This is a genomic window from Pseudokineococcus basanitobsidens (genome assembly GCF_037482545.1).
Taxonomy (GTDB): Bacteria; Actinomycetota; Actinomycetes; order Actinomycetales; family Quadrisphaeraceae; genus Pseudokineococcus; species Pseudokineococcus basanitobsidens.
On record NZ_JBBIAA010000009.1, the window covers coordinates 83375 to 127572 of the forward strand.

Annotated in this window: 39 protein-coding genes and 1 pseudogene; 20 read left to right on the top strand and 20 right to left on the bottom strand. The window is 76.1% G+C overall.

Annotated features, from left to right (window positions below; all coding sequences use genetic code 11):
- The coding region (locus WDZ17_RS09885; protein ID WP_339574984.1) for a DUF2218 domain-containing protein at positions 1-298 on the top strand (298 nt) is incomplete at its 5' end.
- Positions 299-329: 31 nt separating this feature from the next.
- Here the strand turns inward: WDZ17_RS09885 and WDZ17_RS09890 are convergent.
- The 3 genes from WDZ17_RS09890 to WDZ17_RS09900 all read right to left on the bottom strand — a co-directional run bounded on the left by WDZ17_RS09890 (position 330) and on the right by WDZ17_RS09900 (position 4147).
- A complete protein-coding gene (locus WDZ17_RS09890; RefSeq protein WP_339574985.1) occupies positions 330-1418 on the bottom strand; it encodes a diguanylate cyclase domain-containing protein in 1089 nt (362 codons plus the stop codon).
- Between the two features lie 95 nt (positions 1419-1513).
- On the bottom strand, positions 1514-2761 hold the full coding sequence (locus tag WDZ17_RS09895) for an NAD(P)/FAD-dependent oxidoreductase (protein ID WP_339574986.1): 1248 nt from the start codon (positions 2759-2761) through the stop codon (positions 1514-1516).
- Between the two features lie 45 nt (positions 2762-2806).
- Positions 2807-4147, bottom strand: coding sequence for an ATP-binding protein (locus tag WDZ17_RS09900; RefSeq protein ID WP_339574987.1), 1341 nt, complete (start codon positions 4145-4147; stop codon positions 2807-2809).
- A 152-nt stretch (positions 4148-4299) separates the two neighbouring features.
- Between WDZ17_RS09900 and WDZ17_RS09905 the strand changes: the two genes are divergently transcribed.
- Positions 4300-5868, top strand: coding sequence for an amidohydrolase (locus WDZ17_RS09905; protein WP_339574988.1), 1569 nt, complete (start codon positions 4300-4302; stop codon positions 5866-5868).
- An 88-nt stretch (positions 5869-5956) separates the two neighbouring features.
- Here the strand turns inward: WDZ17_RS09905 and WDZ17_RS09910 are convergent, their stop codons facing one another.
- Both WDZ17_RS09910 and WDZ17_RS09915 read right to left on the bottom strand, forming a co-directional pair.
- The gene (locus tag WDZ17_RS09910; RefSeq protein WP_339574989.1) at positions 5957-6232 is read right to left on the bottom strand and encodes a hypothetical protein; all 276 of its coding nucleotides are present in this window, start codon (positions 6230-6232) and stop codon (positions 5957-5959) included.
- A 126-nt stretch (positions 6233-6358) separates the two neighbouring features.
- Positions 6359-7180, bottom strand: a complete 822-nt coding sequence (locus WDZ17_RS09915; protein WP_339574990.1) for an SDR family oxidoreductase — start codon at positions 7178-7180, stop codon at positions 6359-6361.
- Positions 7181-7295: 115 nt separating this feature from the next.
- On the opposite strand from WDZ17_RS09915, the gene WDZ17_RS09920 reads away from it, so the two are divergent.
- The 3 genes from WDZ17_RS09920 to WDZ17_RS09930 all read left to right on the top strand — a co-directional run bounded on the left by WDZ17_RS09920 (position 7296) and on the right by WDZ17_RS09930 (position 10808).
- A complete protein-coding gene (locus tag WDZ17_RS09920) occupies positions 7296-7850 on the top strand; it encodes a DivIVA domain-containing protein (protein ID WP_339574991.1) in 555 nt (184 codons plus the stop codon).
- Positions 7851-8031: 181 nt separating this feature from the next.
- On the top strand, positions 8032-9333 hold the full coding sequence (locus tag WDZ17_RS09925) for an aspartate aminotransferase family protein (RefSeq protein WP_422631938.1): 1302 nt from the start codon (positions 8032-8034) through the stop codon (positions 9331-9333).
- A 593-nt stretch (positions 9334-9926) separates the two neighbouring features.
- The gene (locus tag WDZ17_RS09930; protein WP_422631939.1) at positions 9927-10808 is read left to right on the top strand and encodes a nucleoside hydrolase; all 882 of its coding nucleotides are present in this window, start codon (positions 9927-9929) and stop codon (positions 10806-10808) included.
- A gap of 251 nt (positions 10809-11059) precedes the next feature.
- Here WDZ17_RS09930 and WDZ17_RS09935 read toward each other — a convergent pair whose 3' ends face one another.
- From WDZ17_RS09935 to WDZ17_RS09965, 7 genes are all read right to left on the bottom strand, one after another.
- Entirely contained in the window at positions 11060-12511 is a 1452-nt protein-coding gene (locus WDZ17_RS09935; RefSeq protein ID WP_339574993.1) for a GH1 family beta-glucosidase, read from the bottom strand.
- Between the two features lie 42 nt (positions 12512-12553).
- The gene (locus WDZ17_RS09940) at positions 12554-13846 is read right to left on the bottom strand and encodes an AGE family epimerase/isomerase (RefSeq protein WP_339574994.1); all 1293 of its coding nucleotides are present in this window, start codon (positions 13844-13846) and stop codon (positions 12554-12556) included.
- Positions 13843-14886, bottom strand: coding sequence for a LacI family DNA-binding transcriptional regulator (locus WDZ17_RS09945; protein ID WP_339574995.1), 1044 nt, complete (start codon positions 14884-14886; stop codon positions 13843-13845). Before WDZ17_RS09945 ends, WDZ17_RS09940 begins: the two co-directional genes overlap by 4 nt.
- 249 nt (positions 14887-15135) lie before the next feature.
- Positions 15136-16080: a carbohydrate ABC transporter permease gene (locus WDZ17_RS09950; protein WP_339574996.1), complete on the bottom strand. Its 945-nt coding sequence runs from the start codon at positions 16078-16080 to the stop codon at positions 15136-15138.
- Positions 16077-17066 (bottom strand): carbohydrate ABC transporter permease, encoded by a 990-nt coding sequence (locus WDZ17_RS09955; RefSeq protein WP_339574997.1) that lies wholly within the window; start codon positions 17064-17066, stop codon positions 16077-16079. The genes WDZ17_RS09950 and WDZ17_RS09955 overlap by 4 nt, the downstream gene beginning before the upstream one ends.
- Positions 17067-17276: 210 nt before the next feature.
- The gene (locus WDZ17_RS09960; RefSeq protein WP_339574998.1) at positions 17277-18671 is read right to left on the bottom strand and encodes an ABC transporter substrate-binding protein; all 1395 of its coding nucleotides are present in this window, start codon (positions 18669-18671) and stop codon (positions 17277-17279) included.
- Between the two features lie 152 nt (positions 18672-18823).
- Positions 18824-21196: a diguanylate cyclase domain-containing protein gene (locus WDZ17_RS09965; protein ID WP_339574999.1), complete on the bottom strand. Its 2373-nt coding sequence runs from the start codon at positions 21194-21196 to the stop codon at positions 18824-18826.
- Positions 21197-22471: 1275 nt separating this feature from the next.
- On the opposite strand from WDZ17_RS09965, the gene WDZ17_RS09970 reads away from it, so the two are divergent.
- The gene (locus tag WDZ17_RS09970; protein WP_339575000.1) at positions 22472-23035 is read left to right on the top strand and encodes a hypothetical protein; all 564 of its coding nucleotides are present in this window, start codon (positions 22472-22474) and stop codon (positions 23033-23035) included.
- A gap of 337 nt (positions 23036-23372) precedes the next feature.
- On the opposite strand, the gene WDZ17_RS09975 is transcribed toward WDZ17_RS09970, so the two are convergent.
- Positions 23373-23819 (bottom strand): DUF2000 domain-containing protein, encoded by a 447-nt coding sequence (locus WDZ17_RS09975; RefSeq protein ID WP_339575001.1) that lies wholly within the window; start codon positions 23817-23819, stop codon positions 23373-23375.
- Positions 23816-24769 (bottom strand): DMT family transporter, encoded by a 954-nt coding sequence (locus WDZ17_RS09980; protein WP_339575002.1) that lies wholly within the window; start codon positions 24767-24769, stop codon positions 23816-23818. The genes WDZ17_RS09975 and WDZ17_RS09980 overlap by 4 nt, the downstream gene beginning before the upstream one ends.
- A 122-nt stretch (positions 24770-24891) precedes the next feature.
- Between WDZ17_RS09980 and WDZ17_RS09985 the strand changes: the two genes are divergently transcribed.
- Positions 24892-25392 carry an Lrp/AsnC family transcriptional regulator gene (locus WDZ17_RS09985; protein WP_339575003.1) on the top strand — a complete coding sequence of 167 codons (501 nt, stop codon included), beginning with the start codon at positions 24892-24894 and terminating at the stop codon, positions 25390-25392.
- A 216-nt stretch (positions 25393-25608) separates the two neighbouring features.
- Here the strand turns inward: WDZ17_RS09985 and WDZ17_RS09990 are convergent, their stop codons facing one another.
- Entirely contained in the window at positions 25609-26730 is a 1122-nt protein-coding gene (locus tag WDZ17_RS09990; protein WP_339575004.1) for a GGDEF domain-containing protein, read from the bottom strand.
- A gap of 1211 nt (positions 26731-27941) precedes the next feature.
- Between WDZ17_RS09990 and WDZ17_RS09995 the strand changes: the two genes are divergently transcribed.
- On the top strand, positions 27942-28301 hold the full coding sequence (locus WDZ17_RS09995) for a hypothetical protein (RefSeq protein ID WP_339575005.1): 360 nt from the start codon (positions 27942-27944) through the stop codon (positions 28299-28301).
- A 257-nt stretch (positions 28302-28558) separates the two neighbouring features.
- Here the strand turns inward: WDZ17_RS09995 and WDZ17_RS10000 are convergent, their stop codons facing one another.
- Entirely contained in the window at positions 28559-29404 is an 846-nt protein-coding gene (locus WDZ17_RS10000; protein ID WP_339575006.1) for an MBL fold metallo-hydrolase, read from the bottom strand.
- Positions 29405-30651: 1247 nt separating this feature from the next.
- On the opposite strand from WDZ17_RS10000, the gene WDZ17_RS10005 reads away from it, so the two are divergent.
- Positions 30652-30996 carry a hypothetical protein gene (locus WDZ17_RS10005; protein ID WP_339575007.1) on the top strand — a complete coding sequence of 115 codons (345 nt, stop codon included), beginning with the start codon at positions 30652-30654 and terminating at the stop codon, positions 30994-30996.
- A 77-nt stretch (positions 30997-31073) separates the two neighbouring features.
- Here WDZ17_RS10005 and WDZ17_RS10010 read toward each other — a convergent pair whose 3' ends face one another.
- Positions 31074-31511 (bottom strand): VOC family protein, encoded by a 438-nt coding sequence (locus tag WDZ17_RS10010; protein ID WP_339575008.1) that lies wholly within the window; start codon positions 31509-31511, stop codon positions 31074-31076.
- Positions 31512-32004: 493 nt separating this feature from the next.
- Between WDZ17_RS10010 and WDZ17_RS10015 the strand changes: the two genes are divergently transcribed.
- Entirely contained in the window at positions 32005-32433 is a 429-nt protein-coding gene (locus tag WDZ17_RS10015) for a DUF1232 domain-containing protein (protein ID WP_339575009.1), read from the top strand.
- A 177-nt stretch (positions 32434-32610) separates the two neighbouring features.
- On the opposite strand, the gene WDZ17_RS10020 is transcribed toward WDZ17_RS10015, so the two are convergent.
- Together WDZ17_RS10020 and WDZ17_RS10025 are read right to left on the bottom strand one after the other, a co-directional pair.
- Positions 32611-33378 carry an SDR family NAD(P)-dependent oxidoreductase gene (locus WDZ17_RS10020; protein ID WP_339575010.1) on the bottom strand — a complete coding sequence of 256 codons (768 nt, stop codon included), beginning with the start codon at positions 33376-33378 and terminating at the stop codon, positions 32611-32613.
- Between the two features lie 45 nt (positions 33379-33423).
- Entirely contained in the window at positions 33424-34260 is an 837-nt protein-coding gene (locus WDZ17_RS10025; protein WP_339575011.1) for an SDR family NAD(P)-dependent oxidoreductase, read from the bottom strand.
- Positions 34261-34315: 55 nt separating this feature from the next.
- On the opposite strand from WDZ17_RS10025, the gene WDZ17_RS10030 reads away from it, so the two are divergent.
- The 5 genes and pseudogenes from WDZ17_RS10030 (at position 34316) to WDZ17_RS10050 (ending at position 40318) form a co-directional block, all read left to right on the top strand.
- The gene (locus WDZ17_RS10030) at positions 34316-34960 is read left to right on the top strand and encodes a TetR/AcrR family transcriptional regulator (RefSeq protein WP_339575012.1); all 645 of its coding nucleotides are present in this window, start codon (positions 34316-34318) and stop codon (positions 34958-34960) included.
- 309 nt (positions 34961-35269) lie between these two features.
- Positions 35270-36055, top strand: a complete 786-nt coding sequence (locus WDZ17_RS10035) for a hypothetical protein (RefSeq protein ID WP_339575013.1) — start codon at positions 35270-35272, stop codon at positions 36053-36055.
- A 592-nt stretch (positions 36056-36647) separates the two neighbouring features.
- Positions 36648-37752: pseudogene (locus WDZ17_RS17485) on the top strand (amidohydrolase family protein).
- A gap of 215 nt (positions 37753-37967) precedes the next feature.
- A complete protein-coding gene (locus tag WDZ17_RS10045; protein WP_339575015.1) occupies positions 37968-38834 on the top strand; it encodes an alpha/beta fold hydrolase in 867 nt (288 codons plus the stop codon).
- A 5-nt stretch (positions 38835-38839) separates the two neighbouring features.
- Positions 38840-40318 (top strand): DHA2 family efflux MFS transporter permease subunit, encoded by a 1479-nt coding sequence (locus WDZ17_RS10050; RefSeq protein ID WP_339575016.1) that lies wholly within the window; start codon positions 38840-38842, stop codon positions 40316-40318.
- 127 nt (positions 40319-40445) lie between these two features.
- On the opposite strand, the gene WDZ17_RS10055 is transcribed toward WDZ17_RS10050, so the two are convergent.
- A complete protein-coding gene (locus WDZ17_RS10055) occupies positions 40446-41075 on the bottom strand; it encodes an MmyB family transcriptional regulator (RefSeq protein WP_339575017.1) in 630 nt (209 codons plus the stop codon).
- A gap of 32 nt (positions 41076-41107) precedes the next feature.
- Here WDZ17_RS10055 and WDZ17_RS10060 point away from each other — a divergent pair, with 32 nt between their 5' ends.
- The 5 genes from WDZ17_RS10060 (at position 41108) to WDZ17_RS10075 (ending at position 43989) form a co-directional block, all read left to right on the top strand.
- Positions 41108-41536, top strand: a complete 429-nt coding sequence (locus tag WDZ17_RS10060) for an ArsR/SmtB family transcription factor (protein WP_339575018.1) — start codon at positions 41108-41110, stop codon at positions 41534-41536.
- Positions 41536-42327, top strand: a complete 792-nt coding sequence (locus WDZ17_RS10065; RefSeq protein WP_339575019.1) for a cation efflux transmembrane domain-containing protein — start codon at positions 41536-41538, stop codon at positions 42325-42327. The genes WDZ17_RS10060 and WDZ17_RS10065 overlap by 1 nt, the downstream gene beginning before the upstream one ends.
- 59 nt (positions 42328-42386) lie before the next feature.
- On the top strand, positions 42387-42803 hold the full coding sequence (locus tag WDZ17_RS10070; RefSeq protein ID WP_339575020.1) for a cation diffusion facilitator family transporter: 417 nt from the start codon (positions 42387-42389) through the stop codon (positions 42801-42803).
- A 147-nt stretch (positions 42804-42950) separates the two neighbouring features.
- The gene (locus WDZ17_RS17490) at positions 42951-43259 is read left to right on the top strand and encodes a YkvA family protein (protein ID WP_422631931.1); all 309 of its coding nucleotides are present in this window, start codon (positions 42951-42953) and stop codon (positions 43257-43259) included.
- 10 nt (positions 43260-43269) lie between these two features.
- Positions 43270-43989, top strand: coding sequence for a GAF domain-containing protein (locus WDZ17_RS10075; RefSeq protein WP_339575021.1), 720 nt, complete (start codon positions 43270-43272; stop codon positions 43987-43989).
- Positions 43990-44198: the final 209 nt, after the last annotated feature.

Here is a 44198-nt window from a genome sequence, read left to right on the forward strand (position 1 = left end):
GGACACGCCCCCCGCCGCCCTGACGTCGCGCGCCGACGTCGAGATCGACCGGCCCGAGCGCTGGGCGAAGCAGCTCGTGGAGCACCTCGGGCGGAAGGCCCCGCGTCGGAGCACCGCCGACGGCGAGGAGCTGACCGTCGGCGCCGGCCGCGGCGTCGTGCGCGCCGAGGCGCGGCGCCTCGTCCTGCTCGCCCACGCGCCGGACGCCGAGACGCTCGAGCGCGTCCAGGAGGTGCTCGGCGGCCACCTCGAGCGGTTCGCGCAGCGCGAGGGCGTCGTCGTCCGCTGGGACTCCTGAGGCCGCCGCCGGACCGCCGGCGGCCGGTCGGTCAGCGGGCGGCGCCCGCGACCTCGGCGGCGTCGTGGCGCGCGACCCCGGTGGGCCGCGGCAGGCGGGCGAGGGCGGCGGCCACCGCCTCGTCGTGCGTGACGATCCGGCCCTTGCCCGCCCGCTTGGCGGCGTACATCGCGGCGTCCGCCCGTCGCAGCAGCTCGGCGGCGGTGGGCGTGGTGTCCTCCACCGCGAGGTGCGCCACGCCGACGCTGACGCCGACGCGGAGGTCCGTGCCCGTCAACGAGTAGGTCCCGGCGAGGATCTCGCCGAGGCGCGCCGCGACGACGTCGCCGCCGCTGCTGCCGTGGACGAGGAGGGCGAACTCGTCCCCGCCGAGGCGCGCCAGCGTGTCGCCGGGCCGTACGAGGGGCGCCCACTCGTCGGCGAGGTGGCGCAGCAGCTCGTCGCCTGCCTCGTGCCCGAGCGAGTCGTTGACGTCCTTGAAGTCGTCGAGGTCGAGCATGACGACGGTCAGCGGGCGCGGGTCCCGGCGGTGCAGGGCCAGGGCGTGGTCGAGGCGGTCGGTGAAGGCCGCCCGCGTGGCCAGCCCCGTGAGGTCGTCGGTCGTCGCGCGCCGGTGGAGCTCGACCTCCCGCTCGGCCGCGCGCTCTCGCAGGCCCTCCGCCTGGAGGATCTGGGACAGGAGGCTGGCGAGGAGGTCCAGGAGGGGCCGGTGCACCTCCACCGCGGCGTCGAGCCGGTGGGGGTTGAAGCCGCAGAGCGTGCCGAAGAGCTCGCCCTCGGCGGAGCGGATGGGGGCGCCGACGTAGGCCTCGATCGGGAAGGCCTGCCGGGCGTCGGCACCCGCCATGACGGGGTCCGCGCCGACGTCGGCGACGACCTGGGGGGACGCGCCCGTGGTCATGTGCTGGCACAGCGAGGCGTCCCAGGGCACGACCGCGCCGGCCGGCACGCCGTAGGCCTCGTCGCGGACGCTGAGGAAGACCTGCGACGCGGCCTCCCGCTGCGTCACCGCCCACAGGCCCATCGGCAGCACGGACGCGAGGTGGTCGAGCACCAGGGCGCACGCGCGCTCGAAGGTGAGCAGCGCCGGCACCCGGTCACCGCTCGTGATGACGTCCACGGCCGTCCTCTCCCCCGACCGTCGGACCGAGCGGGTGGTCCTCCACTCATCGGCAGGTCCGGGCCGCGGGTTGAGCCGGCGCCCGGCGGGGCCCCTCAGACGATGGCCAGCTCGGTGCGCCGCGCGACGTCGGACGCGGCGCCGGCGAGGCGGGCGGGGTCCAGGGGGGTCACGTCGACGACGGTCGGAGCGCCGAGCACGAGGTCGCGGACCACCTCGCCGGCCGCGGGCGCCATGAGGAAGCCGTGGCCCGAGAAGCCTGCCGCGGCGACGACGCGGACGCCGTGGTCGGCGGCGCCACCCGCGAGGAGCCCGAGCGCGGCGTCGCGGTCCGGCGTCACCTCGTAGAGGCCGGCCCAGCCCCGGGACAGCGGTGCGGACGCGAGCGACGGCGCGACGTCCGCCAGCGCGGCGCGCAGGCCCGCGTGCCAGCCGTCGTCCACGGTGACGTCCTCCCCCTCGGCCTGGTCGGGGTCCGCCCACCCGAGCAGGAGCCCGCCGTCGCCGTCGCCGTGCCAGTACGCGCAGGAGCGCTGGTCGATGGTGAAGGGCAGCGCCTCCGGGGGCACCGGCAGGCCGGCCGGGGCGGGTGCGAAGGCGATCTGACGCCGCACCGGCCGCACCGGCAGGTCGGCGCCGAGCACCCGGGCGACGGAGGACGACCACGCCCCCGCGGCGACCACGACGGCGGCGGCCTCCACGTCGCCCGCGCCGGTGCGCAGCCGCGCCCGGCCTCCGGGCAGCACGTCGACGCCCTCGAGCGCGCAGCCGGTGCGGACCCGAGCGCCGAGGGCGGTGGCCGCCGCGGCGTAGGCGCGCAGGACGGCGCCCGGGCGGGCCACGCCGTCGTCGGGCGACCAGACGCCGGCGACGAGCGGCGCCGGGTCGACGACGACCCCGAGCCGCGCGGTCTCCGCGGCGTCCACGACGCGGCTCTCGACCCCGAGGGAGCGCTGCAGCTCGACGGCGCGCGTGAAGGCGGGCAGGTGCTCGGCGTCCCGGAGGGCGAAGAGGTACCCGGTGCGGCGGAAGCCGATGCCCTGCGGCGCGGCCGCCCCCATCTCCGCGGCGAAGCGCGCGTAGGCCCGCAGGCTGCGCGCCGCCAGGGCGATGTTCACCTCGCTCGAGAACTGCGCCCGCACACCGCCGACCGGCTTCCCCGACGACCCGCCGCCGAGCGCACCACGCTCGAGCAGCACGACGTCGAGCCCCGCCCGCGCGAGGTGGAAGGCCGCGCTCGTCCCCACGACGCCGCCTCCGACGACCACGACGTCCGCCCGCTCGACCACGCGCGCCCCCTGACCGTCCTCGGGCTCACGGCGCGCCCGCCGCGCCGTGAGCACGGTGCCACGGCGGGCGCCGTCGTGGGAGCCCCGGCCGACCCCGGGCTACAGGTAGCTGCCGGTCAGCGGCTCGGCCCGCCACCGCCCGTCGGCGACGACGCGCAGGAGGCGTTCGGTGCTCACCTCGCGCCCGTGCTCGAGGACCGCCCGGCGCACGACCTCGCGCAGGTCCGCGCCCGTGACCCCCGACGGCAGGGCCGCGGCGACGGCGACGGCGTCGACCTGCTCCGCCGCCCCCTCCTCCAGCCGTGTCAGGTAGCCGCGCAGGATCCGGGCGCTCGCCGCGGCGTCGGGGGGTTCGAGCGTGATGACGCTGTCGAACCGCGCCGCGCGGGTGACGGCGGCGTCGAGGGCCCCGGGGTCGTTGGTGGACGCGATCGTGAGGACGTCCTCGTAGGGCTCCGTGCCGTCGAGGACGGCGAGGAAGTCGGCGAGCGCCGTGCCCCGGGCGCCCGCGCGCCGGTCGCCGAGGTACAGGTCGACGTCCTCCAGGACGACGACGCACGGCCCGAGGTCAGCGGTCTCCCGGTAGACCTGGCGCAGCACGCTGCTCGCGGCCGCGGCGTCCACGACGATCACGGTGAAGTCCCCCGCCATCTCGCGGGCCACGACCCGGGACAGGGCGCTCTTGCCCACCCCGGGGGGCCCGGCGAGCAGGACGCCGCGGTTCGTGCCGAGGCCCGCCTCGCGCAGCACCTGAGCGCGCGTCGTCAGCGCCGAGGTGCTCGCGTCGAGCTCGGCCCAGACGGCGTCGGGCAGGACGAGGTCCGCGCGACCGCCGGGGCCGAGCGTCGTGGGCTGCAGCTCCAGCGGCAGCCGTGAGCCCGCGTGCAGCACCCGGCCCCGGAAGAAGCCCTTGTCCCGCCGCGCCGTGGCGAGGACCTCGTCCAGCAGCGCCCGCGCCGCCGCGTGGTCCCCCGGGCGCGCGAGGACCCGCAGCGAGGCGGGGTCGGGCGCGAACTCGTTGCGTGCCACCTGGAGGACGACGTCGACCGGCGCCGCCGTCCCCGCCGGCAGCCACACCGCGGCCGAGGTCGGCACGGACACGTGCTCGCCGTCGAGGTCGATGCGCGTCCACGTCGGCGCCTCGCCGTCCTCGACGGGGCCGAGCACCGCTGTCGGGTGGGCGGTGACGAGGTCCGCCACGACGGCGCCCACCGAGACCGACTGCGTGTGCGTGAGGTCCACCCGCTCGAGCACCAGCGAGGTGTGGGGCTGGCCGAGGTGGCCCTCGACGAACCCGGCGGCCGTGCCGCTGCCCGACGGCGACCCGGTGAGCAGCTCGCCCAGCACCTGCAGGGCGCGCCGGACCATCGGAGGCTCCCCGTCGAGCGGCGACCTCCCGGCGGACCGGTCGCCGGGCACGGGGACGTCGTCGCTGCTCACGCGTCCAGTCTCGCCGCGTCACGTCTCGCCCGCGCCGCCCGGTGCCGTGGCTCGACCTCCTGCGGCAGCCTCCCCCGGCGACCGCGTCGGCGGACGGGCCGGCCCCGGGCCGCGGCGGGGGGACGCAGTGACGGGTGCAGCAGGATGCGGGCGTGGACGCGCACCGGGACGAGGGGGCTCCTGACGCCCTGCTGCTGCACGACGTCCGCCTCGTCGGGGCTCCCGACCCGCGGCGTGCGCGCGACGTCCTCCTGCGCGGGGGGTGGGTGGTGGCCGTGGCGGACCGCGGCACGCTGCCGGCGCCCGCCGGGCGCGTCCTGGACGCCGGCGGGTCCGCGCTGCTGCCCGGGCTGCGGGACGAGCACGTCCACCTGTCGGACTGGGCCGCCGACGCGCACCGGCCCGACGTGTCCGGGGCCGCCTCGCCGCAGGAGGCGGCGGCGCTGCTCGCCGTGGCCGACGCCGCCCGCGGCCGCCGCGACGACGTCCTCGTCGGCCGCGGCTTCCGGGACGGGCTGTGGCAGGAGGCGCCCCGCGCCGCGCACCTGGACGCCGCGCTGCCGGGGCGGCCGGTCGTCGTCGCGAGCCAGGACCTGCACAGCGCCTGGTGCAGCACCGAGGCCGCGCGCCGCTTCGGCGTCACGGAGCCCACCGGGCTGCTCACGGAGGGCGCGGCGATGGCCCTGCTCGGGGACGCGGGCAGGCTGCCCGAGGGGCTCGGCGACGTCTGGACGCTCGAGGCGGCGCAGGCGGCGGCCGCGCGCGGGGTCACCGCCGTCGTGGACCTGCAGCGCGCGGACCCGTGGGACTGGGCCCGCCGCGCCGACGTCGTCCGGCCGGACGACGCGCCGGGTGGGGCCGGCGGGGGGGGGCCCGCCCTGCGGGTGGCCGTCGGCGTGTGGCGCGAGCACCTCGACGCCGTCCTCGCCGCCGGGCTGCGCACCGGGGACCCGTTGCCCCGTGCCACCGACCCCGTGGCCGCCGACCGCGTCCGGGTGGGCCCGCTCAAGGTGTTCGTCGACGGCTCGCTGGGCACCCGGACCGCGTTCTGCCGCAGCGCCTACGCCGGCGGAGAGGAGCACGGGCTGCTGCTGACGCCGCCGCACGAGCTGGAGCACCTGCTGCGCCGCGCCACCTCCGCGGGGCTCACGACGGCCGTCCACGCCATCGGGGACGCCGGCGTGCGCGCCGCCCTCGACGGCTACGAGGCGGCCGGGTGCCGGGGGCGCGTGGAGCACGCGCAGCAGGTGCTGCCCGAGGACGTCCCCCGCTTCGCCGCGCTGGGCGTGACGGCGTCGGTCCAGCCCCGACACGCCGTCGACGACCGGGACCTCGCCGACCGGCACTGGGCGGGCGCGACGGCGCACGCCTTCCCCTACGCCGACCTGCTCGCCGCGGGCGCCGACGTCGTCCTCGGCTCGGACGCGCCGGTCGCGGCGCTGGACCCGTGGGACGCTCTCGCCTGCGCGGTGCACCGCAGCGTCGACGGACGGGAGCCGTGGCACCCCGAGCAGCACCTGACGCTGCGGCAGGCCCTCACCGCCTCGTGCGGCGGCCGGTCGCACGTCCGCGTCGGCGACGTCGCGGACCTCGTGCTGCTCGCGGAGGACCCGGCGGGCACGCTCGAGCGCGGCGGGCCGGGGGCGCTGCGCTCGCCCGAGGTGCTCGGGACGCTCGTCGGCGGCCGGTGGACGCACCGTGCGGCCGGGCTCGGGGCCTGACCCGCGACGCCACGGCGCCCCTCGCACCTGGCGCCCCCGTCTGCGGGGGCTCGGTCGGGGCCGGGCGAGAAGCCCTGGGCGGGGCCGGTCAGCGCACCGGGTCCCAGCCGGCGAGCAGGGCCACGACGGTCCACAGGGTGGTGGACGCGCCGGCGACGGCGAGCGACGCCCCCCGCCCGGCGCGCCGCGTCCGTGACCACGCGAGCGCGCCGCCCGCCGTCAGCGCCAGCGCGGCCAGGACCCAGGCGACCTGCGTGGCCAGCCGCAGCGTCGGCCCGCCGCCTTCCCCTCGCCCGGGCCCCTCGAGCTGCAGACCCGTGAGCAGACCGGCGGACGCCGCGAAACCGGTGACGAGCACGAGCACGACGCCGGCGGCGGTCCCCCGGGGTCGACCTGCTCGACGTCGGCCGGTTCTGGGTCGACCTGCTCCGCTCGGCACGGGACCACCCTCCACCCGGTCCTGCTGAAGGGGTGGACCGACCGGGTCGGGTCAGCCGCCGGCCTTCTCGGCGACCGGCTGCCAGGCGCGCCAGGTCTCCAGCCGCGAGGCGTAGTCCTTCTCCGCGATGGCGAGCGGGGCCGCGCCGAGGAAGATCCGCAGCGGCGGCTCGTCCGCGTCCACCACCTGCAGGACCGCGGCCGCGGACGCCGTCGGGTCGCCCGGCGCCGAGGTGCGCGAGGACCGCGCCTGCTGGGCCGCCTCGCGGACGCCCTCGTAGGCCTCCATCGGCTCCGCGTGCCGGGCCGACGAGCCGCCCCAGTCGGTGGCGAAGCCGCCGGGCTCGACGAGCGTCACGGAGATGCCGAAGCCCGAGACCTCCTGCGCCAGCGACTGGCTCAGGCCCTCGAGGGCCCACTTGGACGCGTGGTACATGCCCACGTCCTGGAAGGCGCTGATGCCGCCGATCGAGGAGACCTGCAGGACGTGCCCGCTGCCCTGGGACCGCAGCTGCGGCAGCACGGCCTGGGTGACCCACAGCGCGCCGAAGAGGTTCACCTCCATCTGGCGGCGGGCGTCGTCCTCGCTCAGCTCCTCGACCATGCCGAACTGGCCGTAGCCGGCGTTGTTGACGACGACGTCGAGCCGGCCGAAGCGCTCCACGGCGGCGGCGACCGCCGGCGCCGCGGCGCTGCGGTCGGTGACGTCGAGGGCGAGGGGGAGGACGCGGTCGCCGAAGCGCTCCACGAGGTCGTCGAGCGTCGAGGTGTCGCGGGCGGTGGCGGCGACGGAGTCGCCGCGCTCGAGGGCTGCGGTGGCCCACTCGCGCCCGAAGCCGCGGGAGGTGCCGGTGATGAACCAGGTCTTCGCCATGGGTGCCTCAGCGCACGACCGGGGCCCCGTCTTCCCCGCCGCGTCGTCCCCGCCGCACGGGTGATCCGGGCGCGACCGGCCGCGCGTCCCGCCCGGCCCCCTCGACGATGCGGGGATGGACGTCCCGCTGACCGCCGGCGAGCTGCGCGCCGTCGTCCTCCCCGTGCGCCGCTGGGGCGAGGGCTACGCCGTCGAGGACGTCGACGCGCTGCTCGAGCGGGTCGCGACGGCGCTCGAGGACCCCCTCGCCACCTCCCCGACGGCGGCCCTGGTGGCGGACGCCCGCTTCCACGTCGTCCGCCGGCACGGGTACGACCAGATGGCCGTCGACGACCTCCTCGACCGCGCCGTCCACGCGCTGCGCGCCCGTGGGCTCGTGGAGGAGGCACCGACGCGGGGGCCGGTGCCGACGGCCGCGGACCTGGCGGCGGTCACCCTCCCCACCGCCCCGTTCCTGTCCGTCGCCTACGTGCCCGACGACGTCGACGAGCTGCTCGAGCGCGCCGCCGCGGCGCTGCGGCACCGGGGCGCGTCCGGTCCGGCCCTGACCGCCGGCGCCGTGCGCGACGCGACCCTGCGGACGACGCGGCGCGGCGGGTACTCCCTCGCGGAGGTGGACGACCTCCTCGACCGCGTCGCCCGGGCGCTGGAGGCAGGTCCGCGCGGCTGACGACGCCGGGGCCCGCCGGCTCCTACGCTGCGGCGACCCCGCGCCAGGAGGACCCGTGCCGACCACGCCCACGACCGCCCGCCCGTCCGGGACCGCGCCGTCCGGCCGGGCCGGGCCCGGGGCGTCCGTCACACCCGACGGCCTCCTGGCCCCCGACGACCGGCCGTCCCCCGACGACCGGCTGGCCCCCGACGACCTGCTCGCGCGGCACCGCGCCGTCGCCCCCGCGTGGCAGCGGCTCCTGTACGCCGAGCCGCTGGAGCTCGTCAGCGGCTCGGGCAACCGCGTGACCGACTCCCGGGGGCGCACCTACCTCGACTTCTTCGGCGGCATCCTGACGAACATGGTCGGCTACGACCTGCCCGCGGTGCGCGAGGCGGTCGAGCGGCAGCTGGCCCGCGGCGTCGTCCACACCTCGACGCTGTACCTGCAGCGCGCGCAGGTCGAGCTCGCGGAGAAGATCGCCCGGCTGTCGCAGATCCCCGACGCCAAGGTCTTCTTCACGACGTCGGGCACGGAGGCCAACGAGGCGGCGCTGCTGCTGGCGACGGCGCACCGGCGCTCCAACCAGGTGCTCGCGCTGCGCGGCAGCTACCACGGCCGCAGCTTCGCCACCGTCGGTGTCACGGGGAACCGCTCCTGGTCCTCCTCGAGCCTGTCCCCGCTCCAGACGACGTACCTGCAGGGCGGGTACCGCTTCCGCAGCAGCTTCCGGCACCTGGACGACGACGCCTACGTGGACGCCTGCGTCGCCGACCTGCGGGAGCTGCTCGACGTCGCGACGGCCGGGGACGTCGCCTGCCTCATCGCCGAGCCCGTTCAGGGCGTCGGCGGGTTCGCCGTCCCGCCGCCGCGGCTGCTGGCGGCGTACGCCGAGGAGCTCGCCGGCACCGGGACCCTGGTCATCAGCGACGAGGTGCAGACCGGCTGGGGCCGCACCGGCGAGACCTTCTTCGGCGTCGAGGCCTCCGGCGTCGTCCCCGACATGATCACCTTCGCGAAGGGGCTCGCGGGCGGTCACGCCATCGGCGGCGTGGTGGCCCGCGGCGACGTCATGGACGGCCTCGCCGGCCGCGGCATCTCGACCTTCGGGGGCGGTCCGCTCGCCGCCGTCGCCGCGAACGCCGTGCTCGACCACGTGCTGGACCAGGACCTGCAGGGCAACGCGCGCCGGCTCGGCGCCGTCCTGCACGACGGCCTGCACCGGGCGGCCGAGCGGCTGCCGGTCCTGGGCGAGGTCCGCGGCAAGGGGCTCATGGTCGGCCTCGAGCTCGTCGGCGCCGACGGGTACGCCCCCGACCCGGACGCCGCCGCGGCGGTGCTCGAGGCCACCCGGGAGCGCGGGCTGCTCGTCGGCGGGGGCGGGCTGCACGGCAACGTCGTCCGTGTCGCACCGCCCCTGACGCTCACGGCCGCCGAGGCCGACGAGGGCCTCGCCCTCCTCGTCGACGCCCTCGAGGAGGTCGACGCCGCCCGCCGCTGAGCCGAGCCGGGGGCGTGGCGCCGCCCTCACCCCGCGCCCCCCTACGCACTTCGACGACTTCTCGCCACCCCAGCGCGCCCCTGTGCGCACGTCGACGACGTCTCGCGACACCACCCCGCCCCTGTGCGCACGTCGACGACGTCTCGTCACCCGAGCGCCCCTGTGCGCACTTCGACGACTTCTCGCCACCCCAGCGCGCCCCTGTGCGCACGTCGACGACTTCTCGCGACACCACCCCGCCCCTGTGCGCACGTCGACGACGTCTCGTCACCCGAGCGCCCCTGTGCGCACTTCGACGACTTCTCGCCAGCCCAGAGCGCCCCTGTGCGCACTTCGACGACTTCTCGCGACGTCACCCCGCCCCCTCGCGCACCTCGACGACGTCTCGCCATCCCAGCGCGCCGCCGTGCGGACGTCGGACGTCTCGCGGTCATCGGGCGTCGTGGTCGTGAGCCGAGGACCGTGGGGCACATGGACGACGTCGACGAGCCCCGTGCGCTGCCACCCCTCGCGCCCGCGAGCGCCGACACCCCGGTACCGGTCGTCGTCGACTGCGACCCGGGGTCGACGACGCCGTCGCGCTGCTCCTGGCGCTGGCGGCACCGGAGCTCGACGTCCGCGCGGTCACGACGGTCGCCGGCAACGCGTCCCTGGACGTCGTGACCGCCAACGCCGCGCGGGTCCTGGACCTGGCCGGCGCCCCGGCCGACCTGCAGCCGGCGCGGGGCGCCGCCGGGCCGCTCGGACGCCACCGGCGGGAGCGGGACGCCGAGGTCCACGGCGTCGGGGCGCTCGGCGGCCTGGACCTGCCGCCGTCGGCCCGGGGCGTCGCGGCCGCCTCGGCCGTCGAGGTCCTCGCCCGGGCGGCGTCCGAGCGCCCCGGAGAGCTGGTGCTCGTCGCGCTCGGCCCGCTGACGAACCTCGCCGCGCTCCTGGCGCTGCACCCGGAGGCGGCCGGCCACCTGCGCGAGGTCGTCCTCATGGGCGGCGCCGCCTTCTGCGCGGGGAACAGCACGCCGACCACCGAGTTCAACCTCGTCTGCGACCCCGACGCCGCCCGCCGGGTCACCGAGTCCGGCGTCCCGCTGCGCGTCGTGCCCCTCGACGCGACGCAGCGAGCGCTCGTCGGGCCGGAGACGTCGGGTCCGTTGCTCGCCTCGGCCGGTCCCCGCGGTCGTGCGGCGGGCGCGCTGCTGCAGCACCTCTCGACGCGCCAGCACGCCGCCGGCGGCCCCGAGGGTGCGGCCGTCCACGACGCCCTCGCCGTCGCCGCCCTCCTCGACCCGAGCCTGTGCACCTGGGTCGAGGCGGGCGTCCGGGTGGAGACCGCCGGCGAGCTGACCCGCGGCGAGCTCGTCGTCGACACGACCGCCGGGACCGACCGCCCCCTCACCGGCTGGGCCCGCACGGCGCGGGTCGCCGTCGACGCCGACCCGGCCGCCGTCTCCCGACTCCTCCTCGACCGTCTCGGGTGACGACGAAGCGCCCACCCGCCCGGGCGACGCAGCGCAGGGAGCACGACGTCGTCGGGGCGCCTCGAACGAGCACCTCGAACGACGAGAAGTCGTCGAAGTGCGCGAAGGAGGTGCCACACACCGCGAGAAGTCGTCGAAGTGCGCGAAAGAGGTGCCACACACCGCGAGAAGTCGTCGAAGTGCGGGGAGGGGCGGCGTGCTCAGGGAGGAGGGGGAGGAGCGGGACGGGCGGGTCAGGCGGGACGGGCGGGTCAGGCGGTGGGCAGGAGCTCGTTGCCCGCGGCGACGCGGGAGTACCAGCGGGCGCTGTCCTTCGGGGTGCGCGCCTGCGTCTCGTAGTCCACGTGCACGACGCCGAAGCGCTTGCTGTAGCCGTAGGCCCACTCGAAGTTGTCGAGCAGCGACCACACGAAGTACCCCTTCACCGGGGCACCGCCCTCGACCGCGTCGAGCACGGCCGCGAGGTGGTCGTGCAGGTAGGCCGTGCGGTCGGCGTCGTGCACGACGCCGTCGTCCCCCACGACGTCGGGGGCGGCCATGCCGTTCTCGGTGACGTAGAGGTCGACGCCCGGCGCCTCGCGGGACAGCCGCAGCAGCAGCTCGCTCATCCCGCGGGGGTCGATGCTCCAGCCCATCTCGGTGCGCGGGCCGGGCAGCTCGAGGAACTCGACGTCGTCGCACGCGACCCACGGCGAGGCCCCGTCGCCGTGGCCGTCGGCGCTCTGCTTCTGCCCCACCCCGGTCCAGTGCCGCACGACGGTCGGCGAGTAGTAGTTCAGGCCCACGGCGTCGAGCGGCTGGCGGATGACGTCCGCGTCCCCGACACGCACGAACGACCAGTCGGTGACCTCGCAGGTGTCCTCCAGGACGTCCGAGGGGTACTCCCCGTGGAGCATCGGGCCGAGGAACACCCGGTTCTGGAGCCCGTCCACGCGGCGGGCCGCGTCGACGTCGGCGTCCGACGTCGGGTCCTCCGCCCGGAACCAGCCGAGGTTCAGGGTCACGGCGACCTCGGCGTCCGGGGCGTGCTCGCGCACGGCCCGGGCGGCGAGCCCGTGCGCGAGGTTGAGGTGGTGGACGGCGGCGAGCGCCGACGCCGGCTCCGTCCGCCCCGGGGCGTGCACGCCGGCGGCGTACCCGAGGTAGGCGGCGCACCAGGGCTCGTTGAGCGTGATGAAGGTCCGCACCCGGTCGCCGAGGGCGCGCGCGACGACGGCCGCGTACTCGCCGAAGCGCTCGGCCGTGCGGCGGTCCGTCCAGCCGCCGGCGTCCTCGAGGGCCTGCGGCAGGTCCCAGTGGTAGAGCGTCACCGCCGGGGCGATGCCCGCCGCCATCAGCTCGTCGACGAGGCCCGCGTAGAAGTCGAGGCCCCGCTGCTCGACGTCGCCGAGCGCGTCGGCGGTGACGTGCGGGGTGATGCGCGGCCAGGCCACGGAGAAGCGGTAGGACCGCAGGCCGAGGTCGCGCATGAGGGCGACGTCCTCGCGGACGCGGTGGTAGTGGTCGTCCGCGACGTCGCCGGTGTCGCCGTCCTGCACCTTGCCCGGCGTGTGGGAGAACGTGTCCCAGATCGACGGCGTGCGGCCGTCCTCGGTGACGGCCCCCTCGACCTGGTAGCTCGCGGTCGCGGAGCCCCAGAGGAACCCCTCGGGGAAGCGGGTGGTGACGGGCTCGCTGGTGGGGGGCTCGCTGGTGGGGGGCACGGGGACTCCTTCGTCGGTGCGGTCGGCCGGCCTCTCGGGCGGTCAGCGGTCGGCGTGCTCGCGGCCGGTGACCGCGAGCGCCGTGGCGAACGACGGGTGCAGCGGGAGGTCGCGCACGAGGCAGGCCTGGAGGGCGTGGTACAGGTCGGGTCGACCCTCCCACGTCGTGCTCGCGGGGACGTTGCGGGCGTCCAGCTCGTGGCGCCACGAGCCGCGCGCGTGGTCGACGAGGTGCTCGTCGGCGTAGCGCCACCACTGCTGCGCGCGCCGGTCCCAGACGGGGTCGTCGGTGGCCACGGCCAGCGCGGCCGCCGCGCCGACCGCCTCGGCGAGGACCCAGTGCATGCGGTGGTCGACGACCGGGCGTCCCTCCCAGTCGGTCGTGTAGACGAAGCCCGGCGCGCCGTCGACCGCCCACCCGTCCGCGACCGCCCGCTCCGCGAGCGCCACGGCCGCCTCCGTGGCCCACGGCAGACCCTCCCCGCCGTCGGCCGACAGCGCGGCATCGGCGGCGAGGACGAGGCGCGCCCACTCCAGGGCGTGCCCGACCGTCGCCCCGTAGGGACGGAACGGGTGTGCGGGCGCGTCCGCGTGGTGCTCGAGCAGCGGTTCCCAGGACGCGGTGAAGTGCTCGGGGACGCGCCAGCCGTTGGCCCGCGCCCAGCCGTCGACGACGCGCTGGGCCATCCGCCCGGCACGGGCCCGCCACAGGTCGTCGCCGGTGGCGTCGGACGCGGCGAGGTAGGCCTCGACGGTGTGCATCGTCGCGTTGGCCCCGCGGTAGTCCTCGCCGCTCGTCCACGCCGCGTCCCAGGACTCGCGGACGAGCCCCGGGCCCTCCTCCCAGAAGTGCTCCTCCTGGACGGCGAGAGCCTCGGCCAGCAGGGCCTGCGCGCGGTCGTGGCCGGCCGCCAGGGCGCTCGAGGCGGCGAGGACGACGAAGGCGTGCCCGTACCCCTCCTTGCGGGTGGCAGTGGGGGTGAGGTCGTCCCGGGCCAGCGCGGCCCACCACCCCCCGTGCCGGTCGTCGTGGAAGGGACCGAGCAGGGCGTCGAGCCCGTGCTCGACGAGGGCCCCGGACGCGAGAGAGCCGGACGCGAGAGAGCCAGACGCGAGAGAGCCGGACGCGAGAGAGCCGGACGCGAGGGACCCCCGGAGCTCGCCGAGCGCCGCGCAGTGCGTCATCCGGCAGGTCACCCACAGCGGCAGGTCTCGCCCGGTGGGTCGTCCGTCGTCGTCGAGCCAGGCGAAGCCGCCCGGGACGGCCGAGCCCGGCAGCAGCCGCAGCAGGGCGTCGGCGCGCCGCGCGCGGGCGTCCCGGTCCGCCGCGCTCACGCCGGCACCGTCCACGGCCGCGGTCCGGGGGCGGGCGCCGCGTGGCCGGTGCTGGCCCGTACCCGCAGGTCGGGGACGGCGACCTCGACGTCGGCGACCTCCTCCCCCTCCGCCTGCCGGACGAGCAGGTCGGCGACGGCGGCGCCGTACGCGGTGAGGTCGTGGCCCACCGCGGTGAGCTGCGGGTGCGTCACGTGGCAGAGCACGGAGTCGTCCCACGCGACGACCGAGACGTCGTCGGGCACGGCGAGGCCCGCGCCCACGAGCGCGGAGAGCCCGGCCACGGCCATGAGGTCGTTGTCGAAGAGCAGTCCGGTCACCTGGTCCTCGCGCACGAGCGCCAGGGTGGCCCCTGCCGCCTGCGCCGCGGAGAAGTCGGTGATCCGGACCCGCGCGGCGGCCCCCCGGCGGGCGGCCGCCGCGACGAAGGCACCGTCCCGGACGGCGGTGTGGCCGAGACGCGCCGGTCCGGCCACCCGGCCGAGGCAGCGGTGCCCCAGGCCGGTGAGGTGCTCGACCGCCGCGGTCACGGCGACGGCGTCGTCCTTCCACACGCAGGGCAGCCCCCGGGCGAACGAGGGGTGGCCGACGACGACGGCCGGCATCCGCAGGGCGCCGACCAGCGCGACGCGGGGGTCGTCGACCCGCGGGTCGAGCAGCACGACGCCGTCGACCCGACGCTCGCGCGCCCAGGTGTGCAGCGTCGCCTGCTCCGCCTCGACGGCGGGCACGACCTGCAGCAGCAACCCGTGCCCGTGCGGCCCCAGGACGCTCTCGAGACCGGCGACGAAGCTGACGAAGAAGGACTCGGCACCGAGGGCCTCCGCCGGGCGCGTCACGACGAGGCCGACGGTGCGCGAGCGCGCGCCGGACAGCGACCGTGCGGCGCTGTTGGGCGCCCAGTCCATCTCCGCCGCCACGGCGAGGACCCTCGCGCGCGTCTGCTCGGACACCCCGGGCCGCCCGTTGAGGGCGTAGGAGACGGCGCCCTTGGAGATGCCGACCCGCTCGGCGATCTGCTTGATCGTCACGTGGGCCACGTCGACCTCCGCGGGCGTCGTCCCCGGGTGCTCACGGCAGGTCCTCCGTGCGGCGGACGACCGGTCGCGGGGCGTCGTCGGCCGCGCACGGCGTGGGCATGCGGGCTCCTTCGGGGTCGGGGTCGGCGGACCCCGGGCAGCAGGGCCGACGGGCGGGCAGTGGGCCGCGCACCACCCGGCACGAGGCGGCAGGAGCGGGCAGGGACGAGGGGCGGACGCCGCGCGCGCGTCCGCCCCTCGTCGTCGTCCTCAGCCCTTGACCGAGCCCGCGAGGAGGCCCCGCACGAAGAAGCGCTGCAGGCCGATGAAGACGGCGAGCGGCACGACCATCGTGATGAAGGCGCCCGCCGACAGCAGGTACCAGGCGTTCCCGCGCGTCCCCGCCAGGTCGGCGACGGCCGCGGTGAGGGGCTTGGCGTCGTTCGAGGCGAAGGTCAGCGCCACGAGCAGGTCGTTCCACACCCAGAGGAACTGGAAGACCCCGAAGGCCGCGATGGCCGGCACGAGGAGCGGGAAGAGGACCTTGAAGAAGATCGTCACGTGCCCGGCGCCGTCCATCCGCGCCGCCTCGACGAGCGAGGGCGGCACGTCCTTCATGAAGTTGTGCAGCAAGAAGATCGCCAGCGGCAGCGCGAACATGCTGTGCGAGAGCCACACGGTCCAGAAGGAGCCCGCGATGCCGATGTCCGAGTACAGGCTCAGCAGCGGCACGAGCGTCACCTGGATGGGGACGATCTGCAGGGCGAAGACGGCCACGAACAGGACGTTGCGGCCGCGGAACGGGATCCACGCGAAGGCGTACGCCGCGAGCAGCGCCAACGTGATGGGGATCAGCACCGCCGGGATCGTGATGGCGAAGCTGTTGATGAAGTTCTGCGCCAGGTTGCCGTTGCCGTACAGCGCCTCCTGGTAGTTGTACGCCGAGAACAGCGGCCGGACGAACGCGTACCACCACCCCGAGGTGGCGATGTCGTCCTGCGTCCGGAAGGACGTGATGAACAGCCCGAGCGTCGGGATCGTCCAGAGCACGGCGATGACCACCGCGATGGTCGACGCCGCGGGCGAGGACAGCCGCCCCGCCGCCGCCTCCGCCCGCTCCCGGCGCCGACGGGCCCGGCGGGTCTCGGTGACCGGGGCGGCGACCTGCCCGGTGAGGGGCCCGACCGTCTCCCGGCTCGCCTCGCTGGTCGTCATCGGATCTCCTCGGACAGGCGCAGCTGGCGGACGTTGTACGCGATGATCGGGATGACCAGCACGAAGAGCAGGACGGCCAGCGCGGCGCCGAGGCCCTGGTTGAACTGGCGGAAGGTCTGCGAGTAGAACTCGTTGGCCACCACCGAGGTGTCGAACTGCCCGCCGGTCATGGTGTAGACGATGTCGAAGACCTTGAGCGTCGAGATGGCGACGGTGGTCAGCACGACCACGAGCGCCGGCCGGATGCTCGGCACCGTCACGTAGCGGAACATCCCGATGCCCGAGACGCCGTCCAGGCGCGCCGCCTCGGTGATGTCGTCGGGGATCGCCTTGATCGAGGCGGACAGCACCGTCATCGCGAAGCCCGCGTTGATCCAGATCATCACGGCGATGATGAAGAAGGTGTTCTGCGGCGCGTTGAGCAGGAACTGCCGCGGGTCCAGACCCAGCCAGACGAAGATCTGGTTGAGCAGCCCGATCTGGTTGACGCCCTCCTGGTCGGGCCGGAACTCGTAGACGAACTTCCAGATGATGCCCGCCGCGACGCCGGAGATGGCCATCGGCAGGAAGACCAACGCCTTCGCGAGGTTCTCGAAGCGGGTGCGGTCGACGAGGTAGGCGTAGACCAGCCCGAAGGCGGTGGCCACGAGGGGGACGAGGACGACCCACAGCACGGTGTTGCGCAGGACGACCTGGAGGTCCGAGCTGCCGAAGACGGTGACGTAGTTGTCGAGGCCGACCCAGGCGCTGCCGTCGGTGCTGCGGAAGGAGTCCACCAGCGTCCGGAGCGCCGGGTAGACCAGCCCGAGGAGCAGGAGCGCCAGCGGCGGTCCGAGGAAGCCGGCGACGACGAGCCAGTTGGGGACGCGCTTGGCGCGGTCGACGCCGAGCAGGATGGCGCCCATCACGAGGACGAAGAGCGCGATGGCGATGAGCATGAGCGCGAGCTTGTGCGCGGTGGTCTCCGCGTCAAGGAACCAGTCCATGAGGTCCTCCGGGGCCCGGGCGAGGCAGCGGCGACGGCCGCCGAGACGCGGGGGGGGGGGGGGGGGGGGGGGGGGGGGGGNCGGTGGTCTCCGCGTCAAGGAACCAGTCCATGAGGTCCTCCGGGGCCCGGGCGAGGCAGCGGCGACGGCCGCCGAGACGCGCGTGCCGGGAGTCCGTGCGGACTCCCGGCACGCGCGCTCAGCGGTGCGTCACTGCGGCCAGGCCGCCTCGATGTTGTCGAGGGTCTGCTGGTCGGACTGGTCGCTGGCGATCCAGTCGGTCAGCTGCTGCCACTCCGCCGCCGCCCCGACCTGGGCCGGCATGAGGTCCGAGGCGTCGAAGCGGAAGGTGACGTCCGGGTCCTGGAGCTGCTCGACCGCGAGCTGGTCGATGGGGCTCTTGAGGTTGGCCGGGTCCAGCTGCGTGTTGGCGTTGAACCAGCCCGGCGCCGATGCCTGGGCCTTGAGGTTTGCCCAGTCGCCGGTGGACAGCCAGTACTGGACGGCCTGCGTCGCCGGGTCGTCGTTGAACGCCGCGACGAACTCGCCGCCGCCGACGACGGCGTTGCCGACGTCGGGGTTCATCGACGGGAAGGGGAAGGCGAAGACGTCGCCGTCCTCGGCGACCTCCGTGCCCGAGGGCCAGTTGGCCTGGTAGAAGCTCGCCTGACGGTGCATCCAGCAGTTGCCGTCGAGGATCGGCAGGCCGGCGTCGGTGAACTCCGTGGAGGCGATGGACCGGACGTCGCCCAGCCCGCCGTTGACGTAGTCGGGGTTCTTGAGGATCGAGCCCGCCTCGCCGATCGCCTCGAGGATCGCCGGGTCGTTGAAGGGGATCTCGTGGGCGATCCACTGGTCGTAGACGTCCGGCCCCTGCGAGTGCAGGACGATGTCCTCGAGCCAGTCGGTGGCCGGCCAGCCCGTCGCCTCGCCCGAGCCGATGCCGGCGCACCAGGGCTTGGCGTCGGGGTTGTCCGCGATGATCTGGTCGGTCAGGGCGATCATGTCGTCCCACGTGGTGGGGACCTCGTAGCCCGCGTCCGCGAAGGCCGACGGCGAGTACCAGACGAACGACTTCACGTTGGCGCCGAGCGGCGCCGCGTAGAAGGTCCCGTCGACGGTGCCGTACGTCTTCCAGTCCTCGGACCAGTTCTCGTCCACGTTGTCGACGACGGCCTGGGGCGGCTCGACGACCTCGCCGGTGGAGACCATCTGCGCCAGGAGCCCCGGCTGGGGCAGGAAGGCGATGTCCGGGGCGTCGCCGCTGCGCACGCGCACGGGCAGCTGCGCCTCGAACTGCTTCGAGCCGTTGTAGTTGATGCTGATGCCGGTGCAGCTCTCGAAGGGCGTGAAGGCGTCGATGAACGCCTGGTCCTCCGGTGCCACGATGGTCGTGTAGACCTCGACCTCGGAGCCGTCGACGTCGCCGAACTGCTCGAACTGGCTGCAGTCGATGTCGCTCGCGGCCGCGGCGGCCCCGGCGGTGTTGTCGCCGCCGCCGCTCACGCCGGCCTGCTCCTCGGTGGCGCAGCCCGCGAGGGCCACGAGGAGACCGATCCCCCCGGCCACGGCCGCGGTGCTCCTCTTGCGCGAACGCTGGGTCATTGCTCTCCTCTCGCCGGCGGCGTCGTCGCCGCGCGAGGGGGATCACAGCATCCCGACCTCGTCCCGGACAACCGGTTCAGGTCACGATCCGGCGACGAGGTGAACCGGTACAGCGGGCAGACCTGACGAGACGGGCGGGCGGGTGCCCGAGGTCACGGCCGGACGGCCGGCGAGGCGCTCGCGGGCGACTGCCGGGGCACGCGGACGCCCGTCCCCGCCGGCGCCGACCGGGCGCCCGGCAGCCCCCGCTTGGAGACGTACATGCGCTGGTCGGCGTGGTGCAGCAGCTCGCCGAACGTGGCGCCGTCGGCGGGGTGCAGGGCCGTGCCGATGCTGGCGCCGACGACCACCTCGACCCCTCCCAGCACGACGGGGCGGGCGAGGTCGTGGCCGAGGTGGCCGGCGACGCGGGCGGCGTCCGCGGCGGCGGTCGCCGGGTCCAGGCCCGGCAGCGCGACGAGGAACTCGTCCCCGCCCAGCCGGGCGAGCAGGTCCGTGCGGCGCAGCCGGTCCCGCAGCCGGCCGGCCAGCGCGAGGAGCAGCTCGTCGCCGACCGCGTGACCGTGGGCGTCGTTGACCGACGTGAAGCCGTCGAGGTCGCAGAAGAGCAGGGCGACGGCGTGCCCGTCGGCGCGGGCGTCCGCCAGCGCCGCCTCGATCCGCTCCTCCACCCGTCGCCGGTTCGCCAGGCCCGTCAGCGGGTCCGTGTACGCGAGCTGCTCGATCCGGGCGAGGTAGCTGCGGGCCCGGTCCCGCTCCTGCTCGAGCTGGCGCTGCGCCTCGACCCGGGCGGTCACGTCGTTCTGGACGCCGATGTACTGCGCCACGCGACCGTCGTCGCCGAGCACGGGGGCCAGGTAGATCTCGTTCCACCACGGCGTGCGCTCCGGGCCGCGGTGGTTGAGCAGCGTGCCGCGCCACTCCTCGCCCGCGCGCAGCGCGCTGCGGATGGCGTCCACGACGTCGCGGTCGCAGTCGGGGCCCTGCAGGAAGCGGCAGTTGCGGCCGAGCACCTCCTCGGCGCGGTACCCGGACAGCTGCTCGAAGGCCGCGTTGACGTACACGAGCGGCTGGTCCGGGCGGCGCATGTCGGCGATCGTGATGCCCGACGTCGTGGCGGACAGCGCCCGGTGCAGCAGCGCCTCGCCCGCCGGCGTCGTCCGGGGCGCGACGACCCTCGAGGGGCTCGACGCCCCGACCGCGCCGCTCGGGGCCGGCGCCGTCCCGCGGTCCTCCTCCCGTGGCAGCTCCGCGCGCGGGGCGACCCGGGACAGCATCGAGCGCGCCGCCGCGACGACGGTCCCGCGCTCGTAGGTGAGCGCGTACTCGAACGTCCGGTCGAGGTCGGGGCCGCCGTCCCCGAGGTCGCGGGCGAGCAGCGCGGCGCTGAAGTGCGGCCCGACGACGACGACGTCCCACTCGCCGCGGACCGGGTCCGCGGGGTCGAGCTCGGCGCCGCGCAGGCCCGGGACGGGCTCGGCCGGCAGCCCCTCCCCCAGCGCGCAGACGAAGCCCGCGCGCTCGACGAGGTCGCGGTAGCGCCCCGCGGTCGCGGGCGTGAAGTGGCGCGCCTCCTGGAAGGTGGCCGCGACGACCGCCGTCTCGCCGAGGCGCATCGCCTCGCGCTCCAGCTGCTTGCTCAGCTCGATGAGCAGCGACTTCGGGGACCGGCGCAGCTCGGTGCCCGCCCCGAGGAGGGCGAACGGCGAGGTGAGCCCGGGGTGCTCGCCCGTGCGCGCGGGCAGCGAGAGCTCGCCCGTCTCGTAGACGGGCGCGGGGCCGGGCCGGGGGCGGCCGAAGAGCCAGCCCTGGCCGAGCCGGGCGCCGAGCGCCCGGCCCACGCGCAGGTGGCGCTCGTCCTCGATGCCCTCCGCCAGCACCAGCGCGCCCGTCGACTCGGCGTACGCGTTGACGGCGTTCATGATCTGCGCGACGGCGGGGCCGGGGCGCTCCTGCACCAGGCGCAGGTCGAGCTTGACGACGTCGGGCCGCAGCAGCGGCATGAACGCGAGCGAGAGGGCGTCGGCGCCGACGTCGTCCAGGGCGACGCCCCAGCCGAGCTCGCGGACGCGGTCGACCGTGCGCAGCAGCTCCGCGGGACGCGCGGCCAGGGCGCGCTCGGTGATCTCCACGACGACGCGCAGCTGCCCCGGCGCCTCCTCCGCCAGCGCCAGGAGCTCGTCCAGCGGCGCGGCGTCCAGCACCTCGGGCTCGACGTTGACGAAGAGCGTCAGCGGGGCGAGCAGGCCGGCCTCGACGGCCCCGCGGAACGCCGCCGCGCGGCAGGCCCGGTCGAGCTCGCCGAGCAGGCCGTGGGAACGGGCTGCCGCGAAGAGCGCGTCCGGGCGCTCGAGGGCGCTGCCGACCGGCCCGCGGGCGAGCGCCTCGTAGGCGACGACGCGGCCGGAGTCGAGGTCCAGGATGGGCTGGAAGACGCTGCGCACGCCGCCCGCCACCACCGAACGGACGTCGTCGGCCGAGGCCTCCGGGCCGACCGGTCCACCGCTGCCTGAGGTCTCCACCACGCCCACGCCCTGCCGTCCACTCGTTCCGCCCGGGAGGCGCCGGCTGCTCGACGCTCCCCTCGCCCTCCACGTCGGCGCCCCGCCGGCGTCCCCGAGGCGGTGGCCGCACCGTCACCCGGCCGGAGCAGCCGGCCGCCGCCCTCGCGCGTGGGCGCCGGCGCGGGCGGGCCGTCAGAGGAGCGCAGCGCCCCCAGCGCGGGCCGCGACCGCCCGTCGTGGTCGACGGGGTGAGGTCGTCGTCCGGGCCCTCGCCGGGCGTCCAGCCGACGCCGGGCGGCGAGCCGGGCTCCTCGGTCTCGAGCAGCCGGCGCGCTCGACGAGCGCGACCACGTGGTTCCCGCAGGTGGGGCTCAGCGGACCGACGGCGAGCACGAGCAGCCCCATGGCAGCTGCGGCGACCGGGCCGGGGTCGGGGAGCTCGCCGCGCATGAGCACGCCGAGGCTCGCCGCCACGTCGGGCCCGGAGGTCGGGCGAGGTGCTGCCCGGCGTCATGCCAGCGGCACCTGCTGGACGTGCAACGGGACCCTTCCCGCCTTGTCTCTCCCCATGACGAGGAGCAGGAGGACGAGCAGGAACGCCCCGGCTGCCGCTGCGTCCACCGCGGACGGGTGCGTCCGCACCCAGGTGGCGGTGCGGTCGAAGGCGGCCTCCGGCTCCAGCGCCCGGCGCTCCGGGGCGAGGCCCTCGAACCGATGCCCGTGACCGCCCGCCCCTCCACGCGCACGAGAAGAAGAGCGCGCCCGCGCCGGCACGTCGGAACAGGGTCGGACATCTGCCGCCGGGTCCCGTTGGGCCGGTCGGGGCAGCGCGAACAGCCCCGAAGCTCATGGCGGTACCGCGCAGGTGCTCCAGGCGCCCGTTGACGGCCTCGGTGGGTCCGTCGGACGTGGCGAGCGCCTCCTCACCCGCGTCCCCGCTGGAGGACGAGCCCATGGGGCTCGAGGGTCCCCGGCGCCCGCGACGTCCTCGCCGGCGAGGCGCACCTGGACGGCGGTGCCGTGCCGTCGGGCCCCCACGGCTTGGTCGTGCTCCCAGGGCGACCCAGCACGCTCGGCGGCGTGCGCCCGCGTGGGGGGACTCCAGGATGCGTCTCTCCGGCCGAGGAGGCATCGTCCTCGGACGGGCGGCGACGAGCCGTCGTCAGGCCGCGTCGCCCCGGTCCCCGGTGACCGGCCCGGCCGTCCGGACCTGCCCGGTGAGCCCCGTCGAGCGGCACCGGCGTCGCGCCCGCCGCCGCCGGACCGCCGGCACCTCGTACACACCTGAGGAGACCCATGGCACGCAGCACGATCGTCCGGACGATGCACGACGTCGGGCTCGCCGCCTGGTTCGGCGGATCCCTCATGGGCGCCGTCGGCCTCAACGGCGCCGCAGGGGTGGTGTCCGACGCCGACGAGCGCCTCCCGGTCGCCACGGCGGGCTGGGCGCGGTGGGCGCCTCTGCAGGCGGCGGCCATCGGCTCGCACCTGCTCGGGGGAGCCGTGGTCCTGTACCGCAACCGCGGCCGCGCCGCCCACCAGGAGGGGGTGCGGGCCAACACGACGGCGAAGCTCGTCGTCACGGGCGCGGCCCTGGCGGCGACGGCCTGGTCCGGCGCGCTGGGCGCGAAGGCGGCCGCGGTCGGACGGGTCCCGGCTCGTACCGGCGTCAAGCCCCTCCCCGAGACCCCCGCCGAGGCGCGGACCGTCCTGGGCCAGCTCCGCACCGTCCAGTGGATGCTCCCGGCCCTCACCGGCGTTCTCCTCGCGCTCACCGCCCAGCAGGGCGAGCAGCAGAAGGCCTCCGAGGTCAGCCGTGGCCTGGCGCGGACGGCGGCGGACAGGGTCCTGCACCGCTGACACCTCCCTCGACGACGAGGGGGAGAGCGACCGACCAGGAGGGCGGACCGACGAGTGGCCGGCGGCGGCGGGCGGCGGGCGGCGGCACCACCCAGCACGAGCCCGGGGCCACGCCGAAGAGGTGGTCGACAGCGGCACCCGCGGCACGGGTCCGCCTCGTGGACACCCCACCCGCCGACGGAGGTCCTGGTCGACGTCGGCCCTGGGCCCGGCGTCATCGCCCGAGCCGGCGGCCAGATCACCGGCGCCTCGGCCGGCTCTGGCACCGCGAAGCGGCTCGGGTCCCGCTGGCGTCCAGCAACCCGGCCACCGATGCGGAAGGCGCCCCGTGGCTGGTTCATCGCAGCAGAGGAAGACCTCCGGTGAGCCTGCGCACGGGCTTGGCCGCCCCGCACAGGGCCAGGCCGAGGTAGGTCAGGTCGTCAGGGTGGGTGGCCGCGACGGTCTGGGTGAAGTCGGCGTAGTCGGTGGTCTGCTGCCCGGCGGTGGGGAAGGAGACGACGAAGAGGTCTCGGGCCAGGGCGGCGGCGCGCAGTCCGGCGAGCGTCGCCGCGGGGGCGGCGAGCACGGGCAGACCCATGGGGATCAACCCGGGGTGCACCCCAGCGTCGGCGTCGACCAGGTCGTCGCCGGGCAGGTCGGGGTAGCGGGCACCGACGGACAGCGCCAGGACCGCGGCGGCGTTGGTGGCCAGCCCCGGTGGTAGGTCGCGGTCGACCACGACGACGCACCGCTCGGGGCCGGAGGTCCCGGCGGGCGTGGTCTCGGCGGGGGTCTCGGTCATGGCAGGTCCTGCTCTCCGGTGGTCGTCGTGGGACGGGGGGTGGCGACGACGCCGGCGCCGGTGCGGTGGGGCCGCAGGGCGACCAGGACCAGCCCGAGCAGCAGGCACAACCCGCCGGCGACGGCCCACGGTCCGGGTCGTTCCCCGAGCACGACCAGCCCGAGGGTGGCGGCGGTGAGCGGCTCGGCGAGGCTCAGGGTGCCCACCGTCGCCGCGGGCAGGCGGCGCAGGCCGTACGCGAAGAGCAGGTAGGCCGCCGCCGTGGTGGCCAGGCCCAGCCAGGCGACCATCAGCAGCGGACGCGCGCCGGCCAGCTCACCCGCGCGCAGCACCAGCACCGGGGCCAGCGTCACCGCGCCGAGCCCCAGGGTGGTGGTCACCGCCGCCACCACGGGCACGCCCTGCTCCAGCAGGGCCTTGGCGGCGGTGGTGTAGAGCCCGTAGCAGGTCCCGGCCACCACCGCCAGGACCACCCCGGCCGGCTCCACCGTGCTGGCACCCGGGCCGGCGGCACCCACCAGGACCGTGCAGCCGGTCACGGCCAGGACGGTGGCGCCGGCCCAGCGGCGCGTCAGGGGCTCGGAGAAGAACGCCGCCGCGCACAGCCCCGTCGCCACCGGGGCGGTGCCCAGCGCGACGACGGTGCCGGTGGTGACCCCGGTGGTGGCCACGGCGGAGAAGAACGCGGCCTGGAAGATCGCGGTGGCCACGGCCGCCGTCAGCGTCCACGCCAGCGACGGAGGGCGCAGGCACCGCACCAGCGCGCCGGTGCCACCGGTGACGACGACGACCAGAGCCAGAGCGGTGCTGCCCACCACCAGACGGGCCGCGGCCACCACGACCGGGTCGCCCGCGCCGCCCAGCGCCTGCGCGGTCCCGGTGGTGCCCCACAGCGCGGCGGCGGCGAGCACGAGCAGCGGCGCCGCCGGCGAGGAGGCAGAACGGTCCACACGTGCGGACCTGATGCGATCGAGCGGCCAGAGGTAAGGCACGACGACGTACTCTTGAGGATGTGCAGCGCACGACGCAAGCGTCCCGAACATCGTTCGGCACAGCGACGGAAGGTATCGCGATGGACGAGCTCGACGCCGCTCTGGTGGCCGAGCTGCAGGCAGATGCTCGGCTGACCAACCGCGACCTGGCCGAGCGGGTCGGGGTCGCGCCCTCGACCGCGCTGGAGCGGGTGCGCTCCCTGCGGGCCCGGGGGGTGCTGCGCGGCTACCACGCCGACGTCGACCTGCCCGCCCTGGGGCGATCGGTCCAGGCTCTCATCGCGGTGCGGATCCGCCCTCCCGCCCGCCGGCGGATCGAGGAGTTCCGCGACTTCGCCACCGCCCTCCCCGAGACCGTCGCGGTCTTCGTCGTGTCCGGCGGGGAGGACTTCCTCATCCACGTCGCGGTGGCCGACACCGACGCCCTCTACGCGTTCGTCATCGACCGCCTCACCGAGCGCCCGGAGGTGGCCGACGTCCGCACCTCCATCGTCTACCAGCACCTGCGGCGCCCCGCACTCGAGCCCTTGCCCGCGAGGTCCGTCGGCGCCACGCAGCCGCCGGCGAGCAGGCACCGATGAGCAGCGACGCCGGGTACGGACGCCTCCTCACATGCCGACCAGGCCTCGCGGCAGCGGCGCGCTGCTCGCGAGGCACCACGGCTGCGCTCGAGCGCCGGGTGCCGCGGTCATCCCCTACGGGAGCCCGGCGCGTCGTCACCCCCCACCGCGCGGTGCGGCCACCACGCACCGGCAGAGCTCGACAGGTCGCCACGCCGGCCCGCGACCTGCCAGACGTCACCGCTGCGTTGGTGGCCGCACCGGGGTAGGACCGGTGGAGGTGCGGGGGCCGCGCTGCAAGGGGATGGGCGGGGCCTCGGGGACGTCACGGTCCCTGCCAGTGGTCTTGGCCCGGTACAGGGCCTGGTCGGCGGCGGTGATGGTCGCGGTGACCTCGCGGCCGGGGCGGTGGACGGCCCACCCGGCGGAGAAGGTGATGCCGGGCTGACGGCGGGCCCAGTGCTGGTGCAGGCGGGCGAGGACGTCGGGCACGGCGCGGGGCTGGGCCTGCAGCAGCAGCAGGAACTCCTCCCCGCCGTAGCGCACGGCGCGGTCTGCGCTGCGCAGCTGCGCGCGCAGCAGCCCGGCGAAGTCGGCCAGGACCTGGTCACCGGCGGCGTGGCCGTGGGTGTCGTTCACGCTCTTGAAGTGGTCCAGGTCGCAGACCACGACGACAGTGCCGGCGGGGACGACGTCCAGGTGCTGCTCCAAGGCGCGGCGGTTGTCCAGCTGGGTCAGGGCGTCGGTGCAGGCGGCGGCCTCGAGGGCCTGGTGCGCCTCGTGCTGGGCCCGGCGCATCGCGGCCAGCACACCGGCGACGAGCATCCAGACCAGCACCACCACGACCAGGCGGGCGACGATCTGGTTCGTCCAGCCACCGGCGGTGGGCCCGTAGCAGTACACCGCCAGGGGCAGCAGCCACCAGGCGGTACGCGCCGGGGCGTACAACCCCAGGTAGCCGAAAGCCAGGACGTAGACGCCGACGTAGGCCGCGCCCAGCCCGCCGCCCCAGTGGCTGAGGGCAGCCAGGGTCGTCACGGTCAGGGCCGGGAAGACCAGCACGGTGCCCTGGGGCCACCGCGCCCAGGGGAGGGCGGGGGTGAGCAGGGCCGCGACGAACAGGACCGCGGCGGCGCCGACCACGGCGCGCCCGCCCGCGAGGTCCGGGCGCTGCAACGGGATGGTCACCACCACGATCAGCGCGGTGGCCAGCAGCAGCCCCTGACCAGCAGCGACCGGGACCCCGACCCGCGCGGTGGACCGCGCCCACCAGCGGCGCACGAGCCGCCCGGCGGTCGCGCCGGTCGCGCCTGGCGGCCATCGCACGTCGCCCTGCGCTGCGGCTGCGTCACCGTCCACGAGGCATCCATCGGCACTCGCGGCGCCCCGGTGAAGATCCACGGTCGTCCCGGTACGGGCTCAGCCTGGGCCCGACGTGACCAGCACCCGCCGCGACGTCCGCCCGTCAGGGAGGTCGACCGTGTGACGCGGCCTCCGAGGCGGGACGTGGCGAGTCGTCCGGCTCATCGGCACCGGTGACGACGCGGGTCACGGCTGGCACGCTCGTCGAGGAGGTCCCGGAGCAGCCGACCGACCACGCTGCGGTAGGGCTCGGCCAGGCAGCAGGTACGTTCTCGCACGGCCCGGGTGATCTGCTCGTCCAGCACCGAGCTGTTGCGGCCGGCATGGCGCCGCCCGACCGGCCTCCCGCGGGTGACGCCGGGCTGTGCCCGATGCGTCGACGGCGACGTCCGCGGCATGCGCACCCCCTCGAGCCGCACGCCGCCCTGCCCCCGGGAACCCGTGACCGGGCGGATCGTGCCGAATGTTGCCGAGAGTAGTCGCCACCACGTCCGGGGGTCCAGCAGAGGACTCCCTCACGTCACCTCGGCGGGGGCGCGGCTGGTCGAGCCGGTGATCGTGGGCGCACCCGATGTGCGCAGGAGGACGGGGCTGGGGCGCGGTCCGTGCTCGGGGCAGGCCCACCGCGGCGGGCGGGGCCCGCGTGGCCGGGTCGTCGGCGGGGGCTGGTAGCGGCAGTCCTGGCGGCACACGTCGCACACGCGGCGAGGGGCACCCGCCCGGACGGGTCCGGGCTGCCCGGCCGGGGCCGGGAGTGGCGGCGTGGTGGCCTCGTACTCAGCCAGGGGCAGCGCCGGGACCTCGGCGTGGGTCAGGGACGGGCAGTCGGGCTGGTGGCACGGGATGCACATCGAGACGCCCCCGGCGGGATCGGGCGACGACGACGACGACCGCCGGGGGTGCTCGACGGGCCGGGGCGCGTGGGAGACCGGACCGCCCGGGGGCAAGGGGCGGTGTCCGTGCCGTCCTTCGTCGGCACCGGCGCGCCCGACCTGAGGCGCCCGTCCGGCCGGGGCTGCCCGGCGGCGGCCGCCGGCCCGGCCGACCCCGTGGCCGGCAGGACGACGGCGGCGCCCCTCCCCGCGCACCCTGGCTGGCACTCCGGCCCCCCTTCGCCGCGGACCCCGGCTGGTCTGTCCGGGTGACCGCGGGGCCGGGTCCCGCGGTCGTGGTGGTGCGGCGCGGGATGGCGCGGTACCTCACTGGTCATGACCACCGCGGCTCTCCCCGCGACCGCGGCGCGGTCGGGCCCGGCGGCGTCGGTGACGCTGGCGTGCCCGCACCTGCTGGTGATGGCCGGGCAGGTCGACGCCGACACGGTCGGCAGCGTCCCCGGCGCCGACCAGCTCGCCCGGGTGCGGGTGGCCGACCTGTCCGCAGCCACCTACCTGCACCTGGAGGCGGTGGTGCTGCTGCTGCGGTGCGCCCAGCACGTCGACCGGGCCCACCCAGGACGGCGGGTACGCGTACGCGGCGCCACCCCACGGGTCCGGCAGGTCCTCCAGGTCAGAGGCGCCGGGGTGCTGCTGGACCTCGAGGCGCCCCGGATGCAACCCGCCGCTCCCTGAGGGCGGCGGCGCCATCCGGTCGGCGCAGCACCCCGAGGGCACGACACGCCTGATGCCCTCCACGCGTGCAGCAGTCCCGGACGTGGCGGAGGGGGCGATCAGGTGCTGGGTCATGCCTCCACCCGAAGGTGGCGTCCTCGAGGGGTCCTCGTAGGCCAACTACCTCTGGCACGGTGGGGACACCTGACCTCGACAGGGCCGTCCCCCAGTGCGGGCACCGCCGACCTCGCCCGTCGCCGGTGCCCTCGCGGGACAGATCAGCTCGTGCGGACGAGCGAGGCCGTCTCCCCGCGCTGGACGACGCGCAGCTCGCCGGGCAGGCGCCGCAGCCGCCACTCGTCGACGAAGTGGCCGAGCGAGGAACGGAACACCGTGTAGTCGTCGTAGTGCACCGGGACGGTGACGCCGGGCTCGAGCATCTGGACGACGTCGGCGCCCTGGCGGGCGTCCATCGTCACGAGCAGCCCCAGCACCCGCGTGCCGCCGAGGTGCAGGACGGCCGCGTCCAGGGGCCCGTGGCGGTCGACCACCTCGCGCAGGAAGGGTCGCCGCAGCGTGTCGCCGCTCACCCAGAGCCGGTGCACGAGCTCGCTCTCCGACGCACCCTCGCCGGAGAAGAGCTCGTAGACGCTTCCCATGACGTCGGGCAGCACGCGCGCGACCGGCCCGGGCCCGTGCGTGCCCGGCGTCGAGGTGATCCGCAGGGTCCAGCCGTCCCGGCGCATCTCGGTGGACTCCCACGTACCCAGCTCGCGGGCTCCCCCGAAACCCCAGCGCCGCAGCCGGTCCGCCGCCTCGCCCGTGGTCACGACGGGCAGCTCGCGCGCGAGCCCGCGGCGGGCCACGCGGTCGAAGTGGTCCCCGTGCAGGTGGCTGAGCACGACGCCGTCCAGAGCGGGCAGCTGCTCCACCTGGAGCGAGGGCTCGGACAGGCGCTTGGACATCAGGCCGTAGCCGAGCCACGCGCGCTGGCCGCGGTGCAGGAAGTTGGGGTCCGTCAGCAGGGTGAACGGCCCCAGCCGCAAGACCGTCGTCGCGGTCCCGACGAACTCGACGGACGCCACCGGCGCCGCGTCGGGGCCGCCGGTGGGCTGGTTCGTCATCGGAGGCCCCGCACGCCACGTCGAAGGACCGTCGTGAGCCCTCCTCGCGCCGGTCGGAGCACTGGGACGCGTCGTCCGCCGAGGTGGACTGCGTGCCGAGGGTGGTGGACCGCGTCGGGTCGACGACGCCGGTCGCCACCAGGTCGACGAGCGGCGGGACCGTCGTCCGGTGGTTGCCGCTGCCCGTGCGCCGCCCCGGACAGACCGGACTCGGACCCGCCCACGTCGTCGACCCGCTGCCGGGCACCGTCGGGCAGGCGCACGCTCTGGGTCGGCCGCCGGTCGTCACTCGGCTGCGTCCCGGTGACCTCGACGCTGAGCACCACCGCCGGGCCCCTGTCGACCACGGCGGCTCCGTGCAGGACGACCTGGTCGGCCGACCCCGCCGGGACCACCGCGACCGGGTCGGCACCGGTCGAGGCCACCCGCACGAGCGCCCCAGCGTCCTGCGGGGCCTGCGACTGGTGGGCCACGCCCCCGCGCCCGTCGTCGACGGCCCTCACGGCGGCGTCCTGCACGACCGTCCCGCCGCTGCCCCGGGTCGCCAGCATCGTGAGGCCGTCCTCGCCGGCCACCGGCACCTGCCCCGCCGAGGCCGGCAGCCTCCTGCTCGCACCAGGCGAACCTTGCGCGGTCCTCGACGAGCCCGTCGTCGCACCCAGGGCCGGGGGCGCACCAGTCGCGGACGCCGACCCGCTCCCAGAGGCCGCGGTCCGCGCGCCGGTGGGGACCGTCGCCCGGGGCGTGACCACGGGGACCGCCCCTGCGCTGCCTTGCACCGAGCCACCGCAGGCACCGACACCCGGGACCGAGACCAGCAGTCCGGTCGTGACCACGGGCCCGCTGCGGACGTGACGAGCTGCGCGTGCTGGTCGCCGTCGAGGTTCCATACCTCCACCGTGACCAACACCCCCGGACCGCGCAAGACCATCAGCGGCGTCACGCCAGGCCCTGGGTCGCCGCGCGGGCACGTCATCCGCGCTCGCTGACGGCGTCCCGCCGGCAGGGACCGCCGTCCAGCCCGACACCGACGACCTCGACGGTGCCGAGACGACGCCCGAGGCCGACCAGCGCTGGTGCGCCCGAGCAGGCCGAGCGGTCGGTCGGGCATCACGGCCGCCGAGCGCGCCGTGGCCCTCCCCGAGCTGCCGCGTCCGCTGTCCCGGTCCAAGCCGCCCGGTGTCCCGGTTCGAGCCGCCCGGCGACTGCTCGTCGCCCCGCGCGCTCCCGGGCGCTAGCGTGCCCAGGTGCCCCAGACCGACCACGACCCCGATGACGGCCTCGACGAGGAGGTCCCCCTGGGTGCCGTGCGGGTGGAGACCGCCGCGTTGCTGCTGGTCGACCCCGCCCACCTACCGTCGGACCTGGTGACGCGGTTGCTGACCCCCGTGGGGGGAGGACAGGCCCCCGGCATGGTGGTGGCACTGGCCGGCGACGGTGCCTACGACGTGATCTCCACCCCCGACGGCCTCGGTATCGTCGACCCCTACCGGGCCGAGGGCTTCCCGCACGAGTCCATCAGCGCCAGCGCGTGGGTGCGGCTGACCTCGCCACCCCACCACAGCACCGGCGACGACCCGCAGGACGTGTGACGGGTCGGGCGCTCGCCTGGTCGTCGACGGCAACCGGCACGCTCGGGTGTCCTGGACCCGCAGCCGTTGGATCCCCGTCAGCTGGCGTGCAGCTCTTGGGCGAGCATCACCAGGATGCCGCTAGGCCCGCGCAGATACGTGAGCTTGTACACGTCCTCGTAGGTGGCCACCCCGCGCAGCGGGTAGCAGCCGTGCCGGGCGGCGACCTCCAGGGAGGCGTCGATGTCGTCGACGGAGAAGGCCAAGCGATGCATCCCGATCTCGTTCGGCCGAGTGGGCTGCGTCTCGATCGCGTCGGGGTGGAGGTACTCGAACAGCTCGAGGCGACCGTGCCCGTCGGGGGTGGCGAGCATGGCGATCTTCGCGTGGTTGCCGTCCAGGCCGACGGCGGTGTCCGCCCAGTCCCCGCTGACGGTGTCGCGGCCGATCACGCTCAGCCCGAGGTCGATGAAGAAGGCGATCGCCGCCTCCAGGTCGCGCACGGCGATGGCGACGTTCTCCAGCCTGACGGTCACGCGCAGCACCGTAGCCAGGCGCGGGCGAGCCGCTCAGACGAACTTGCCACTTCACGATGACACGGGTGGGGGCGTTGGTGATGAGGTCGTCACGGCGATGGCTCAGGCTCGCGCGTGAGCGTGGGCTCCTCGAACGCGCCCCTGACCCGGGCCAGCTCACCGGCGACGCTGCTCACGGCTGACTCCCCCGCTCCGGACCTGGGTGCATGCCCGAGGTAGGACCTCCTGGCGTGGTCGACCCTGCGGCGCACCTGGCACCTGGCACCTGGCACCGACAGCAGGACGTGTGCGCTACCGGCTGCCGGCGGGACCACCCCCGCTCAGCCCGGTCGCCCGACGTGGACGACGGTGACGACGTCGTCCACCTCGGAGAGCACGCGGTACCGCCCGGCCCGCAGACGCCGCAGTGCGGGCGAGCCGGAGCCTCCGTCCTCGGGAGACCTCGACCGCCACCCGCGCGACGACGCGCCGTGCGGGTGCGCCGCCGAGCACGGTGAGATGGTCGGCTGTGCCGTCGTGGTGGAGCTCGACGTGGCCCGTCCTGACGGGCGTCCTCGCCGGCCTGCTCCTGCTCTGGCTCCTGCTGCTCGTCGTGCTGTGGAAGGCGGCACCGGAGCAGACCCGTCTGCGCGACGCGCTGCGGCTGCTGCCCGACGTCGTCCGGCTGGTCAGACGCCTGGCCGGTGACCGGTCGCTGCCCCGCGGTGTGCGGGTGCGGCTGCTGCTCCTGCTGGCCTACCTCGCCTTCCCCGTCGACCTGGTCCCGGACGTCGTCCCGGTCCTGGGCTACGCCGACGACGCGATCGCCGTCCTGCTCGTGCTGCGGTCGGTCGCGCGCTCGGCCGGCCCCGAGGCGCTGGGACGTCACTGGCCTGGGACCCCGGAGGGCCTGGCCGCCCTGCGCCGGCTCGTGGGGTCCTGAGCTCGACCGGGAGGCCGGGGGAACGCTCCGACCCTCCTCCTCGCAGGCGGGAGCCCCCGGCCGCCGCAGACTCGTCCGCGACGAGCCGCACTACTGGGTGGTCAGCCTCCCCGCCGGCCGTCGCCTGCCGGCTCGCCTGCACCACGTGTCAGCGGACGGAGACCTCCTTCGAGGGCCTCACCCGGCGATGACCGCGGTGCTGGTCCTGCTGCCGTCGACGTCGAGGCGGGTGCCGTGCACGCCCGCCGCGTCGTCGCTCGCCAGGTAGGCCACCGCGGCGGCGACCTGCTCGGGGCGCACGAACCGGCCCAGCGGCGTGCCCGCCACCGACGGCCAGCCCGGGTCGGACCGGTCGTCGACGGGGCGCACGACACCCGGGCTGACGGAGTTCACGCGGACGCCGGTGGGCCCGAACTCCGTGGCCCAGTTCCGGACGAGCGCGTCCGCCGCGGCCTTGGAGGCCGAGTACGCCGGGACCACGGGCGTGCCGCCCTGCGCCATCCAGGAGCTGATGCCGACGACGGCGCCACCCCCGCGGGCGGCCATCGCCGGGGCGAGCCGGGCGACGAGGAAGAAGGGCCCGGTCACGTTGACCGCCCACGCCTCGGCGAGCTGGGCCTCGGTGGTCTCGGGGGTGGAGGACACCGAGACGACGGCGGCGTTGTTGACGAGGACGTCGACGCGCCCGCCGAGCGCCGCCTCGGCGCGGGCGGCGACGTCGTGCGAGACCGCCTCGGTCCCGTCGAGGTCGACCGGCAGGAAGACGGCGCGCCCGCCCGCGCCGATGATCTCGGCGACGACGGCCTCACCGCACCGGGCGTCCCGGCCGCCGACGGCGACGTGCGCGCCCTCGGCGGCCAGGCGAAGGGCGGTGGCGCGACCGATGCCGCTGGTGGCACCGGTGACGAGCGCCGTCCTGCCGCGGAGGCGGGCGAGGGAGCTCACGGAGGACTCGTGTACCTGGGGGTCGGGGGTGGAGGGGGCCACGGCTCAGGCCGGCTGGAGGTAGCGGGTGGCGGACAGGCCGCCGTCGACGTCGAGCAGCGCGCCGTGGACGAGGGCGGCCTCGTCGCTGACGAGCCAGCGCACGGCGGTGGCGATGTCGACGGGGCGCACGGGCTGCCCGGCCGGTGTGGTGGAGGTCATCGCGGCCAGCGAGTCCGCGGCGCCGGCGTTGCCCGGGGTCGAGGTGGCGCCGGGGGCGACGGTGTTGACGCGCACGCCGGACGGGCCGTACTCGGCGGCCCAGGTGCGGGTGAGCTGCTCCGCCGCGGCCTTGCTCGCGGTGTACATGGCGCCGAAGGGCACACCGGTGCGCGCCATCCACGACCCGATGGTCACGATCGCGCCGCTGCCGCGCTCGGCCATCGCGGGCGCGAGGGCGCCGACGAGCACGTGGGGCGCCCGGATGTTCGTGGCCCACACGGCCTCGAGCTCGGCGTCGGACGCGGCGGCGGTGGGCCCCACCGGGTAGACCCCGGCGTTGTTGACGAGGACGTCGACGCGACCGCCCAGCGCGGCGGTGGCCTCGCGGGCGAGGGCACGCACCGCGTCGGGGGACGCGCCGAGGTCGGCCGTGACGGCGTGCGCGGTACCGCCGTCGACGCGGATCGCGGCGACGACCGCCTCGGCGCGGGCGCCGTCGCGGCCGTGCACGACGACCTCGGCGCCGGAGGAGGCCAGCACGCGGGCGACGGCCTCGCCGATGCCGCTGGAGGAGCCGGTGACGACGGCGGTGCGGCCCGCCAGGCGGGCGTCACGGGGCAGGGACGACAGGACCTCGGTGCTGGAGGGCGCGGTGTTGGAGGGCGCGGTGTTGGACTGCATGGTCCATTCTTAGCACAGGTGTGGACCGGACGGTCCAGCGTCGTACGCTGGCCCGGTGACCGAGCGGACGAAGGGTGCCCTGACCGAGAAGGGGCGGGCGACGCGCCAACGCATCGTCGAGGCGACGGCGCTGCGGGTCCTCGACGACGGCGTCGACGGCACGAGCCTCGACGACGTCCGCGCCGCGACCCTCACGAGCAAGAGCCAGCTCTTCCACTACTTCCCCGGCGGCAAGGCCGAGCTCGTCCGGGCCGTGGCGCAGTGGGAGGGCGAGCAGCTGCTCGCGGCGCAGGAGCCGTACCTGTCCGACCTGTCGACGTGGGAGTCGTGGGCGGCGTGGCGGCGGGGGCTCGAGGCGTACTACCTCGACCTCGGGCGCTGGGCCTGCCCGATCGGGTCGCTGACCGCGCAGCTGGCCGCCACCGACGCCAAGACCGCCGACTTCCTGCGGACCGCGTGGACGACGTGGCGCACCCGCCTCGCCGACGGGGTCCGCCGCATGCAGGCCGCCGGTCGCATCGACCCCGGCGCCGACGCCGACCGCCTCGCCACCTCCGTTCTGGCCGCCATCCAGGGCGGGCTGCTGCTCAGCCAGCCCGAGCGCGCGAGCTGGCCGCTAGCGGCCGCCCTCGACACCGCCTGGGCCACGCTCCACACCCCCACCACCACCGCGGCCGAAGCGGCGTCAGCCGGCGCCTGAGCTCGGTCGGACCCAGGCGCGGGCCGGTTGCGGCCACGACATGTCCGCGCGTCACCGGCACGTCGCCGTCCGACCCGACGACGGCTGCTCGAGCACGCCGGGGCCCGGTCGCCCCCCCCGTCGGAGTGCTCTCGGTCCGGTGGACACGGCTGGGCAGAAGGCCCCAGCCCGGCCGCGCCGGCCGCGCCGGCGCCGTCGGCGTCCCCGCCGAGCCGGCCGGCGGTGCGTAGCTCGCGCCTGCACCGCAGCGCCGCCTCCGGCATGGTGGCTGCCGACCGCTCGAGCCGAGACGACAGGAGGCCAGTGCTCATGACCGGGACGACCACCACGCACACGGCACCGACCCGGTGGTCGGTGACCGCCCTCGCGGCGGCAGCGCTCCTGAGCGGTTGCGCCTCCAGCACCGGCGCCGAACCAGCAGCACCCGAGGACGTCAGGACGGACGCCGGCGTGTCGACCGCCACCCCGGAGCCGGCCGCCACGCCCACCGGCACCGGGGGGACGTCCTCCTCGCCCGCACCGTCCCCGGCGCCCTCGACAGCCACCTCCGAGGCGACGCCCGCCGGTGCAGGTGCGGTCCCCACCGGCCTGGTCGAGGCGCCCTTCTCCGGCTACGACGACATCCGCGAGGAGGTGGTGGCCTGGTCGCTGGAGTGCCCACCGGACTTCGACGGCGTGGTCCCGCAGCAGGCGACGACGATGGGCACCGCCGGCCAGGAGCTCGACGCCGAGGCCTTCACCCGACGCCAGGTAGCGGTCTTCGACTCCGTCGCGGACGCCGAGCAGGCGGCCGAGGAGATCGGCCGGTACGCCCGCGAGCAGTGCGCCGGGGAGTACGAGCCGCAGCCCGGCTTCGTCGCCAGCAGCAGCACCGTCGAGCCACTCGAGGCCGGCGAGCAGGCCTTCCTCGTGGACACCACGGCCGAGGACAGCTCCTTTGCCACCGCGCTGCTGCGCCGCGGCACCGCCGTCGCCCTGGTCTCGGCGTCGTCGGGCCCGGAGTACCCGCAGGGACGCAGCGCGGTGGAGGACGTCCGCGCCGCCGTCCCGTCGCTGCACGAGCAGCTGTGCCGCTACGAGGACGGCGCCTGCTGAGGTACCCGCTCCACCGGCCACTCCCCCGGGCTGCGGCCACTCCTCCGGCGCGGCGACCTCGTCGCCGCGGTCGAGGCGGTGGGCGAGGCCGTCGACGACCTCGACCTGGGCGTCGTCCGGCGACACCACCGCGCCCTCCACCTCCGGACGCCGGGCCCTCGCCTCTGCGCTGCCCTCCCGACCTGTGGGACCACTCCGAGCGCTCTCGCCTCAGCGACCTGCACCACGACGAGCGCCCAGGCTTGGACACTCAGGTCCGCCTGCGCGACTCTCAGGGCGATCGCCGCGACATCCTCTCCGCGGCGCTGGACGGCGGACGCGGGCCGGGTGCTCCGCGGCGCTGGTGGCGCCCGCGCCGGACGCTCGACGTCGTCGTCCGGGAGCCCTCGAAGGTCCCAGGGTCCGCGCCGACCACCTCGCGGCACCCGAGGTCCGAGCGGCGGCGCGCTGAGCCGCCCTGTCAGGGTGGACCAGTCGCGGTGGACCTGTCGCGGTAGACCTGACGCGGTAGACCTGACGCGGTGGACCCGGCGCAGACCGCACCGAGACCCGCCACGACGCGCGGTCCTCGCCGACCCACCAGGAGGACGACATGCCCGGACCAGCAGACCAGCCTCGTCGGACCGCGGTGCGGGACGCAAGGGTCTTCGACGGCCGGCAGGTGCTGCCGCCCACCACCGTCGTCCTCGACGGCGCCCTGATCGGCACGGGCACCGGCGGGGCGGAGGTCGTGGACGCCGGGGGTGCCGTGCTCGTCCCCGGCCTCGTCGACGCGCACGTGCACCTGCACGGCCGCGAGAGCCTCGAGCAGCTGAGCGCCTGGGGCGTGACCACCGCGCTCGACATGGGCACCTGGCCGCCGTCGCTCGTCGACTCGCTGCGCGGCGTGGCCGGTCTCACGGACATCCGCGGCGCCGGCGCGCCCGCCGTCGCGCCCGCCGTCCGCGACACCCGGATGCCGGGCCTCCCGGCTGACGCCGTCGTGGCCGGCCCGGAGGACGCCGAGCGATTCGTCGACCAGCGTGTGGCCGAGGGCTCGGACCACGTCAAGGTCATCCTCGACCGCCCGGGGCCGACGGCGCTGGACCAGGCGACGCTCGACGCCCTACGCCCTCGTCCGGGTGGCGCACGCCCGTGGGCGCCGCGTCGTCGCGCACGCGACGACCACCGGGACCGTCGTGGCGGCGCAGCAGGCGGGCGTCGACGTCGTCACGCACGCGCCGCTGGACGCCCCGCTCGAGCCGGACGACGCGTCGCGGATGGCGCTCGAGGGCCGGCTCGCCGTGCCGACGCTGACGATGATGGAGGCGACGGCCCGCAACCTCGGGCTGGACTACGGCCATGCCCGCGCGAGCGTCACCGCGATGCACGCGGCGGGCGTGGTCGTGCTCGCCGGCACTGACGCCAACGCCGCCCCCGGCGTCCCCGCGTCCGTCCCGCACGGGGAGAGCCTCAGCCACGAGCTGGAGCTGCTCGTCGAGGCGGGGCTGTCCCCGCTGGAGGCCCTGCGCGCCGCCACGGTGCTGCCGGCGCAGCACCTGGGCCTCGGCGACCGCGGCGCCGTCGAGCCGGGCCTGCGGGCCGACCTGGTCCTGCTCGACGGCGACCCGCTCGTCGACATCACCGCCACCCGCCGCCTGCTGCGCGTGTGGTGCGGTGGCGTCGAGCGCGAGGTCGCGGCGGACGCGAAGGCGTGAGCCGGCTGGAGAGCTCGTCGACGTCGAGCACGACCTCTCGGCCCCCGCGCTCACGGACCTTCGTCGGCGGGGAGGCCAGCGCGACAACCCGGCCCTGGTCCTCGGGATCCGCACGTCCACCTCCCCCGGCGACGTCGGTGCGGCACTGCGTACCCTTCCGGAGGTCGCTCCGCGTCGTCGAGGAGCCGCACACCGCCACGACAGATCGGCCGGCCATGACCAGCGACGCGTCGGAGTCCCGGGGCGAGGTGACGTCCCGGGACGGCACGCGCATCGGGTTCCTGCGTCGGGGCACCGGGCCCGGGCTCGTCCTCGTGCAGGGCGCCACGGGTACCGCCGAGCACTACCGCGAGCTGGCGGCCGCGCTGTCACCGCACCTCACCGTGTACAGCCCCGACCGCCGCGGCCGCGGGAGGAGCCCGAGGCCCTACGACGGCAGCCACGACATCGCCCGGGACGTCCAGGACGTCGAGGCCGTCCTCGCCGAGACCGGGGCCCGCGGTGTCTTCGGCCTCAGCTCCGGGGCGGTGATCACGCTGGAGGCGGCCAGGACGCTGCCGCAGATCACCCGGGCCGCGGTGTACGAGCCGCCGTTCTACCCCGAGGGCTTCCCGTGGGCGCTGGTCCGCCGGTTCGAGGCGGAGGTCGACGCGGGTGACCTGCCCTCCGCGCTGATCACGTCCCTGCGCGCCGCCGGGACGGCCCCGGCGCCCGTCCGGGTGCTCCCCCGACCCGTCCTGCGGCTGCTGGCGGCCGGCGTCCTCGCCGCCGACGCCCGCACGCCGGGTCCGCGGTACCTGAGGTTGCGCCGGCTCCTCCCGGGCATCCGCTACGACTTCGCCGCGGTCGGCGGCATGGACGGCAAGGTCGCGACCCTCGCGTCCGTGCAGCAGCCGGTGCTCCTGCTCAGCGGGACCAGGAGCCCCGCCTTCCTGCAGCAGAGCGTCAGGACGCTGGAAGACGTCCTGCCCCGGGCCGAGCGCGTCGAGCTCGACGGGCTGAGCCACTCCGGCCCGTGGAACCGCGCCCGAGGCGGCCGCCCCGCCGTCGTCGCGCACGCGCTGCAGCGCTTCTTCGCCTGACCGTGGTGCGTGAGCGCGGGGGCGCGCCCGGTGGCGGCCCGGCCCGGGAGCGGGTCGCCCCGCAGGTGCTGCGGGTGGCGCGGGTGGCGATCTTCACCGGTCTGCTGGCCACGCTGGACTCCACCGTCGTGGCCGTGGCGCTGGCCACGATCGGCCGCGACCTGGGGGCGGGCCTGGGCTCGGCGCAGTGGGTGGTCACCGGGTACCTGCTGGCGCTGGCCGTGTCGCTGCCGGTCAGCGGGTGGCTGGTCGAGCGCGTCGGTGAGCGTCGGGTCTTCCTGCTCGCCGTGGGGACCTTCGCGCTGACCAGCGTGGCGTGCGCGGCGGCGTGGAGCCTGCCGGTGCTCGTCGTGCTGCGCGTCGCGCAGGGCGTCGCCGGTGGACTGCTGGTGCCGCTGGGGCAGGTCATCGTCACGCGGGTGACCCCGGACGCACAGCTGGGTCGGGTGATGAGCCTGGTCGGGGCCCCGGCCGCGCTGGGCCCGGTGCTCGGCCCCGTGCTGGGCGGGGTGATCACCTCGGCCGCCTCCTGGCGGTGGGTGTTCCTGGTCAACGTCCCCGTGGCCGTGGTGGCCCTGGTGGTGGGGGCGCGACGTCTGCCGCGCGAGGACCCCGACCGCCACCGGCGACCACCCTCACGGCGGTCGCCGGAGCAGCCGGTCGAGGCCGAGCGGCTGGACGTCGTCGGGCTGGCGCTGCTGTCCCCGGGCCTGGCCCTGACGACCTACGCCCTGTCCACCCTGGGCAGCACGTCCAGCGCCGGGGCGGACCCGGGCGGGAGCACCACGTCGCCGGGGCTAAGAGTGGCCGTCGCCGCCGCCGGGCTCGCCGCCCTGGCCGCCTTCGCGGTGTGGAGCCTGCACCGTCCACGCAGGGGGCCCCGGGCGGCGCTGGTGGACCTGCGCCTGCTGCGCCGGCGGCCCTTCGGCCCGGCGGTGCTGCTCGCGCTGGTCTCCCGCGTGGTCGGCGACGGCTCGGTGGTGCTGGTCGCCCTCTACCTGCAGCAGGTGCGCGGGGCCGGCCCCCTGGGCGCGGGCCTGCTGTTGATCCCCCAGGGCGTCGGCGCGGTCCTCGGGCTTCGCTGGGCGGGGCTGCTCGTCGACCGCCGCGGCCCGCGCACCACCGCGGTCGTCGGCTCGCTCCTGCTCGCCGTCGCCACCGTGCCGCTGGTAGTGGCCCCGGCCCTTCCCACCGCCGCGCTGCTGGGTGTCCTCGCCGTCCGGGGACTGGGCACCACTCTGGTGGGACTGCCCCCCGTCGCCGGGGCCTACCAGGGCATGGACCGCTCCCGCGCCCCCCGCGCCACGACCACGCTGAACATCGCCCAGCGCCTGGGAAGCCCCCTGGGCACCGCCCTGCTCGTCACCGTGGTCACCCTGCCCCAGGGCTACCTGGCCCCCTTCAGCGCCGCCTTCGCCGCCGCCCTGCTCGCCAGCCTCGCCCTGGCCGGCCTCAGCCTGCTGCTGCCCGGCCGAGGCCGATGACGGAGACCCGCGGAGTAGGCGCCCACGGCTGCAGCGCCGACCGTGCGGGTCGCTGGGCTGTGCTCGGGCGGTCCGCCAGAGCACCCGGCGACAGCCCCTTCGGACGTGGCGGAGGTCCCGGGTCTTGTCATCGGGGTTTCTGTGGGTCCAGCGGTGTGGGCCGGACCGGGCTCGAGCCGAGCGGCGCACCGCCTGCAGGGGCCGGGGCCTCGGCGGGGTGCTCGGCGTGCTCGGTGGCGGCCCAGGCGGCCAGCAAGGACAGGGCCTGGGCGGTGGGTGATCCCGGTTCGGCGGAGTACAGGGTCAGGCTCAGGCCCGGCGCGGACAGCCTCTCCAGGCCTTCGTAGGCGAGCTCGAGATCACCGACGGCGGTGTGGTGGAACGTCGTGGTGCCGACCCCGTGCAGGCGGACGTCGTGGGCCGACCACAGGGCGGCGAAGTCGGAGCTGCGGGTGGACAGCTCTCCGACGAGGTCGTGCATGGCCTTGTCGTGGGGTGCCCGGCCGGCCTCGGTCCGCAGGATCGTCACGCAGATCCGTGCTGCGGCGTCCCAGTCGGGGTAGGAGGTGCGGGAGTCGGGGTCGAGGAAGGTGTACCGGGCGAAGTTGGGTGGGCCGCCGGCGCAGGCGGCGGGGCTGTCGTACAGCGCCGAGTGCATCGCCCAGCCCAGCAGGTTGGTCGCCAGCAGGTCCATCCGTCCGTTGCGGACGATCGCCGGTCCGCCGGTGATGGTGTCCAGGGCCCACTGCCGGCCCACCGCAACGAAGCGAGCAGCGTTAGGTTGACGCCGTGGCCGACGACGAGACGTGTGACCTGCTGTGCCTGGACCTGCCGCACGCCGACGCGGTGCGGACCGCGCTGCCCGCGGCGCCGACCCTGGAAGGTGCCGCGGCCACCGCCAAGGCTCTCGGCGACCCGACCCGGATGCGGATCGCGCTGGCCCTCGCCACCGGCGGGCCGATGTGCGGGTGCGACCTGGCCTGGGTCACCGGCCTGGCGGCGAACCTGGTCTCCCACCACGCCCGCGTCCTGCGCTCGTGCGGGTTGGCGTCCTCCCGCCGCGACGGCAAGCTCGTGGTCTACCGGTTGACCGCGCTCGGGCGGGAGCTGCTCGGCGTCCTCGGCGTCCACGGGGCCACCGACGGCGCACCGACCCAGCAGCCGGTCCAGGGCCGGCCCGCCGGACCGGTCGACCTCGCAGGTCCGGTGGTGGCGTGATGGCGAGGACCTCCCGCGTGCCCGCGGCGACCGGTGACCCGGGGCGCCGGGCGGTGCTGACCCGGCGGGTGCGCCTGGTCGTGGCCGCCACGATCACCTGGAACGTGGCCGAGGCGGTGGTCGCGATCACCGCCGGGCGGATGGCCTCCTCGGCCGCCCTGGTCGGCTTCGGTCTGGACTCCGTGGTCGAGGTCGTCTCGGCGGCCGCGGTCGCGTGGCAGTTCGCCGCCCCCGACCCGCAGGCCCGCGAACGGACGGCGATGCGGGTGATCGCGGTGGCCTTCGTCGCCCTGGCGGCCTTCGTCACGCTCGACGCCGCGAGGACCCTGCTGGGGGCCGCCGAGGCCGAGCACTCGAGCGTCGGGATCGCACTGGCCGCGCTCAGCCTCGTCGTGATGCCGTTCCTGTCGTGGTTCGAGCGCCGCACCGGTCGTGAGCTCGGGTCGGCCTCGGCGGTCGCGGACTCGAAGCAGACGCTGCTGTGCACCTACCTGTCCGGGGTGCTCCTGGTCGGGCTGCTGCTGAACAGCCTGCTGGGGTGGACCTGGGCGGACCCGCTGGCTGCCCTGGTCATCGCCGCTGTCGCCGTCAAGGAGGGCCGCGAGGCGTGGCGCGGTGACGCCTGCTGCACCCCGGTCGCCGCGGTGACCGCGCCGGCGCACGGCCACGCCGACCCCGGCGTTCGAGCAGTCCTCCCGGCAGGTGGTGGCTGCTGCACCGCTGGGTGCTGCACCCCGACGCCGGCGGGCAGCGACACCTCGCCCCGGCCGCCCTCGGGCGCTGCCCGGTGAGCGGACACGCCCACGCACCGGCTGCCGGCGGCGGCGCGGGGTCGCAGCGGACCCGGCTGGTGGTGGTGCTGGCGTCGACCTCGACCGTGATGGTCGTCGAGGTGATCGGCGCACTGGTCTCCGGGAGCCTGGCGCTGGCGGCCGACGCCGGGCACATGCTCACCGACGTCGCCGGCCTGGCCATCGCCCTGGTCGCCGCGACGCTGGCGCTGCGCCCGGCCACCGCCCGACGGACCTGGGGCTACCGGCGCGCCGAGGTCCTCGGCGCCAGCGTGCAGGCCTCGGTCCTGCTCGCCGTCGGGATCCTCGTCCTCGTCGAGGGCGTACGACGCCTGGTCGACCCCCCACCGGTCCAGGCCACCGCCGTGGTCGTCTTCGGCGCCGTCGGACTGGCCGTCAACGTCGTCGGCCCGTGCACAGCTGGTCGGCGACGGTGGGGGTGGTCCTGGCGTTCTACGCCGTCAGCTGCCTCGTGATGGTCGTCGCGCGAGGCGGCTGCCGCCGGGGCTCCTGCGCGATGTCACCGAGCTCGTGCCGGCCTGCGTCACCACGGCACGACGCCTGCTCCGGTGCGACGCCGTGCCCGGCGCGCGAAGCTCGCCGTCCTCCTCGCTGTCGGGTGGGTGCTGTCCCCCATCGATCTCCTGCCGGAGTTCCTGCCGGAGTTCCTGCCGGTGATCGGGCCCCTGGACGACGTCGCCGCCGTCGTGCTGCTGCGCTACGCCGCCCGATCCGTGGCCCGCCCGTCCTCCTCGGCGCCTGGCCTGCCCGCCCCGACCTCCTCGACCGTGTCCTCGACGGCCGCCGAGGACGACGAGGGCCACGCCCGAGACCGTCCGCGGGCTGCGCACCCGTGCCCGGGTGGCGGTGGACGACTCCTGCCACAGTGGTGCGGACGGCCGGACCCGTCCCACGGTGGCGGACGACGGTGAGGAGGACGGTGTGGCGAGCGGTCGCACGAGACAGATCCTGGCCGAGGTCGCCGGCGGCGGCGTGGACGTCGCCGAGCTGCCCGGCGCGCTGGTCGCCCGCTGCGCGGCGGCGCTGCCGATCACCGGGGTCGGGCTGATGCTGATGACCGACGCCGGCCCGGCGGGCACGGTCGCGGCCTCCGACGGCCCGGCCGGGGCCCTGGAGGAGCTGCAGTTCACCCTCGGCGAGGGGGCCTGCGTGGACTGCTCGCGCACGGGGCGGCCGGTACTGGTGGCCGACCTCGCCGCGCAGGGGCCGGGCCGGTGGCCGGCGTTCACCGGGGAGGCGCTGGCGGCGGGGGTGGCCGCGGTGTTCGCCCTCCCGCTGCGGGTCGGGGGGATCCGGCTGGGGGTGCTGGACCTGTACCGGGAGGTGACCGGGCCGCTGGCCGGGTCGGACCTGGCCGAGGCGCTGGCGTTCGCCGACGCCGCCACCGCGGTGCTGCTGCACCTGCAGTCCCACACCCCCGAGGGCGAGACGGCCCTGGGCCCGCAGACGATCCCGGTGTTGGACGACCGGGCGCAGGTCCACCAGGCCACCGGGATGGTCTCGGTGCAGGCCGGCGTCTCCCTGGCCTCGGCGCTGCTGCTGCTGCGGGCCCACGCCTTCGCGACCGGTCGCCCCGTCGCCGACCTGGCCCACGACGTCCTGACCCGGCTCGTGCACTTCCGCTCCGACGACACCACCTGAGCGCGCCGATGGTGCCGGCCGGTGCTGACGCCGACAGACCGGTGTTGACGCCGGTGGGCGGGCCGGTCTGGGATGGCCGGTGGTGCCGGCCGGGATGGTCCCGGGGGACCGGCAGGGTGGTCACAGATCCGCGGCGCCCACACCGCCGTCGCGGGAGAGGAGAGGGACGACATGGACGGACCGCAGCGGCTGGCCGAGGTGTTCGTGGA

Excerpts from the sequence above, each read along its gene's own strand:
- WDZ17_RS09915 (WP_339574990.1), bottom strand. The coding sequence starts at position 7,180 with ATGGCGAAGACCTGGTTCATCACCGGCACCTCCCGCGGCTTCGGGCGC.
- WDZ17_RS09920 (WP_339574991.1), top strand. The coding sequence starts at position 7,296 with ATGGACGTCCCGCTGACCGCCGGCGAGCTGCGCGCCGTCGTCCTCCCC.
- WDZ17_RS09950 (WP_339574996.1), bottom strand. The coding sequence starts at position 16,080 with ATGACGACCAGCGAGGCGAGCCGGGAGACGGTCGGGCCCCTCACCGGG.
- WDZ17_RS09955 (WP_339574997.1), bottom strand. The coding sequence starts at position 17,066 with ATGGACTGGTTCCTTGACGCGGAGACCACCGCGCACAAGCTCGCGCTC.
- WDZ17_RS09960 (WP_339574998.1), bottom strand. The coding sequence starts at position 18,671 with ATGACCCAGCGTTCGCGCAAGAGGAGCACCGCGGCCGTGGCCGGGGGG.
- WDZ17_RS09970 (WP_339575000.1), top strand. The coding sequence starts at position 22,472 with ATGGCACGCAGCACGATCGTCCGGACGATGCACGACGTCGGGCTCGCC.
- WDZ17_RS09975 (WP_339575001.1), bottom strand. The coding sequence starts at position 23,819 with ATGACCGAGACCCCCGCCGAGACCACGCCCGCCGGGACCTCCGGCCCC.
- WDZ17_RS09985 (WP_339575003.1), top strand. The coding sequence starts at position 24,892 with ATGGACGAGCTCGACGCCGCTCTGGTGGCCGAGCTGCAGGCAGATGCT.
- WDZ17_RS09995 (WP_339575005.1), top strand. The coding sequence starts at position 27,942 with ATGACCACCGCGGCTCTCCCCGCGACCGCGGCGCGGTCGGGCCCGGCG.
- WDZ17_RS10000 (WP_339575006.1), bottom strand. The coding sequence starts at position 29,404 with ATGACGAACCAGCCCACCGGCGGCCCCGACGCGGCGCCGGTGGCGTCC.
- WDZ17_RS10025 (WP_339575011.1), bottom strand. The coding sequence starts at position 34,260 with ATGCAGTCCAACACCGCGCCCTCCAACACCGCGCCCTCCAGCACCGAG.
- WDZ17_RS10035 (WP_339575013.1), top strand. The coding sequence starts at position 35,270 with ATGACCGGGACGACCACCACGCACACGGCACCGACCCGGTGGTCGGTG.
- WDZ17_RS10045 (WP_339575015.1), top strand. The coding sequence starts at position 37,968 with ATGACCAGCGACGCGTCGGAGTCCCGGGGCGAGGTGACGTCCCGGGAC.
- WDZ17_RS10065 (WP_339575019.1), top strand. The coding sequence starts at position 41,536 with ATGGCGAGGACCTCCCGCGTGCCCGCGGCGACCGGTGACCCGGGGCGC.